The organism is Salinimicrobium sediminis, from assembly GCF_900215295.1.
Taxonomy (GTDB): domain Bacteria; phylum Bacteroidota; class Bacteroidia; order Flavobacteriales; family Flavobacteriaceae; genus Salinimicrobium; species Salinimicrobium sediminis.
Window position 1 is genome coordinate 1 of the sequence record NZ_OCMF01000004.1, and the last position, 57,671, is coordinate 57,671.

General features: G+C 42.1%; 47 protein-coding genes and 1 riboswitch (1 of these 48 running past the window's edge). Of the genes, 25 read left to right on the forward strand and 22 right to left on the reverse strand.

The features are described 5' to 3' along the window. Positions 1-575 precede the first annotated feature (575 nt). Positions 576-1,673 (forward strand): leishmanolysin-related zinc metalloendopeptidase, encoded by a 1,098-nt coding sequence (locus tag CRO16_RS12960; protein ID WP_097056823.1) that lies wholly within the window; start codon positions 576-578, stop codon positions 1,671-1,673. Between the two features lie 274 nt (positions 1,674-1,947). Here CRO16_RS12960 and CRO16_RS12965 read toward each other — a convergent pair whose 3' ends face one another. The 3 genes from CRO16_RS12965 to ggt all read right to left on the reverse strand — a co-directional run bounded on the left by CRO16_RS12965 (position 1,948) and on the right by ggt (position 4,433). Further along, on the reverse strand, positions 1,948-2,145 hold the full coding sequence (locus CRO16_RS12965) for a helix-turn-helix transcriptional regulator (protein WP_097056824.1): 198 nt from the start codon (positions 2,143-2,145) through the stop codon (positions 1,948-1,950). Then, positions 2,142-2,534: a hypothetical protein gene (locus CRO16_RS12970; RefSeq protein ID WP_097056825.1), complete on the reverse strand. Its 393-nt coding sequence runs from the start codon at positions 2,532-2,534 to the stop codon at positions 2,142-2,144. The genes CRO16_RS12965 and CRO16_RS12970 overlap by 4 nt, the downstream gene beginning before the upstream one ends. A gap of 192 nt (positions 2,535-2,726) precedes the next feature. Next, positions 2,727-4,433 (reverse strand): gamma-glutamyltransferase, encoded by a 1,707-nt coding sequence (gene ggt, locus CRO16_RS12975; RefSeq protein ID WP_097056826.1) that lies wholly within the window; start codon positions 4,431-4,433, stop codon positions 2,727-2,729. A 155-nt stretch (positions 4,434-4,588) separates the two neighbouring features. Here ggt and CRO16_RS12980 point away from each other — a divergent pair, with 155 nt between their 5' ends. Continuing rightward, positions 4,589-5,239: a hypothetical protein gene (locus CRO16_RS12980; RefSeq protein WP_097056827.1), complete on the forward strand. Its 651-nt coding sequence runs from the start codon at positions 4,589-4,591 to the stop codon at positions 5,237-5,239. Between the two features lie 121 nt (positions 5,240-5,360). On the opposite strand, the gene CRO16_RS12985 is transcribed toward CRO16_RS12980, so the two are convergent. From CRO16_RS12985 to CRO16_RS13000, 4 genes are all read right to left on the reverse strand, one after another. Then, positions 5,361-5,894, reverse strand: coding sequence for a DUF4494 domain-containing protein (locus tag CRO16_RS12985; protein ID WP_097056828.1), 534 nt, complete (start codon positions 5,892-5,894; stop codon positions 5,361-5,363). A gap of 346 nt (positions 5,895-6,240) precedes the next feature. Further along, positions 6,241-6,684 carry an SRPBCC family protein gene (locus CRO16_RS12990; RefSeq protein ID WP_097056829.1) on the reverse strand — a complete coding sequence of 148 codons (444 nt, stop codon included), beginning with the start codon at positions 6,682-6,684 and terminating at the stop codon, positions 6,241-6,243. A gap of 33 nt (positions 6,685-6,717) precedes the next feature. After that, positions 6,718-7,638: a VOC family protein gene (locus CRO16_RS12995; protein ID WP_097056830.1), complete on the reverse strand. Its 921-nt coding sequence runs from the start codon at positions 7,636-7,638 to the stop codon at positions 6,718-6,720. Continuing rightward, positions 7,635-8,015, reverse strand: a complete 381-nt coding sequence (locus tag CRO16_RS13000) for a nuclear transport factor 2 family protein (RefSeq protein WP_097056831.1) — start codon at positions 8,013-8,015, stop codon at positions 7,635-7,637. Before CRO16_RS13000 ends, CRO16_RS12995 begins: the two co-directional genes overlap by 4 nt. Before the next feature lie 160 nt (positions 8,016-8,175). Here CRO16_RS13000 and CRO16_RS13005 point away from each other — a divergent pair, with 160 nt between their 5' ends. Then, a complete protein-coding gene (locus tag CRO16_RS13005) occupies positions 8,176-9,162 on the forward strand; it encodes a GlxA family transcriptional regulator (RefSeq protein WP_218839739.1) in 987 nt (328 codons plus the stop codon). A gap of 162 nt (positions 9,163-9,324) precedes the next feature. Then, positions 9,325-10,509 (forward strand): ScyD/ScyE family protein, encoded by a 1,185-nt coding sequence (locus CRO16_RS13010; RefSeq protein ID WP_097056832.1) that lies wholly within the window; start codon positions 9,325-9,327, stop codon positions 10,507-10,509. A gap of 315 nt (positions 10,510-10,824) precedes the next feature. Here CRO16_RS13010 and CRO16_RS13015 read toward each other — a convergent pair whose 3' ends face one another. The 4 genes from CRO16_RS13015 to CRO16_RS13030 all read right to left on the reverse strand — a co-directional run bounded on the left by CRO16_RS13015 (position 10,825) and on the right by CRO16_RS13030 (position 16,247). Next, positions 10,825-12,300 (reverse strand): exonuclease domain-containing protein, encoded by a 1,476-nt coding sequence (locus CRO16_RS13015; RefSeq protein ID WP_097056833.1) that lies wholly within the window; start codon positions 12,298-12,300, stop codon positions 10,825-10,827. 172 nt (positions 12,301-12,472) lie between these two features. Then, complete coding sequence (locus CRO16_RS13020) at positions 12,473-13,216, reverse strand: energy transducer TonB (RefSeq protein WP_097056834.1); 744 nt, start codon at positions 13,214-13,216, stop codon at positions 12,473-12,475. A gap of 263 nt (positions 13,217-13,479) precedes the next feature. Beyond that, on the reverse strand, positions 13,480-14,868 hold the full coding sequence (locus CRO16_RS13025) for a M16 family metallopeptidase (RefSeq protein WP_097056835.1): 1,389 nt from the start codon (positions 14,866-14,868) through the stop codon (positions 13,480-13,482). Then, the gene (locus CRO16_RS13030) at positions 14,868-16,247 is read right to left on the reverse strand and encodes a M16 family metallopeptidase (RefSeq protein WP_097056836.1); all 1,380 of its coding nucleotides are present in this window, start codon (positions 16,245-16,247) and stop codon (positions 14,868-14,870) included. The genes CRO16_RS13025 and CRO16_RS13030 overlap by 1 nt, the downstream gene beginning before the upstream one ends. Positions 16,248-16,662: 415 nt before the next feature. On the opposite strand from CRO16_RS13030, the gene CRO16_RS13035 reads away from it, so the two are divergent. Beyond that, positions 16,663-21,885 (forward strand): PAS domain S-box protein, encoded by a 5,223-nt coding sequence (locus CRO16_RS13035; RefSeq protein ID WP_097056837.1) that lies wholly within the window; start codon positions 16,663-16,665, stop codon positions 21,883-21,885. A gap of 148 nt (positions 21,886-22,033) precedes the next feature. On the opposite strand, the gene CRO16_RS13040 is transcribed toward CRO16_RS13035, so the two are convergent. After that, positions 22,034-22,729: a LytR/AlgR family response regulator transcription factor gene (locus tag CRO16_RS13040; protein WP_097056838.1), complete on the reverse strand. Its 696-nt coding sequence runs from the start codon at positions 22,727-22,729 to the stop codon at positions 22,034-22,036. A gap of 250 nt (positions 22,730-22,979) precedes the next feature. Between CRO16_RS13040 and CRO16_RS13045 the strand changes: the two genes are divergently transcribed. Continuing rightward, a complete protein-coding gene (locus CRO16_RS13045; RefSeq protein WP_097056839.1) occupies positions 22,980-23,831 on the forward strand; it encodes a hypothetical protein in 852 nt (283 codons plus the stop codon). Between the two features lie 44 nt (positions 23,832-23,875). On the opposite strand, the gene CRO16_RS13050 is transcribed toward CRO16_RS13045, so the two are convergent. Further along, the gene (locus CRO16_RS13050) at positions 23,876-24,097 is read right to left on the reverse strand and encodes a CDGSH iron-sulfur domain-containing protein (RefSeq protein ID WP_097056840.1); all 222 of its coding nucleotides are present in this window, start codon (positions 24,095-24,097) and stop codon (positions 23,876-23,878) included. Between the two features lie 200 nt (positions 24,098-24,297). Between CRO16_RS13050 and CRO16_RS13055 the strand changes: the two genes are divergently transcribed. From CRO16_RS13055 to CRO16_RS13115, 14 genes are all read left to right on the forward strand, one after another. Continuing rightward, complete coding sequence (locus CRO16_RS13055; protein WP_097056841.1) at positions 24,298-25,749, forward strand: hypothetical protein; 1,452 nt, start codon at positions 24,298-24,300, stop codon at positions 25,747-25,749. 146 nt (positions 25,750-25,895) lie between these two features. Continuing rightward, the gene (locus CRO16_RS13060) at positions 25,896-27,092 is read left to right on the forward strand and encodes a DUF4126 domain-containing protein (protein WP_143544542.1); all 1,197 of its coding nucleotides are present in this window, start codon (positions 25,896-25,898) and stop codon (positions 27,090-27,092) included. Between the two features lie 76 nt (positions 27,093-27,168). Further along, complete coding sequence (locus CRO16_RS13065) at positions 27,169-27,768, forward strand: SatD family protein (protein WP_097056843.1); 600 nt, start codon at positions 27,169-27,171, stop codon at positions 27,766-27,768. After that, the gene (locus CRO16_RS13070) at positions 27,765-28,481 is read left to right on the forward strand and encodes a DUF3307 domain-containing protein (protein WP_097056844.1); all 717 of its coding nucleotides are present in this window, start codon (positions 27,765-27,767) and stop codon (positions 28,479-28,481) included. Before CRO16_RS13065 ends, CRO16_RS13070 begins: the two co-directional genes overlap by 4 nt. 463 nt (positions 28,482-28,944) lie before the next feature. After that, positions 28,945-30,432, forward strand: coding sequence for a S41 family peptidase (locus CRO16_RS13075; RefSeq protein ID WP_097056845.1), 1,488 nt, complete (start codon positions 28,945-28,947; stop codon positions 30,430-30,432). 177 nt (positions 30,433-30,609) lie between these two features. Beyond that, positions 30,610-30,705: riboswitch (SAM-I-IV-variant riboswitch) on the forward strand. A 48-nt stretch (positions 30,706-30,753) separates the two neighbouring features. Further along, the gene (locus tag CRO16_RS13085) at positions 30,754-32,094 is read left to right on the forward strand and encodes a Na+/H+ antiporter NhaC family protein (protein ID WP_097056847.1); all 1,341 of its coding nucleotides are present in this window, start codon (positions 30,754-30,756) and stop codon (positions 32,092-32,094) included. Positions 32,095-32,411: 317 nt separating this feature from the next. After that, complete coding sequence (locus CRO16_RS16210) at positions 32,412-32,564, forward strand: hypothetical protein (RefSeq protein ID WP_179670541.1); 153 nt, start codon at positions 32,412-32,414, stop codon at positions 32,562-32,564. A gap of 157 nt (positions 32,565-32,721) precedes the next feature. Beyond that, positions 32,722-32,874, forward strand: a complete 153-nt coding sequence (locus CRO16_RS16215) for a hypothetical protein (protein WP_179670542.1) — start codon at positions 32,722-32,724, stop codon at positions 32,872-32,874. A gap of 227 nt (positions 32,875-33,101) precedes the next feature. Continuing rightward, positions 33,102-35,090 carry a S9 family peptidase gene (locus tag CRO16_RS13090; RefSeq protein ID WP_097056848.1) on the forward strand — a complete coding sequence of 663 codons (1,989 nt, stop codon included), beginning with the start codon at positions 33,102-33,104 and terminating at the stop codon, positions 35,088-35,090. A gap of 171 nt (positions 35,091-35,261) precedes the next feature. After that, positions 35,262-37,421 carry a TonB-dependent receptor gene (locus CRO16_RS13095; protein ID WP_097056849.1) on the forward strand — a complete coding sequence of 720 codons (2,160 nt, stop codon included), beginning with the start codon at positions 35,262-35,264 and terminating at the stop codon, positions 37,419-37,421. Between the two features lie 110 nt (positions 37,422-37,531). Further along, positions 37,532-38,167: a hypothetical protein gene (locus CRO16_RS13100; RefSeq protein WP_143544544.1), complete on the forward strand. Its 636-nt coding sequence runs from the start codon at positions 37,532-37,534 to the stop codon at positions 38,165-38,167. Between the two features lie 68 nt (positions 38,168-38,235). Beyond that, positions 38,236-39,561, forward strand: a complete 1,326-nt coding sequence (locus tag CRO16_RS13105) for a 2TM domain-containing protein (protein WP_097056851.1) — start codon at positions 38,236-38,238, stop codon at positions 39,559-39,561. Further along, a complete protein-coding gene (locus CRO16_RS13110) occupies positions 39,552-39,875 on the forward strand; it encodes a 2TM domain-containing protein (protein WP_097056852.1) in 324 nt (107 codons plus the stop codon). The genes CRO16_RS13105 and CRO16_RS13110 overlap by 10 nt, the downstream gene beginning before the upstream one ends. A gap of 32 nt (positions 39,876-39,907) precedes the next feature. Beyond that, entirely contained in the window at positions 39,908-40,654 is a 747-nt protein-coding gene (locus CRO16_RS13115) for a LytR/AlgR family response regulator transcription factor (RefSeq protein WP_097057141.1), read from the forward strand. Positions 40,655-40,883: 229 nt separating this feature from the next. Here CRO16_RS13115 and CRO16_RS13120 read toward each other — a convergent pair whose 3' ends face one another. Then, positions 40,884-42,308: an MATE family efflux transporter gene (locus tag CRO16_RS13120; protein ID WP_097056853.1), complete on the reverse strand. Its 1,425-nt coding sequence runs from the start codon at positions 42,306-42,308 to the stop codon at positions 40,884-40,886. Positions 42,309-42,626: 318 nt separating this feature from the next. Here CRO16_RS13120 and CRO16_RS13125 point away from each other — a divergent pair, with 318 nt between their 5' ends. Beyond that, on the forward strand, positions 42,627-44,027 hold the full coding sequence (locus CRO16_RS13125) for an APC family permease (protein WP_097056854.1): 1,401 nt from the start codon (positions 42,627-42,629) through the stop codon (positions 44,025-44,027). A 15-nt stretch (positions 44,028-44,042) separates the two neighbouring features. Continuing rightward, positions 44,043-44,558: an SAM-dependent methyltransferase gene (locus tag CRO16_RS13130; protein WP_097056855.1), complete on the forward strand. Its 516-nt coding sequence runs from the start codon at positions 44,043-44,045 to the stop codon at positions 44,556-44,558. Between the two features lie 72 nt (positions 44,559-44,630). On the opposite strand, the gene CRO16_RS13135 is transcribed toward CRO16_RS13130, so the two are convergent. From CRO16_RS13135 to CRO16_RS13145, 3 genes are read right to left on the reverse strand one after another with little or no spacing between them, the layout of a single operon-like run. Continuing rightward, positions 44,631-45,938 (reverse strand): TolC family protein, encoded by a 1,308-nt coding sequence (locus CRO16_RS13135; protein WP_097056856.1) that lies wholly within the window; start codon positions 45,936-45,938, stop codon positions 44,631-44,633. Further along, the gene (locus tag CRO16_RS13140; protein WP_097056857.1) at positions 45,931-49,056 is read right to left on the reverse strand and encodes an efflux RND transporter permease subunit; all 3,126 of its coding nucleotides are present in this window, start codon (positions 49,054-49,056) and stop codon (positions 45,931-45,933) included. Before CRO16_RS13140 ends, CRO16_RS13135 begins: the two co-directional genes overlap by 8 nt. Next, entirely contained in the window at positions 49,053-50,132 is a 1,080-nt protein-coding gene (locus tag CRO16_RS13145; RefSeq protein ID WP_097056858.1) for an efflux RND transporter periplasmic adaptor subunit, read from the reverse strand. Before CRO16_RS13145 ends, CRO16_RS13140 begins: the two co-directional genes overlap by 4 nt. Before the next feature lie 314 nt (positions 50,133-50,446). On the opposite strand from CRO16_RS13145, the gene CRO16_RS13150 reads away from it, so the two are divergent. Continuing rightward, complete coding sequence (locus tag CRO16_RS13150; protein ID WP_097056859.1) at positions 50,447-51,073, forward strand: fasciclin domain-containing protein; 627 nt, start codon at positions 50,447-50,449, stop codon at positions 51,071-51,073. Positions 51,074-51,199: 126 nt separating this feature from the next. Here CRO16_RS13150 and CRO16_RS13155 read toward each other — a convergent pair whose 3' ends face one another. Both CRO16_RS13155 and CRO16_RS13160 read right to left on the reverse strand, forming a co-directional pair. Next, positions 51,200-51,628, reverse strand: coding sequence for a VOC family protein (locus CRO16_RS13155; RefSeq protein WP_097057142.1), 429 nt, complete (start codon positions 51,626-51,628; stop codon positions 51,200-51,202). A 16-nt stretch (positions 51,629-51,644) separates the two neighbouring features. Next, positions 51,645-52,064 (reverse strand): SRPBCC family protein, encoded by a 420-nt coding sequence (locus CRO16_RS13160; protein ID WP_097056860.1) that lies wholly within the window; start codon positions 52,062-52,064, stop codon positions 51,645-51,647. Positions 52,065-52,333: 269 nt separating this feature from the next. Here CRO16_RS13160 and CRO16_RS13165 point away from each other — a divergent pair, with 269 nt between their 5' ends. Continuing rightward, on the forward strand, positions 52,334-54,580 hold the full coding sequence (locus tag CRO16_RS13165) for an ATP-binding protein (protein WP_097056861.1): 2,247 nt from the start codon (positions 52,334-52,336) through the stop codon (positions 54,578-54,580). Positions 54,581-54,597: 17 nt separating this feature from the next. Here CRO16_RS13165 and CRO16_RS13170 read toward each other — a convergent pair whose 3' ends face one another. Next, complete coding sequence (locus tag CRO16_RS13170; protein ID WP_097056862.1) at positions 54,598-55,506, reverse strand: LysR substrate-binding domain-containing protein; 909 nt, start codon at positions 55,504-55,506, stop codon at positions 54,598-54,600. A gap of 90 nt (positions 55,507-55,596) precedes the next feature. Between CRO16_RS13170 and CRO16_RS13175 the strand changes: the two genes are divergently transcribed. Then, positions 55,597-55,974: a hypothetical protein gene (locus CRO16_RS13175; protein ID WP_097056863.1), complete on the forward strand. Its 378-nt coding sequence runs from the start codon at positions 55,597-55,599 to the stop codon at positions 55,972-55,974. Between the two features lie 20 nt (positions 55,975-55,994). Here the strand turns inward: CRO16_RS13175 and CRO16_RS13180 are convergent, their stop codons facing one another. After that, positions 55,995-57,089, reverse strand: coding sequence for a sensor histidine kinase (locus CRO16_RS13180; protein WP_097056864.1), 1,095 nt, complete (start codon positions 57,087-57,089; stop codon positions 55,995-55,997). Between the two features lie 2 nt (positions 57,090-57,091). Further along, positions 57,092-57,671 carry the 3' portion of a LytR/AlgR family response regulator transcription factor gene (locus CRO16_RS13185; protein WP_097056865.1) on the reverse strand. Its footprint extends 185 nt past the window's final position, so the window shows 580 of its 765 coding nt (coding positions 186-765); its start codon lies beyond the right edge, outside the window — the gene reads right to left on this strand; the stop codon is at positions 57,092-57,094.

Sequence of the window (57,671 nt, forward strand, 5' to 3'; positions counted from 1 at the left end):
GTAAGAAACAAATTAATCCACATCGCTATGGCCCTGATCAAGAACAAAACATATTACCAAAATCGTTTGGTTTTGTCATAGAAATCGAACTGACGGGGAAACGAACCTGCTGTCAGTTCGAATGGTTTTTTCTCGAACGATAGTGAGAGAGAAAATTTCATCGAGAACAGAGGCAGGAATCTATTCCGTCGTTCTCGATACAAATTTGTTCCTGCCATCGCGGGTCTAAATTCACTCAAATTGACGGGAATGAATCTGCCGTCACTTCGAGTGTTTTCTACTGCGCAAAAGCGCAGGAGAAAATGTTTCGAGTAGCGGCAGGATGAAATTACCTCCAACTGACGGGGAAACGAACCTGCCGTCAGATCACAAGTCTTTTGCGTGACGCCCCTCTTTATGATTCTTAGTCTATTTCAACCTGTTTTTAATGTTATTCGCACAATGAGGATATTTAACACTAAACCTCAAAAATAAAGCTTGCACGAAACTATTATTCATCTATTTTAGCAGCCTCTTTAAAATGAGACTGTTAGGTGGCCGCAACAGCTTTTGACTAATTAAATAAAAAACTTAAAATGAAGAAAAATTTAAATTCTTCGGGAGACACTTTTTCTCCTGATGCAGCCCCAACTATGTCATTTTTTTCGGGAAGAAATTCTCTTACAAAACTTTTCACCCTGGGAGGTGTAATTGGCTCCCTGCTTCTTTCGTCCTGTTCAGACAATACTGAACTTACAGACCTCGAAGCAGACACCGCACTTGAACAAACTGGACTTTTTACTCTGGTTCCGGCACAGGAGAACTTAATTGAAATCCCCGGATCGCTAACCGCTGATCAAAAAAACTTCAATAAAACTACCGAGGCACCGGGGGTTGATGATGGAAGGTTTAACATCACGATTAAATATGTTGTAGATGTTACAGACAGACAAAAAGAAGTTTTTGCCGCTGCCGCAGCAAGATGGGAAAGAATAATTATTAAAGATGTTCCCTCTATAACCGCTACTATTCCTTCAGCATTCGCAGGGTTTCCCCCTGTAGTTAGTGGTACTGTGGACGATATTATTATTGAAGTAGTTATAGCGCCTATTGATGGACCCGGGAAAATTCTTGGTCAGGCAGGACCTCGTTACCTTAGAACCTATGACCGTTTGCCGTTATCAGGTGTAATGTACTTTGATGTAGATGATCTTGAATTTCTCGATGAAAGAGATCTTTTTGAAAATGTAATTGTCCACGAAATGGGCCATGTATTAGGCATAGGTACTTTATGGAACTATTACAGACAATTAAAACAAGGGCCTGCAAGTGATCCTTACTTCAGCGGTAAAATGGCAAATAACTTCTGGAAAGCTGAAGGAGGAACTAATTTCCTTCCAATAGAGAATAAAGGAGGCCCGGGTACTGCCGGTGGTCACTGGAGAGAATCCCTGCTCAGGAACGAGTTGATGACCGGATATATCAATTATGGAGTAAATCCCCTTAGCCGTATAACAGCAGGCTCTCTTGCAGACATGGGTTATGGTACAGCTATAGTTGGAGAGGCGTATGAACTACAACGCGGAACTCCCGGAGTAAGCATAGATGAACTTGCTAAAAGTGGAGATCACGGCCTTTACATTGCAGAGAGAGAAACTATTCTTGAGCCGATTGGAATTATTGTAACTGAATAAAGAACCGGCTTCTTCCAAAAAGGTATAAGCAAAAAATTAAGCCTGATCTCTCTTTTAAAGAAGATCGGGCTTTATTTTGATCTACTGTCATTTCGAATCGCTCCTTTCACTTATGCTGTCGGTTAAAATGGTTTTTATTCCGGAAGATGTGTTTTTCGCTGGGTTAAAGCGCAGCAGAAAAAAATATCGGAAGACAGATTTAAAAAAGCCGTAAACAGAGAAGATTTCCAGCCGAATAAACCTAATTGGTTCAAGGATCTTAACCCGGCAAAATTTAATTCTCTTCAAATTGAAATATATCTTCAATTGACAATTTAAAAAGCTTCGAGATCCGGAATGCCGTAGGTAAACTGGGATCAAATTTTCCCTTTTCAATGGCATTGATGGTTTGTCGCGAAACCCCGATATATTCTGCCAGATCTTCCTGAGTATAGTTGTTCTCAGCCCGCAGGACTTTCAGCCTATTTTTCATGAATATCTCCGGGTATTTACGGTGAGAATAATACCATAGGCCAGGCCGATAAACATCACCAGATTACTTATTTCAGCATCAAAAGTGATAAGATCAGTGACGTCAAGCAGGGAGTAGGTAAGCCCAACAACAACCGCTAATCCAAGGGTAAGCGCCAGAGATTCCAGATGAATCTTCCGTTCCAGTTCATCCAGGTTATTAAAAAATTTCCTATTGGCTATGATCATCAAAATTCCGTTGGTGAAATTTACCGTAACGGCCAGAACCGTAAGGAGAATATGATCATCCCAGATGAATTTGGGTCCAAACGTGGCAATTGCCAGGGTAGCAACCCAACTCCAGGTCCATGCGGCTAATTGAGTGAGATTTTTTCTGCGCTCTTTTTTCATCTTTAAGTAATTAAGGTTTGATATAATGTAATGTTTACTTTACAAATGTAAAACAAAAATAAATGTAAAGTGTTATTTACTTTTTATTTTTTTTTATTATTCCGGAATTATCTCCGGGACCTCATTATTTAAAAAGAAAAAATGCCCTGTGTTTACTGACAGAGCATGCATTCAATTGTGAAAAAAGACCTTCTAGTAACCTACCGCTGCATCATCTCCCCTCCTGTCGGCACCGCCTTCCAGGCTACCGTCTGGCAGGACAAGAATAGCATCCACTTTTCCAAGGATACGGGATTCCCCTTCGTTGATGTTATATCCTTTTAATTTTAGCTTTTTAAGCAGGTTTTCATCAAAAGAATCGGGTTCAAACAGCACCTCGTCCGGAAGCCATTGATGATGAAATCTGGGAGCATTCACCGCTTCCTGCATACTCATATTATATTCGACAACATTTAAGATGGTTTGCATCACCGAAGTAATGATTGTTGAACCTCCGGGAGAACCTAACACCATATAAAGCTCTCCTTCCTTTTCAACTATGGTAGGCGTCATGGAGCTCAGCATTCTTTTTTCCGGCTCAATGGCATTTGCTTCAGCACCTACAAGGCCAAACATATTTGGTACTCCGGGCTTCGCGCTAAAGTCATCCATCTCGTTATTCAGAAAGAAACCCAGCTCCCCAATGTAAAGTTTAGAACCGTATGCCCCATTGAGTGTAGTGGTAACAGAAACGGCATTTCCTACTGCATCCACAATGGAATAATGAGTGGTCTCATCGCTTTCGTATCCGGCTACGCTGCCATGCTCAAGCGCCGAAGAAGGCGTAGCACGCCCAAAGCTAAAGCTATCCATCCTGTCCTCCAGGTATTCCCGGCTTAAAAGGGTATTTTGAGGCACCTCTACAAAGTCGGGATCCCCCAGGTAATATCCGCGATCGGCATAAGCTCTTCTTTCAGCTTCGGTAATTACCTGAATTGCTTTTTCAGAATTATGTCCGTATTCATGAAGCGGAAAAGGTTCGATCATTTTCATGATCTGTCCCATCACAATACCGCCGCTGGAGGGTGGTGACATAGAGATCACTCTTAGATCGTCATAGGTAAAACTTACCGGTTCTCTCCAGACTGCCTCATAAGCAGCAAGATCCTGCATGGAAATCAGCCCCCCTTTTTCCTGAAGAAAAGCAACTATCTTTTCAGCTATTTTACCCCTGTAAAACTCATCCTTTCCTTTCTGCACCAAAGCTTCTAAAGTGGCAGCCAGGGCAGCATTTTTTAAAGTATCCCCTGCCTTATACTTTTGTGCAAAGAGTATCGTATCTCCATTGGCTTCGAGAAATTGATCCCGATAATATTCCAGGGAATTCTGCTGATTTTTAGTTATCACAATACCTTTTTTGGCGAGGTCGATCACCGGCTGTAACAGCCTTTCCATAGGTAGGGAACCAAATTTTTCATGTACAGCAAAAATTCCGGCAACAGTTCCCGGTACTCCTACCGCCAGACCTCCATAACGGCTTTTTTCGGGGTCTACATTTCCGAGGCTATCCTGATACATGGTTCGGGTGGCCAGCAGCGGCGCCTTTTCACGGTAATCCAATGCTCCTGTTGTTCCATCACTAAGACGATAGACCATGAAACCGCCACCCCCAAGATTTCCGGCAAAGGGAAAGGCTACGGCCAGGGCCATTTCTGTAGCAACCATTGCATCAAAGGCATTGCCTCCCTCGCGTATGATCTCGAGGCCTATTTTTGAAGCCTCTTCCCGTGCCGAAACCACCATGGCATTTGAAACCACCAGTCCTCTTTCCGAAGAAGGGGAAGGGCTTATTAAAGGCTGCTTTTCGGTTTTACAGGAGAAGCAGGAAACGAGGATGAACAGCAGGAAAACTTTTCTCATAGATATATTAATAGAATTAATAAAGCTGAAACCAAAGCGGTTGCTGAGGCCGGCTCCTAAATTAGAAAAAACTATTAAAAAAATCCTGCATCGCTTTCACTCTATTTCCTGATTATAAAGCTATTTTAGTAGTAAACAGCTGCTACAGACGAAGCATGAAAGATAATCTCCCCAGAAATATTCTGTTACCATTTATTATTGGGATCGGCTTTTGCCTGTTTATCATGCTGGGAATTAATTCAGATTTCATTTCAGGCTATTCTTACATAAATATTTTTGCAATCATCCTGGGGGCATTTGTATTGTATGCAGGGATTTTTGGGATTATAAATAATTCAACTAACCTGCTGCTTGGAATAGGCGGATTTCAATTCGGAAGAGTATTCCTCAGTATGTTGTTTCTTTTGGCTGCATTTTTATTCGAAAGATTCATCTGGCCAGATGAGCCGGAATATAAAAGTCTGCTGGAGAAAGAAAATTTTGTTCTAAAGCCTGACTTTAAAAAGTGCCACAAAGTTAAATATGGAAAATTTATTGCAGGGGGAGATACCATCCTAAGATTCATTAAGGATAAAAAGGATTATGAAACAAGATACGCTATAGACGGTGTGGCCACCTACAGAATTAATTGGTTGGACAGTTGTTCCTATTACCGGGTGGTGGAGAGAAGCGGTTCGGTAAAAGAGGTGATAAAACTTGGAAATTTTAATGGTCCATTCCACGATATGTATATAAGGCCTGCAGCTTTGCATTATATTAATGAGGAGAAGATCATCCGGGTATTCCTGCCCGGGGAAATTCATTAAAATCTGCATTACGGTAAAAGGGCCTCATAGCCATCATTACGATCTGCCCCTTAAAACAAAAAAACCTCCCGAATGGATCGGGAGGTGATGCTTTAATGTTTATAAAAAATAATCAAAAAGCCTAAACTTCTTCCGGAGCTTTAACTTGTTCTTCCTCTACTTCGGATACTTCGGAAGGTTCAGAATTTTCCACTACCCCATATTTCTCCAACTGCTCCTCTTCTCCTGTGAAATAAGGGAAAACGTCAAGAATTGGAGACTCGGTGATCATAGGGATCGTATAATCTCCCATCGTATCTGCCATGGCCTTTGTGGTGTTTTCAAAAGCTTCTTTAATATCGTTCGCCTGCACCAGGAGATACATGTTGGTCTTTCTTTCTTTGCCGCTTTCTTCATCAAGGGCTATCAGAGATACCTTGGATTTAAACCAGCGATCGGAATTTTCAAAAGGATGGACTTCAGAATAATTGGCCACCTTAATGTTTGTGATCCTGAATTCTTCATTAGTGTAAGCAGCCATTTCTTCAGTAATTCTTGACTCTGCTTCCGTATAGGACACTGCATCCAGCAAATAAGTATCTGTAGTCACTTTCTGCTCTCCCGTTTCGTGTGTTTTTCTGTATTTCACCTTACATTCATACCAGGTTACGCTCATAGTTAAGATTTTTTAGGGTGCCAAAAATATCATTTTAAGCAGGCGAAACTTAGTTAAAGTGTAAAGAGATATTCACATTCGGGAAATGGGATAATGTGAATTGGTGAATTGGTGAATTGGTGAATTGGTGAATTGGTGAATTGGTGAATTGGTGAATTGGTGAATTGGTTAATTAGTTAATTGGTGAATTTGTGAATTGGTTAGTTAGTTAGTTGGTGAAAAGAAACCAGGGGTAAGGAATTGGGAATCGCGGTACTTCCCTGTTTTTACTTGGCTTTGTGTAAACTCCATGTCCATTTTTCACATAAAGGATACGAAGATTAAAATAAGCTCACAAAGAATTCCTTCAGGACTTTTCTGCGAGCTTTTTCAACTTTTCAAAGGCTTTTGGCCAGGCTTCGTCGAAATAGTTCTCGTATCCTTCATCAAGGTCCATTTCCACAATGAGGTTAGTTTTCTGTCCGTCGGCTTTCAGGATATAGATCTCCTCTGCCCCACTCCAGGCTTTGACTTTTTCGCTGTCGTAATCTTCATTTCCTTCTTTGTCCACCATACCAAGGTGTTTAAAGACCATTTTTTCGGGTGCTTTCTTTTCCTGGATCCGGGCCACCATGCCTTCGTTTTCGGCATTTACAAACAGAACTTTTCCGCCTTCTTCCCAATCGGTTTTAACTGTGGAACCTTCAGAAAAAGCTGAAGTCCATTCTTCATAGGAACCTTTCCCCCAAAGAGCTTCCCATACCTGCTCCCTTGGAGCATTGACTGTGATTTCATACTGTTTGCGTTTCATCTTTGTAATTTTAAATTATTTACTGATTATTGATCATTGATTAATTGTTAATTGATCAAGCTCGATCTTTTTCATTTTCATCATTGCATCCATTGCCCGGTTTGCTTTTTCCCTGTCGGGTTGATTGAAGATTTCCTCCATCCCTACTGGCGCCACCTGCCAGGAAACCCCGAATTTATCTTTTAACCATCCGCATTGTTGCGCCTGCGGATCTCCACCTTCGGTCAATAACTGCCAGTATTTATCGATTTCTGCCTGATCTTTACAATTCACCATAAAGGATACGGCTTCATTAAAAGGAAAATCGTTCTCCATCCCGCTGTCCATGGCCATAAAAGTTTCTCCCTGCAGCAGGAACTGTGCATGTTTTACTTTTCCGAGAGCATATTCATTATGGTCATTTTTTTCATATTTCTGAATACCCTCCACTTTAGACTTTTCAAAGACAGAAGTATAGAATTCTATAGCCGCCTCTGCCTTTCCGTGCCGGGCACCGGTAAAAAAGATAAGAGGACAAATTCGCTGCTCCGGATGATATTCGCTATCATCGATCATGAGCTGCCAGTTAAGGCCGTAACGATCCTGTAACCACCCATACCGCGGGCTCCAGTCATAGCTGTCCAGTGGCATCATCTCATTTCCTCCTGCCAATAGTCCCTGCCACAAATTATTTATTTCCTCTTCATTCCGACACATTACGAACAGGGAAACAGAGGGATTGAATTTGAAATGCGGACCTCCGTTAAGTGCAAGCAGGTGGTATCCTTCCAGTTCAAATTCTACGGTCATGATTGATCCGGCCTCTTTTTGATGTATCTCCTGTCCCGCTTCGGGATACCGGGTTCTGGAATTGATCTTCGAATTGGAAAAAACGGAGGTATAAAAGTCCGCGGCTTCCTCTGCCTCTGTATCAAACCATAAACAGGGCACTATTTTTTGATGAATTTCTTTCATAGGTTTTCTTTTTTTTCTTCCTTCAAGCCCACCACATAGGAGGTCATTTTTTTCACTTTAGGGGTTTTAAGGCCGCTAAAGACATAAAAGTCGGCAAAGCCAAAACTTTTGATTTCTCCTGAGGCTTCCCTTATTTTCATTCGGCCGTTTGCAGCTGCAGTTCGTCCATGGGTAATGATCTGCTCCAGTTCGAGTTCCAGGGTCTCCACCTTCTCCATAGGTTTCATAAATTCCTTTACCGCCTCTTTTCCTTCTACTTTCCTTTCCCCAATGAAATCCCAGATGATATCTTCGGTCATGTTGTTAAGGATAAAATCCTGGTCATTTTTAGAAAATGCTTCATTAAAATCTCTTATGAATTCTTCCTTTTCTCTCATAGCTTCGGAATTATTTTGTTCAAAGTAAAGCTAGCTTAAAATGTCTTTTTTGGGAAGGGGGCATTCCGACAACTTGAAGGGGTGTTTGCGACATTCGGGATAGTAATGAAATATTCACTCATTTTAAGTACATTTATAATCCACTTATTTCCTGAAGCTTATGCTGAAGCACGTCTCTATTTTAATACCGAAGGGTCACACCAGTCTCGTGAATATTGTAGGAACTCACCAAATCCTCAACCAGGTAAATTCTTTCCTGCAGGAAGAGGGAAAACCTCCCGTCTTTAAGGTAGAACTTATTGGAATCTCAAATCCTACAGATCAAAGCAACGGCCTCTTTAGCGTTCACCCTGAAAAATTTATCTCCGACATTTCACAAACCGATCTTGTTGTTATTCCTGCCATCCATGATGATCCTGAAATTGCTCTTACCCGGAACAGGGAATTCATTCCCTGGCTACAACAGCAGTACACTAACGGCGCTGAAATTGCCAGTTTTTGCGTCGCTGCTTTTTTTCTTGCAGCTACAGGACTGCTTGATGGAAAACAATGCTCTACCCATTGGATACATGCCGATGGGTTTAGAAAAATGTTTCCAAAGGTGCAGCTGGTAGATGACAGGATCATGACCGAAGACGGGGGCATCTATACCAGCGGGGGAGCCTATTCCTATCTTAACCTACTCCTGTACCTGGTCGAGAAGTTTGCCGGCAGAGACATTGCCTTGCTTACCGCAAAAACCTTTATGATCGATATAGACAAAGCCAGCCAATCCCCCTTTATCATGTTTAGGGGGCAAAAAGCACATGAGGATGAGGTAGTACAGAGAGCACAGGAATATATCGAACATAATTTTAATGAAAAGATCCAGGTAGAGGAGCTGGCAGAAAAACTGGCTTTAAGCCGTAGAAGCCTGGAACGCCGCTTCAAAAAAGCAACGCATAATACCATCACCACTTATATTCAGCGGGTGAAAGTTGAAGCGGCAAAACGAAGTCTGGAAGTTTCCCGGGAAAACGTCAACGAGGTCATGTACGGGATTGGCTATTCCGACGAGAAATCTTTCCGCAATACATTTAAGAAGATCACGGGCATCTCTCCGGTGCAGTACCGCAATAAATTCAGGATAGGACGTCAGGGTATTTGAACTAATCTTACCTGCGCATTAGTTTCTATAATTGGCTGATTTATCATTAGTTAGCATAAAATTAACTTAAGGGCTCCTAAAAAATTGTAATTTTAATTTCCCTCCTCCTCTTCTTTCCCCTAATTAGTTTGTAATCGATTTATTAACCAATAAATATTTATTATGAAAACTGTAGGGAAAAACTTTACCAATCTCAAATGGAGGAACCTTTTGTTCCTGAACGCGCTTGTTTTTTTAATTATTTCGTGCGAAAAGGAATCTACTGAAGGCTTTGAAGAAGCCGGTCTTAATGCTAAAGCAGAGGTAATGGCGGAGCCATTTGAATTTTCGGCACCTGTTTATGATATTGCTACTACCCCGGACGGAGCTGTCCTGGTGGGGTTGAATTCCGGAGATATGAAGGAAATCCAGATCATTAGGAATGGGAAAATCTCCACCATGTCAAAATTTGAAGCAGATAACAACATCCAGGGAATTGCGACTATAGGTGCAGGAAATGCTTTTGTGACCACAGCCGGTAGTGACCTGGCTCAAACCGGGGCATTATACCGGGTCTCCCAGGGCAATGCACGGATGGTTGCCGACCTGGGAGCATTTGAAAGAGAAAATGATCCCGATGCCTACGAAGGATTAATGTGGAAAAATCAGCTGTGTGAAGCTACAGATGGGTTTAGTGCGGGACCACAAAATAATCCATTTAAGGTAGCTGCGCTCTCAGGTAACACAGCTTTAGTGGCCGATGCCGCAGGAAATACGCTGCTTTCGGCAACAACAACCGGGGAGGTCGACTGGAAAGCGGTCTTTACCCCACCTACAGATGATGAAGGGAACTACCTCGTACGCTGGTTTGCCGGGGATGATGCAGACATTCCCTGTTATGTACAACCTGTTCCCACCTCTGTTGCGGTAGGACCTGATGGTTATGTTTATGTAGGAGAACTTACGGGAGCCGTGTCTGAAGAAGCGGGCTTACCTATTGGTCTTTCAAGGGTTTGGAAGATTCCTGCAGATGCAACCCATGTTGTGTGTTCTGAAGATTCCGGGCCATGTGAGGTAATCGTTGACGGACTTACTTCCGTTATAGACATCGCCATAGGTCCTGATGGCCGACTTTACGTAGTGGAATTTGATGAAATGAGTTGGATCGCTTCTTTTGTTGAGGGCCTTGCCGCCGGGGGAACTATCACTTCCTATGACCTGGATGGAAGTAATGAAGAGGTTGTTGCAACAGGGCTTTCCTTCCCCAGTGCTATCAGCTTTGATAAAAAGGGCAATCTCTGGCTCCTGGAAAATAATAGTATAGGTCTTCCGGGATATCCGCCTACTGTTAGGATGCTGGAATACTAGCGGAATTAAATTACAAACAACAATTCAGGGTCGGCATTTTGTCGGCCTTGTTTCATTTAATACCTCATCCGGGAACTGCGAATCAGGTTTTTTTATTTAAATCATTAACAGAAGATGATTTTCTTTGATTAAAATTTCACCTCTATTAACCGGAATTTTGTGCTTCATCTAACGAATCGCTTCATGTGCTTCCCTGAGCTTACTTCGCTTTGTGTAAAACTTAACTTCCTGTTTTCACACAAAGACCTCTAAGTAAAAAATAAGCTCACAAAGAATTGTTCCCAAACTTCGTACTTCGTCCTGCGTAAATCTCCCTTATTGAAAAAGAGACAATGTCCCATGGGAGGCTAGGAGTGCCGCATTTTTATGCGCACGGGCAGTAGCGATGTCTATGGAAGCTTCGGATACCCTCTCGAAAAAGGTGATTTTTGGAGCCCCCTGTTTTCGCATATAGTTGCTCAGGATCTTATGGGTATGGTATGTTGCCGGCTGCCGCTTTAAAAAAGGTTCAAAGTCCTGCAATGCGCTTACCTGTTCATGCTGGTCGATATAACCGAAGCCCTGGTACTTTCCGTCCTTTACCAGCACAAAGGATTCTTCCTCAAAATGCCTGCCTTTACCCCTGATCACATAAGTGGAAGATTCTTCGGTTAAAGATGCAATAGCTGCAGTCACCTTCTCATTGTAAACTGCAACTTCCTCCTTTCCGGAACAGATGCCCTCACAGCTTATAATCTCATAATGGGAACATTCTTCAACGTTAGCCTGTAAACTGCAGTATTTTGGGCACAACTTGAATTCTCTACATAAATATTCCAGCTTCTCCTGCGCCAGGGGCCGACTGTAAAAAGTTCCTATTGATTCCCTTCTTTTAGGAGTTCTTTCCAGAGCGAGCTGTAAAACACCTCTTTGGTTAAAATAACTTACGATCTGATATACGGGACCCGGGCGTTTCTGAGCTCTGTTATACTTAGGATAATACTTCCTGATGCACTCGGCTTCCAATAGCAGGGCTATAAGTTCATTCCCTGTTGTTTCATAATCAATGTGAAAGGTTTCCTGGCCCAGCTGATATTCCTTACTCATGCGGTCGTAAAAATGTGAAACTACGCGCTTCTTGATATCTATGGCTTTGCCAGCATAGATCACCTTATGTTGCCGGTCCTTGAAAAGATAGATCCCGGGACTTTCAGGCAAGCTATGGATCTGTTCAGCCTCAATATGCGGGGGTAAGGTAGCCTGCCTTGAGCGGGCATGTAAAAAGGAATTGATCACCTTAAAATCCTCATCCAGAGAGAGTAATCGCTGAAAAAGAATTACTGTAGCATCGGTATCCCCTTCTGCCCTGTGGCGGTTGGAAATAGGAATACTAATAGAATCGCATAACCTGCCAAGGCTATAGGAAAACAATCCCGGAATGAGCTTTCGGGAAAGACGAACGGTACAAAGCTTACGACGGGAATAATCGAATCCCAGATCTGAAAACTCATTCCGCAGCACATTATAATCAAAATTCACGTTGTGAGCCACGAAGATGGCATCACGGGTGATCTCTTCGATCTTTTTAGCGACCTCATGAAACTTCGGTGCATCTGCCAGCATTTCATTGTCAATTCCGGTTAATCCCGTGATGTGTCGCGGAATTTCTTTTTCAGGGTTGATAAGGCTGGTAAATTTATCTATGATCTTACTGCCGCGCAGTAAAACCACACAGATCTCTGTAAGACGATTTCCATTTATTCCCCCTCCAGTAGTTTCAACATCAATAACTGCAAATAACTGATCTTTCATGAAGCTTTAAAAAGGTAAAAATAGAAAAGAATTTTCAAAAATGTAGGAAAAAATCCATACGAATGGAGAAAATCCAATTTTTTCAGCTTCAGAAGTATCTTTTGTTCCTACCAGGAACCTCTCAATTGAATTATATCAATTGCTACCTGATAAATGAATAAGGATCACTGATCTAAATACTTTCCCGGATCTCGAACATAATAGGGAGTGAATATTCTACTGCAACAGGTTTATCTCTTTGTCTTCCGGGTTTCATTTGTGGGAGCAGCTTCACCACTCTAATGGCTTCTTCTTCCAATTGCTTATTTGGTCCCCGGGCCCTGATATCTGCCACGTAGCCCTTTGCATCTATCTTGAAGATCACATAGATCCTGTTGAATCCGGTGAGACCCAGCTGTTCGCTGATATAAGTCCTGAATTCCTGCTGCACGTGAGCATCAATTTTTTCGGACATACATTTTTTCTGGGCATCTTTTCCTTTTACGTTTTCACATCCGGGGTAAATCGGAATGTTTTCTACTAACATAAACGGGATCTTTTCTATCTCTTCCTCTTCCTCTTCAAAAGCAATGTCCTCCACTTCCGCAATAGGTTCTATGGCTTCATTCTGATTTGTTTCGGTAGATTCAATCTTTGTTTCCTCTATATCCAACTTATCCTCGATGACCTCAATGATCTCGGGCATGGCAGGTGGTGGCGGAGGTGGCGGAGGCGGGGGAGTATTTACCTGGGTGATGGGAACATCCTCCTGCTCAAAGCTGTTGATCTGCACCCGCTGTTTGTCCAGATCATCGCCCTGATAGGATTTCCATTCCAATCCAAAATAGGTAAGGCTAAGCATCACTATCAATCCTATCTGGAAAAAAATGAAACTATACTTGCCGGGATCTGCATTGGGGTTCTTTTTGACCTGCATAATGGAACGTTTAGATTGAAAAGTATTTTCGTGGAGGAATGGCCTCCATAATTTCCATTTTGACTTTCCTCATCTAATCCCGGGTCCCATCTCCCCTCACTACCATAAGAGAGGTAAAGCTATTGAATCTCAAAAGCATTTTTAAAATCCATTTTAAAGGTAAGAACCCTGCTCCTCTTAAAGCATGACATTTATCATTCTGGCACCAAAACAGGGCATAAAAAAACCCGGTTTTCACCGGGTTCTGATTTTAATTTTTTCAATTATTTCTTTATTTCCGCAGGAGTTTTCATGGTTTCATTTACCTGATCCTTGATCTTTTCCTTATCCCCCACTACAATTAGGGTCATTTTCTCCGGCTGAATATACTTCTTTGCCATTTGCTGAATTTCCTGCGGAGTGACAGCATTGATGTTCTTCACCTGATCTACGAGAAACGACTCCGGCAGGTTATGGACATCCAGGAAGTTGAGTTGTCCTATGATACCTCCGGGAGTGGAATTCTGAAGCACATATATACCCGATTCATAATTCTTGATCCCCTGCAGCTCTTCCTGTGAAGGCGCTTCGTTTTGCAGGCGGTTGATCTCTTTATTAATCTCTGCAATTGAAGCTCCCGTAAACTCTGTGGTCACATCGGCATTTTCATACCAAATCCCGGTCTTGTAATTGGAAACCAGGGCACTGCCCGGAGAATAGGTATATCCCTTATCTTCCCTGATATTGCTCGTAATTCGGGATCCAAAAGAACCTCCTAAAAGGGAATTCATCACATCCAGTGCGATATAATCTTCATGAGCCGGATCTATTACCGGTAAACCATAAAGAATAGTTGATTGTGGGGCACCCGGCCTGTCGATGATCTTCACTGTTGCATTGGTCACCGGTTCGGCCACGGGATATTCTGCCTTTTGGCCTTTACGCCAGCTGCTCAATTTCTGCTCCACTGCAGATTTAACTTCTTCGGCATTGAATTTCCCCACCACATATACTGTGGTGCGCGCGGCACCAAAGTTTTTATCGTAAAAACTCTTTACATCCTGCAGGTCATAGGAATTTACCTGCTCTGTGGTAGGATATTGTCTTCCATAGGCATGGTTGGGATAGAGTTCAGCAAAAAATTCCTTCCTGGCCTGGGTTCCGGGCCTTGATAGCGAAACAGTGAGATTCCGGTTCATATCCTTCTTGAGGCGGTCCAGTTCACTGGCGGGTAGTTTTGGATCCACCAGCACATCGGCCAGAATCTTAACAGCTTCGGGAGCAAATTCGGCGAGGACACTCGTAGATAAGGAAGTGGTGTGGGCTCCTACTCCAATATTTAAGTTTCCTCCCATGCCTGAAAGGCTGTCTTTAACCGAATAATTGGCATTGGTACCTTCCTCCATAAGATCGGTCAGCAGATCTGCCAGCCACACCTCCTCGGGGCCTTCATTGATATTTCCCGTTTTTAGAGTAATATTAATTGTGGCCTTAGGAATACTGCCGTAGGGCACAAGTACCAGTTTAAGGCCGTTATCAAAATTGACCACTTCCTTTTCGGGTAGTGTAAAATCCTTGGGTTCTCCTCCTTTGGGCGGAGTTTGTTTATCCTGTGCCTCCACCTGAAGGGCAACAAGCATAAAAATTAATAGCGTATATATTCTGGTCTTCATCACTTCGATTTTTCGTTATTGGCTAATAGCGGATTCACAACTAAAATGGTTCGGTTAGTCTTCCGTAGATATTCCTCAACAGTTTGATTCATAAGCTGTGGCGTCACCTTCTTAAATTCCTCCTCCAGCTCATTGATCCTTGCAGGATTGTCGTCAAAAAGGGCAAAAGTGGCCAGTAAATCTGCCCTACCTAATCCAAAGGTGCCTCCCAGTTCATCGTAAAGCTGGGAGCGCATTTTCACCAGGGCATTTTCCAGCATATCGGGAGTAACTTCAAGATTGTTGATCACCTCATCCACGGCTGTCACCACCTGCTCTTTAGAGGTCTCACTATCATAAGTAAAATTAAACATTAACTGCATGGGACCATTGTAATTGAACATGTTGCCCAGGTAGTTGATCCCGCCGGTAACATTTGAAGTATAGCCCAACTCATCCACCAGCTTTTTTTGAAGCAGGGCATTATCTCCTTGTATTAAGATTTGATTTAACAAGCCCATAGCATAATACTCGGGAGTATTTCTTTCCGGCATATGGTAAGCAATGGCAATAGCAGGTTTATTGGCCAGAGAATCATTTTTTACAAATTCCTTTTCTTTCTCCTGGCGGGGCTCAGAAATATCTGGTTTGGCCGGAAGATCGGCTGCCGGTATATTTCCGAAGTATTCCTGGATCCATTTCTTGGTTTGCGCCATATCAAAATCTCCCACCACTGCTAAAGCAGCATTATTTGGTGCATAGTAAGTATTGAAAAAGCTCTCCACATCTTCCAGGGTGGCAGCGTCGAGATCTTCCAGGTCCCCATAGAAATTATGTGCATTATACCAGTTGGTGTTGGCATACTGAGGCATATCCAACCATGGGAATCCACCGTAAGGCTGATTCAATACATTTACCTTTACCTCATTTTTCACCACCCCCTGTTGGTTGGTAAGATTTTCCTGGGTAATATCCAGCCCCCTCATTCTGTCTGCCTCTGCCCATAACATGGTCTCCAGTTTGTTAGCAGGAACGATTTCAAAATAATTGGTAAAATCGAACCGGGTAGACCCGTTGAGGACTCCGCCGTTTTCCTGAACCAGTTTAATGAATTCCATCTTTCCCAAATTTTGGGATCCCTGGAACATCATGTGTTCAAAAAGATGGGCAAATCCCGTACGATCCTTAGGCTCGATCCTGAACCCGATGTTGTAGTAAACCGCCACGATAGCCGTAGGTGACGTTTGATCTGGAGAGAGGATCACTTTAAGGCCGTTGTCAAGTTGATAATACTCAACAGGAACCTCAAATTTGCTCACCTCCCGGGTTTGTTGTTCCTCCTGTGCAAAACCTCCGAGAGGAATGAAAAGGAACAATAGCATTTTAAATAAGTTTCTCATAAGCTAACTGTATTTTAATTATAAATCATAAATATTTAGGTATAAGACTTTTAAAATATAAAAAAGTTACAAACTCTTCAGTGTGCGGAGGAGGAAAATTTAATAAAGGACACTTCATCGGGAGACGCTGAATTAAATAGTTTTGTTTCCGTTTAATTTTAAAATTTGGGCTCTTTTCCAGAACAAAACCATAAATCTTCCATAAATTATTTAGGGCCCTACCTCCCACTGCTTTATTAAATTCTTTTTTACTTATATTTCAAAACAAAAGTCTATTGTGCGTTCTTCAATTGCTTGAGAGAATTATTATCGACAGAAAAGTGGCGCAGAATTTGTTTTTCCGGACGCCTGTATCTCAGTTACATAAACACTTTTACAGGGACAAGAACCAATATATATTTATAGTTAATTTTTAATGGCAGAAGCGGATAAATCCGGTGAGGATTTCAGAGAAAAGGATTTAAAAGAAAGGTTCGACTTTATTCAAAAAGTGGCCGACCTGAGTCCCAATATTTTATTTGTAATTGACCTTCGTGAAGAACGAATCACATTTATAAGCAAAAAGGTACAAGAATTACTCGGCTATGAGGTCTCGTACATTCTTGATCAAAACTCGGACATCTTCAGGATGCTCATTCATCCTGAAGATTACGAAGAACGCATGGCAAGTCTTGACAACTGCAGATCGCTCACAGGAGAAGAAGAATGTGAAGTTGAAGTGAGATTCCGTGCACCGCAATCCCAATGGGAATGGTACAGAATTAGGGAGAAGATCTTTCAGCAGGACGGGGAAGGAAATATTACTCACGTTCTCGGTATCGCACAAAACATTCATGAACAGAAATTGGCCGAAGAAAAGCTTCGGGAAGAGCACAGGCGGCTTGAACATGCTCAACAAATAGGTCATATAGGTAGCTTTGAAAGAAAGCTGCCGGGAGACACGATGCATTGCTCTCTTGAATTCTACAATATTTTTGGGATCGAACCCCGCAAAGAAGGACTTACTATTCAGGAATTTTACTCCTTTGTGCATCCAGATGATATTGAGAATCTTGACAAGGCAATAAACAAAACTCATGCTACGGGCAAACCCCATGATACCATAACCAGGATCATTCGTCCTGATGGTTCACTTCGACATATTCACAGGAGAGCAGGGATAAATAAGGATGAGGAGGGAATCCCTATTAGTGTTTACGGAACTGTTCAGGATATCACCGAAAGGGTCAAAGCAGAAAAAGAAAGAATACGAACCGAACAGCTCATGCGTTCCACAGAGATTTTAGCGGGAATGGGTAGCTATGAAGTTCTGTTAGATACTCAGACTGTTTATTTTTCTGACGGACTGTACCGGATCTTTGGAGAAGAACCGGGTTCTTTTGCCCCTACCCTTGAATGGATCGATCAACATTCTCATCCCGATGATGTGCCCGCGGTACAGGAAGTGATAGACCGCGCTATTGCCGGGAAAACAGCATATACCTATACCCGCAGGATCTATCGTAAAGACGGTAGTCTAAGGATCATGGAAGCCCATGGGAGGTTAATTACCAATAAACAGGGGAATATCAGCAAGATTATAGGGCTTGTCCAGGATATTACCGAAAGAAAGAGAGCAGAACAGGAACTCCGAAGAAGCGAAAACCGTAGCCGTAAATTACTCGAAGTACTTCAAAATGCACCTGACGCTTACCTGGTATTAACGCCCGATTTTCATATCGAAATGGCCAGTGATGCCTATTTACGGGCAACAGAAACCACCCGGGAGGAGATCATCGGGAAGTATTTATTTTTTGTGTTTCCCGATAATCCCAGTTCACCTGAAGCAAGCGGTGTTGAAAATTTACGCACTTCATTGAAGGAGGTTCTTACCACAAAAAAAGCCCACCGCATGCCCATACAGAATTATTACGTACCGGGTCCCAATGGCAATTTTATTCAAAAATACTGGAGTCCTACCAATTCCCCGGTTTTAAATTCTGAAGGTGAAGTTGAGTACATTATCCATAGAGTGTTTGATGTAACAGAAGTACTTAAGGAAAAAGCTACTATTGAAGGTCTGGCTTCAGAAACGGAAATGCTAAAAACTTCTTTAGAAGAAATCAAGATCCAGGCTTCTCAGATAAGAGAAAGCCGTTCCCTGTTACAATCGGTTTTTGACGCTTCTCCCAACTCGATCATCCTTTATAAGACTGTTAATGATCCAACCGGGAAACCTGAAGATTTTGAGTTCTTCATGGTCAACGAATTCAATTATAATGTGCTGGGGCTACCCCGGAATCTCAAAGGCAAAAAGTTCTCTGAGGTTTTTCCAAATGTGCACCGCACCGGGGTGCTGGCTCAGTATAGAAATACGGCAGAGACAGGAGAACCTGCAGATTTTGAAGTTTTTTATGACGGGGAAGGCTTTCAAAATTGGTTTCATTTCAGGGTGATCAAACTCAATCATCTTTTGCTGGCCACTGCCGAAGACATTACCGAACGCAAAAAAGGAGAACAGGAGCTCATCCAGCTTAAGGAAGAACTGGCGCAACATGCTACCGATAAATACAAAAAGATCATCAATTCCATGGATGAAGGTTTCTGTCTCATTGAGATCATTCGGGATCCTTCCGGAGCTTGTACAGATTACAGGTATGTCGAAACCAATCCTGTTTTTGAATTTCAAACAGGTTTAAAAGATGTTATTGGAAAAACAGTGAATGAAACGGTGCCGGACCTGGAGCCTTTTTGGAAAGAAACCTACGGGAATGTGGCCTCCACAGGAGAATCTATACATTTTGAAGATTATGCCGAGCCAATGGGCAGGTGGTTTGATGTGAACGCCTTTAGAATCGATGCACCCGATGAGCAGCACGTAGCAATAATTTTTAAGGATATCACAGACCGAAAGGAAGCAGAAGAAAGAACATCTTTCCTACTGGAACTTAATGATGCCATACGTCCTCTTGAGGACGCTGCAAAGATCCAGGAGACAGCCATGCAAATTCTGGGTACTCATCTGGAGGTCAACCGGGCATATTTTTCTAAAGTCCTTGAAGATGAAGATACTTTGGCGGGCAGGAAGGGATATTACAAAAACATTGAGCCTATCACTTCTGAAGTAAAAATCTCTGATTTTAGTAAGGAACTGCAAAAACAACTTTGCGAAGGTAAAGAGATGGTGGTACAGGATTTAATGAAAGCCTATGAAAAGGATGAAAAAGCGACCCACCAGATAAACAATTACATGGTACGGGCAATTATTGCTGTACCCTTGCTTAAAAATAAAAAATTAGCAGCCATTGTGACCATTCAGCAAAAGAATCCGCGGCTATGGACAGATCAGGAAGTGGCTCTGGTAAAAGAGGTTGCCGATCATACCTGGGCTGCAATGGAAAGAGCTGAGGCAGAAAGAGCTATGAGGGAAAGCGAACAACGTTTCCGAAATCTGGTCGAAGCATCTGCCCTTGCAGTATGGGAAACAGAACCGGACGGCATGGTGTTAAATGAAAGCATGTCCTGGAGAAATTTTACCGGTCAAAGCAATAAAGAAACCCTTGGAGAAGGTTGGTTAAATGCCATACACCCCGAAGACCGAACAAGGGTTAAAAAACAATGGAAACAAGCCGTTGCAGACCTGAAAAATTTCGATTCCGAATTCAGGCTCCTGAGTGCCTCGGGTAAAGCCATATGGACCAATGTAAAAGCCATTCCTATTCTTGATACTGAAGGTAAGGTCTATAAATGGTCTGGAATGAACCTTGATATCCATGACCGGAAGCAGGCCGAGGAAGCTTTAATACAGGCAATAGAAGAGGTGGAAGCCGCTTCAAGAGCGAAGGAAGATTTTCTCTCTACCATGAGCCATGAAATCAGAACTCCTCTAAATGCTGTGATTGGATTAACTAATTTGTTGCTGGACAGGAACCCGCGGGAAGATCAAAAAGAAAACCTTAATTCTCTCAGCTTTTCGGCTAAAAACCTGCTGGCACTCATTAACAATATCCTGGACTTTAGCAAACTGGAAGCAGGAAAAGCCACACACCATATTACAGATTTTGATCTTCCCTTGCTATTAATCAATCTCAAGCAGGCTCATCATCCAATGGCCATAGATAAGCAAACAAAGCTGGACCTTCATATAGATGATAAAATTCCTGCCAGGATTGCCACAGACCAGCTAAAACTTTCCCAGGTACTGCATAATCTGGTAAGTAACGCGGTGAAGTTTACCGAATCGGGAAAAGTAAATATCTCAGTAGAGCTACAAAAACAGGAAAATGAGACTTTATGGCTTAAGTTTGATATTGAAGATACAGGCATCGGTATCTCTGAAGATAAAATAGAACACATTTTTGAGAAATTTACCCAGGCAGAAAGTTCAACAGTACGCCAGTATGGGGGAACAGGATTAGGTCTTAGTATCACACGGCTTCTTTTAGAATTAATGGGTAGTGAAATAAAGTTGGAAAGTACCCCGGGTAAGGGATCCCGATTTTATTTTAGTCTGCCGGTAAAAAAAGCTAAAAATGAAGTTTTTCCGGTTAGCCTGGAAACCAAAACAGGTAATCCTGAAAACCTTCAAAATCTTAAGATATTGCTGGTAGAAGATGTGGAAATAAATCGCCGGATCATCCTCCAGTTCCTTCAAAACTGGTGGCAGATTAAACCCGATGAAGCCAAAAATGGAAAAGAAGCAGTAGAACTGGCAATGGCCAACCAATATGATCTCATCTTAATGGACATAAGGATGCCGGTCATGGACGGTTATGAGGCCACCTACAGGATAAGTAAACTTCCCGGTTATCAAAACATTCCCGTTTTGGCCCTTACTGCCGACAAAAATCAGGAAGTGCAACAGGCAGATCACGAAACCCGGTTTAGCGGACTTTTAACCAAGCCTTTTGAACCTTTGGATCTTAAAAAGAAGATTCTGCTGCATCTCCCTTTTTCTTTCCAGAATTCGAACGGCAAAAGTTCTAATGGAGAATTTTCAACTTCAGAAACAACTTCTAATCAAGAAGTCCATGTGGAGGATGAATTGTTGCCACTCGTTTTATCTCAATTAAAAGAATATAAAAATGCCTTTTCAAAAGGTGTTTTGGAGGCTGACCTTCAACAATTAAAGGATCTTCGGCATAAATCCATAGTTCTTCTCGAAATGTTTCATTTTAAAGAACTTTCAGAAAAGCTGAAAAAAGCCGTGGAGAGTTTTACTGAAGGAGCAGATAAAGAGAATCCTGAATTAATAATCCTTGATGTAAATGTGGTTTTTGACAGAGCTATAAAAAGGATTGCAGATGAGATCCGGGAGCCTTCCTTAGACATTACCAGGTACACCACTATTGCCGGTAAAAATATTGAGGTCCTTCAAAAGCTCATCAGCAATTCTGTGCGTACCCTGGAGATCTATAAGGAGGAGTTCATTGCAGCTGCCGGTGACCAGGACGCCGACGAGCTATCTAATCTCGTTCATAAGAATACCACTTCCCTGCATTACTTACAGGCTAACCGACTCAAAAGAGAAATTGAGGAATTTCGTGGACTTTTGAAAATTGAACCTATTCCTGAACAAGACCTGCAGGCAAAGCAAAAGGAAATTCAGACGGAATTTGAATTCGTTACAGCCCGTTTAAAGGCCCTTGAATACAGTTAAAAACGTGCTGCAACCTGGATTTAGTTGCTGCTCTTTTTTATTAAGGATTTGGAGGTAAGGCAAAAGCATCGGCTTTCTGTTCAAAAACTGAGAATTGTACCTCCTGAAGATCCAGTTCCTCTCTTTATAGTATTTCCACTCCAAACCACTAATCCTCTTCGAGTGCCGCAGTCACTTCTTTATATTTCCTGCCAATAGGGATTTCAAGGGAACCAATTTCTACGAAATCTCTTGAAAATGCAGTTATTTTTGGTTTGGAAACTATGAAGGAGCGGTGGATCCTAAGGAAAAGGTGCCGGGGTAAAATAGCTTCTAAAGTATTAAAGGCTTGCTTGACCCTCACTTCAGGTGCATTATTCCTGTGAATGATTATATAGTCTTTGAGGCATTCGATATATAAAATATTATCAAACAGGACCTTTACCATTTTTCTTCCAGATCGGAAATAGAGATAGTTTGACATGAGACCTACAATCTCATTTCCTTCTGAAAAATTCCGCGGCAATTTATTTATAGCCTTTAAAAAGCGTTCAAAAGAAACTGGTTTTATCAAATAATCCAGGGCATCGAGATCAAATGCTTCGGCAGCAAAGTGATTATGTGCAGTAGTGAAGATTACAGCAGGAGGATTTTGGAGTGACTTTACAAGCATAGTTCCCTGTAAGCCCGGCATTTCAATATCCAGGAAGATAAGGTCTATCTTTTTACCAAAAAGCACGTCCAACGCCTGCAGCCCGTTTGTGCAGGTACCGCATAGTTCCAGGATGGGAACGGCCGCAACATACTTCGACAATATATTTATCGCATTGGGTTCATCATCAACTATTATACACCTGTAACGCATAGTATCTTTAAAATTAACCTTTACTCTTTGGCCAAAACTTTCTACTTAAACAGGGGGAAAAAATGAAACTTTTTGAAGGGGAGATACGAAGTACATCTTTTAGGAGACTAAATACAATGATCACGTTAAAAAGCCGTCCGACCATTCAAAATCAACCTTTGATCTACGCGCAGTAACCTTTTGTATGTCAATTAAATATAATGCATTAATCTGAATTAAATTTAAGCTGATAACCTAAAAATTTTTGATTATGAAAAAGCTAATATTACACTTCTGCGCACTAGGAATTTTGGCGGCTTTCACCTCCTGTTCGGTAGAAAAAAATGACCCTGTAAATGAAGATCTTAACCTTAAAGCTTCTGAAGGTAGTTCTGTACTTGCTTCCGAAAGATTAAACGCTGAAAAGCTTCATGTATTTAAAGGTCCTCAGGTACAATATGGCGAAGGAAAAATTCGCTCCTTCATAAGCCTTGACGACGATGATTTTCCTGTGGAAATTGGATTTATAATGACTAAGGAAGTCTTTGATAATGTGGAGATCTTACCGGAATTTGATATTGCCACAGTTTTTCCGCTGCATCAAAAAGCTAAGGAAGTCACTCCCTTCGAACATTTAGCTTTAAAATGGTCTGAGGGTCATCCGCCGGCATTTTTTGATCCACATTTCGATTTTTATTTCTACATGATTTCCAATGAAGAGCGGCTCTCCATTCCTGAATATACTCCGGAAACGGAAGACCTTTTCACCCTTTATCCGCCTGAAGGTTATATGCCTGAAGATTACGGAACTCCGCCCGGGCAGGGAGGTGTTTATCCCTATATTGGAAAACACTGGCTACCCCTCAACTTACCTGCTTATCTTCCATTTACAAGCATCATGGTGCTGGGTACATTTAATGGTGAATATATTTTTACAGAACCTATGGCCACTCTGGATGTCTTGATTTCCGATCCCGATATAAGTGCTGAATTCTCCCAACCGGAATTCTTCCATGAATCAAATAACTATCCCACCCGGTACAATATTTATGAAGATCCTAAAACCGGGGATGTCTATGTTACATTAAGCGATTTTGTAGCCAGATTAAAAAGTTTCAGGTAAAATTAAAGGGCAGCAACTAATTATGGTTGCTGCCCTTTAATTTTTTAGGGTTTAGGAGGTAAGGCAAATGCTTCAGCCTCATGTTCAAAATGTCCGCGGTGAGAGCCGTCACAAAAAGGTTTATTAGAAGATTTTCCGCAGCGGCAAAGGCTTACCTGCTCCCTTCCTCCCAGGTCATATGCATTTCCATGCTTATCCACTATCTCAAAATCTCCCTTGATCAGGAGAGAACCGTTGTTGTTAACTGTGATTTTTGTTGCCATCATTTCTGGTTTAGGTTGCTAATATAAAATTTGTTTTAAGTCCTGGTCTTCCCATAAGGTCCCAAAAATCATAAATTTTTCTATTCTCTCCCCGGGTTCAAAAATATCCTGTAACATTTTCAAAATTCAGAAGTCTATGTAGATATCCTTTTTTCGATGAGAAAGAAGAATTTCATCAATCAATCAATTAATCAATTTTATTCATGAAAACAACCAAATTTTTCTACCTCTCCCTATTCCTGGTGTTCAGCCTTGCCTGTTCCAGTGATGAGGAGCCACTGGCACCTATTCCGCTTCCTGTTACTATGGAATTCCCGGCAGATCTTCATATAATGGAAGAAGCTGCAGATCATGAGATCTTTATCAATTTTAACCGGCCTGCAACCACCAGCGGTTCCATCTTTGTCAAGCTAAAAACCGGGCATGACATTCCTTTTCAAACTACTCCGCCCCTTATAGGGCAGGAAATGGAAATAGATGTTCGGAAAGGAGACACCCGCGCATCATTTTTTCTTAAGCCTGAAGAGAATGGCCTAATGGAAGGAAATAAGGATCTGGTTTTTGAATTAATTGAAGGCACACAGGGTTTTCTCTTAGGAAATAAAAAGTTGCTAAATATCACCATTATTGACGATGAGCAGGCGGCAAAAGCCGATTTTAGCACAATAATCTTAATGTCTATTGAAGATAATCCCGATGCAACCTATGCCGAAATTGATATTTTAGGAGAAGCTCCCGGAGAAGGAACGCTGGAAATTAAAGTAGAAGGGGAAGCTGTTTCGGAATTTTTAACCACAGTCCCTCCTTTAGATGAGAACAATGTGCTAGAATTACCTGTTTCGGCAGGAGCTTCAAGAGTGCAATTTGAGATTGTGCTAAAGAATGATCAAATTCTTAAAGCTCATCAAAATTTCACTTTTAAGATGGTCAGGGCCACGGGAGCTGTGGTAGTGGGAGATCTTAACAGCATGAGCTTTACCTTGCTGGATGATGAACTCTACGGAAGGGCCAAATCCTTAGAAACAGTTACTTCAGCAGGCAAGACCATTAAAACAATCACCTACGACGCCTCCGGAAGAATAAGTACCGTGAAAATTGAATCCTATACACCTGATTATTATGGAAAGGTGGATACCTATAGCTATAACGGGCAGGGGCAATTGGAATTTATCTCCTCTTTCCCGGGAGATGTCATCCTCTTCCATTATGAAAACGGTAAAGTGGTAAAAACCGAAGAGCTACAGGGATTTTTTGTCACAGGGTATAGTCTGCTCGAATACAATGCTTCGGGTAAGATCTCAAAAAAGACAAATTTTGAGAAGAAGCCCGGGGGAGAGGATATTCCTAAAACCATGCAGGTCTATACCTATCATTCCGATGGAAACCTAAAGACTGAAGTCTCCTATATTCCTTCAGGAAACAACAGCTGGAAACAGGAAACTTCCCATACCTATAGCAACTATGACTCGAAATTTAATCCCTTCCCACTGGAAATCATCCCTGGACACCCTGTACAGCATAATTTTCCGGGAGCTGTAGAAGTGGAGAATTCTGGCAGTAGTACCAGTTACAGTTTTGCTAATGAATATAATTTTGACGGATTTATTATTACACGTGAATCGCCTTTTGAATCTTACAGCTTTTCTTATTACTAATCATTGAAAATCACCTAAGCCCGGATCATTCCGGGCTTTTTTTTATTCCGATTCCAGCGGATTTATCCAATTCAAGCCGTAAATATTCCGGGGATCTTTGCTTCTGTTGCAGGAAGTATCTATCTTAACCTGCCTAAACAGGTAAAATGTCTGTAGCCCAAATTGTGACCATCCTCGGGTCTATCCCCCTGTTCTCGATGAGAACCTTCCTTCCGGCTTTTTTAGCGGCAATATTTCTCACCTATCCCGAATATTTTCCCGGCATGGGAGATATCGCTCCGCCTTCAGAAGGAACATTTATTACCCGCAACTGGGTTTTGGTCGTTCTGGGAATCCTTAGTATCCTTGAGATCATTGGAGACAAAAGCGCCGATATCAGGAATCTGGTCAAAAATGCCGAAACTTATCTTAAACCCCTCATCTTCCTGGTGATCAACCTAAACCTTTTGGACGAGGCTTCTGTAGAAGTTTTGGAGGAGATGCAGTGGGCAGCCTTTGACCTTAAATGGGTCCTGCTTGGCTTCGGAATGCTAATGGTGCATTGGCTGGCCTCTCTTCGCCGGGATTTCATCAGCTTTCTGGAGGATATTGATGAAGATGACAATTTCTATATGGGCCGCATAGGCAGCTGGATGGAAGACAGCCTGGTAATCTTTGGTTTTTTCCTTCTCGTTTGGGCCGGAATTGTCATGGTTACTGTGTATGGTTTGGCAATCGCAATTTTTGTCGTGTTGCAAAAACGATATGTCCGCAAACTTGAAAAGCAAAAAACACCCTGTCCTTCCTGCGGAAATTTAAACCTGCCATTTGCCGTCAATTGCTACCACTGTAAAGCCCTTCAACCTAATATCCATAAAATTGGGATTTTTGGGCAGCGTAAATCAGCATTGGTTGAAGATGTGCGGCAACACCAACTGAAGCTTCTGTCTCATCGCAAATGCCCTTCCTGCGGAAGCAAACTGGAAAGCCCGGCCATCCATCAAAAATGCAACTCCTGTGGAAACCTAATCTTTCAGGATCCGGGAGTGAATGATTACCTTAAATATCAGGACAGGAAATTCTACAAGATCAGCGGACTCTCCTTTATTCTGGGCTTTATTCCGGTTGTGGGTTTTGTAATTAGTGCAGTGATGGCAAATGTCTATCTTTTTTCGCCTTACCGGCGGTACCTTCCAAAAGGAACATCTTTCTTCACCAAACTCTGGATAAAATTCTTCACTTTCATGTTTTTTCTGTTGGGAGTTGCTCTGGGTTTTATTGCTGCCCCAATCTATATTATTCTGCGATATTTTGTGTGGAAAAAAAAGTTCACTGCCAGGGCAGAAAGAGGATCAGCTATTTAAAAGTTTTTGAATTTCGTACTTATCGTAAAATAACCCGATATTTGCATATATCGTTTCTAAAACCGATATTGGTTCCATGTTAGCAGTAATTACAGGTGATATAATTAATTCCAGGCAGGAGCCCGCGGAGCAATGGCTGGCCTTATTAAAAGAGGTTTTAACCCAATATGGAAAAACACCTCAACAATGGGAGATCTTTAGAGGGGATAGCTTTCAACTGGCTCTGGAGCCGGAAAAAGCTCTTTTTGCTGCTCTTCATATAAAATCGGGCTTAAAACAGTTCCGGAACCTGGATGTGAGAATGGCTATAGGCATTGGCGATCAAAACCACAAAGCCAAAAATATCAGTGAGTCTAACGGCACTGCTTTCATAAGATCGGGAGAAGGATTTGAAGTTTTGAAAAAACAAAATCTTGGCATCTTTAGCGGCAATACTGATTTTGATGAGATGCTAAACCTTATGATGAGCCTGGCTCTCCTAACCATAGATAACTGGAGTCCCACGGTAGCCACAATTATACAGGCTTCCCTTGAACATCCTGAAAACAGCCAGACCGAACTTGCCGCACTTTTAAACCGCTCCCAAAGCAGCATAAGTGAAGGCTTGAAAAGGGGTGGCTACGATGAGGTGCTGCGCCTTGAAGAATTTTACCGCCAACAAATCCATCGCTTATGATCTCCTTCGCACTGGCCTTACTCCTCGCGCATATCATAGGAGATTTTGTTTTACAGCCCGATCATTGGGTCGCAAAGAAAAGAAAGCATAAACACCTGTCTCCAATTCTGTATATCCACATTGTTGTACATGCCGTAGCGATGCTCATCCTCCTGCAGTTTCAATTAAAATACTGGTTGGGTTTGATAATTATCCTCTTCAGCCATTTTTTAATCGATCTGCTAAAACTGTACCTTGAAGACCGCTACCACCGCGGCTGGCTTTTTACCCTTGACCAGGTGGCACATTTATTAGTGATCCTGGGAATAGTATATGCTTATCATCCTTTTTATATTCGTTATGACAGCCTTCTGGGGCCGAAAGGACTACTTTTCCTTTTTTCAATTTTTAGCGTCACCTCTGTTTCGGCGATCCTAATGAGATTGCTCATGAGCCGGTGGCCACTACCCGAGGACAGCGCCCAGGATTCACTGCCGCAGGCAGGAAAATACATTGGAATGCTGGAGCGGCTGCTTGTTTTTGGCTTTATCGTACTGCAACAATGGTCTGCAATAGGATGGTTGATTGCCGCAAAATCCATATTGCGTTTTAGTGACCTATCCCGTGCAAAAGATCGGAAGCTAACAGAATATGTACTTATAGGTACCCTCCTAAGCTTTTCCCTTTCCATTTTAACCGGACTTTTTTATCTGTATCTTTCCTCAAAGATCTGATCAAATTTTCCTATTTTAGAAAGAATGGAAGACCTGGTTTCCAATACCGCCTTAGGTTACGGCATAGTCGTAAGTATAGTGCTCCTTGCTGTGATCATATACACGGTTATTAAACTGAAGAAACAGGTCAAGGAGGCAGAGAGGAAGAAAAAAGATCAGTGAGCAATTAGCAATTAGCAATTAGCAATTAGCAATTAGCAATTAGCAATTAGCAATTAGCAATTAGCAATTAGCAATTAGCAATTAGCAATTAGCAATTAGCAATTAGCAATTAGCAATTAGCAAAATTAAATTTTCTACAATAAAGGGCTATCCCAAAAAATTACTTTTCCTTTTAAACACAGCAGTTTTTTTCTGAACCCTGATTACTGATCACTTACGTATAACTCACTCTGGCACAGTTCCTGCAAGTAGAGAGAGGAAGAAGTTTTTCTTCTTAACCTGAACCTAAAAAAACCTGCGTATGAAGATGAAGAATGTCCCCCTGCTCCTAATATTATCAGCTTTTATATTCACCTCCTGTTCCAAAGATGAGATCGTAACAGAACAGAATCTAACTTCCACCGAAACCGGGGAAGAAACAGCTGTTGCCGAAGACCTTGAGGTCGAGGAGTTCATTTATGACGGACTCAACGAAATCTATTTATATAAGGCCGATGTCCCCGTACTTGCCGATGACTATTTCAAAAATACCGGTGAAAAAAGTGATTTTTTAGCCGGCTACAGTTCTCCCGAAGATCTTTTCGACGACCTGATCTCCTCTCAAGACAGGTTTAGTTTTATTTCAGATAATTATAAAGAACTTGAAGATAGTTTTGACGGTATAAGCAGCAGTACTGCAGGAATGAAATTTGGACTGGGAAAAATAAGTGGCACCAATAATATTTTTGCCTTTCTTCAATATATCATTCCGGGAACCTCTGCAGAGGAAGCAGGTTTGACCCGGGGAACAGTTTTTACTGAAGTTAATGGTCAAAAACTAACCTTAAATAATTTCTCTTCCCTGCTTGATGCTGATACTTTTACAATTAATATTGGATATGTAGAGGATGGAACCCTTGTGCTGACAGATAAAACAGCAACGCTTACTCATTCAAGATATACTGCCAATCCCGTTCACCTGGTAAAGACTATTGAGATGGAAGGCAGGAAAATAGGCTACCTAATGTATAACAGTTTTGTAGCCGATTTTGACGATGAACTTAACTCAGCTTTTGCACAATTAAAGAGCGAAGGAGTAACAGAACTGATTCTGGATCTCCGCTACAACGGGGGAGGTTCTGTAGAATCTGCCGTAGATCTGGCAAGTATGATCACCGGGCAATTTGAGGGACAGATCTTTATGAAAGAACAATGGAATGAAAAATATCAGACCTACTATGAACAAAATGATCCTGAAAGTTTGATCAATCGTTTTAATAAAACCATTAGAACCGGGGAAAACATTAACAGCCTGAACCTTTCCAAAGTTTACGTCCTTACTACAAATGCTTCTGCTTCGGCAAGTGAATTAGTGATCAACGGTCTTGAACCTTATATAAATGTGGTGCAGGTTGGAGAAACAACAACCGGGAAATTTCAGGCTTCAGTAACATTATACGATAGTGATGACTTTGGTAGAGACGGCGCAAATAAGAACCACACTTATGCCATCCAACCTCTGGTCCTAAAATCGGCTAACGCGCAGGGAAAATCAGATTATGTGGACGGCCTGGCACCGGATGTTAGTAAAAGAGAAGATATCTCCAATCTGGGAATTTTAGGAGATCCTACTGAACCCTTTTTAGAGGCCGCGCTAAATCATATTTTTGGAAGGATTCAACAAGCTCCTACTGCCCAGCAGAAGAGAGCCGAAGATAATTTCAAACGAATAGGAGAAAGTGGAATGTATGAACCTGGTTACCAAAAGATGTATTTGGATAAACTGCCTCCCATTCTTAAAAGGGATTAAGACCAACATCGGCTAAAAACATATATCCTTCCGGAAAATCCCCGGAAGGATTTTTTTTATTCTGAAAATTCCCGCCAGGCTTCCAAAACAGAAATATGGAAATCGGGGTTTAATTTTGCGACCTTGCTTTTTTTCAGAAATTATCTTTGTCGCCATTAAATTGCTCTTTACATTTGCAGTCGTTATCAAGAATCTCAAAAAGGGAGATAGCAACCTGCATAACGAGCAAGGTGCTAAAATGATAAGCCAGTCTTTGGAAAAAACGTTGATCCTCCTCTGTATTGCCTTTACCCTTTCCTGAGTTTCCTTTAAACTCAAACCATGAAAACTATTGCCCCTCAAAAAGGAAAAATTATTGCACTGTTACCCCTGCTCCTATTTGTTTTTACCTTCCTGGGAGCCGGTATTTACCTCAACGATTTTTATGCCCTCCCTTCACCCATTGCTGTAGTGATGGGAATCGCCCTTGCTTTTGTCCTTTTCAGGGAATCCATGGATTCCAAAGTTTCGACTTTTTTAAGAGGCTGTGGGGATGATAAAATTATGACCATGTGCGTCATCTATTTACTGGCGGGAGCCTTTGCGGTGGTAACAGAAGCTACTGGCAGTGTAGCAGCGGTGGTAGAATTGGGAATGCAGGTAATTTCTATAGAATTCCTCTACGCGGGAATTTTTATACTTGCCGCTTTTCTTTCTTTTTCTTCCGGAACATCTGTAGGGGCGATCGTTGCCCTGGCAGCTATAGTCGTGGGTTTTTCTGAAAAAACAGGAGCATCTCTGGCCATCTTATCTGCTTCCCTGCTGGGAGGAGCTATGTTTGGAGATAACCTTTCCTTTATTTCCGATACTACCATTGCAGCAACCCAGTCCCTGGAATGTGAAATGAAAGATAAATTCCGCCAGAATTTCAGGATTGCCCTGCCTGCAGCTATTCTAACTATATTGATCCTCATTTTCCAGGGCAGCTCCTTATCCCAGGCAGCTATTCTTCCGGCAGGAGAAATTGATCTTATTAAGATCCTGCCGTACCTGTTAGTAATTTCGCTGGCTATAGCAGGTATAAATGTTTTCGTCGTGCTTTTCACCGGAATCCTCGCCGCGGGAGCATTGGGATTATATTTCTCTGATTTCGGAATGCTGGAATTTGCTAAACTCAGCTATGAAGGTTTCACCGGAATGACTGAGATCTTTCTGCTCTCCATGCTTACCGGCGGACTTGCAGCCATGGTGACCCGGGCGGGCGGCCTGGATTATATTTCAAATCTTTTTACCGGAAAATTGACTAAAAAAACTGGCTACTTCGGAATTGGAGGTCTTGTAGCGCTTACCAATTTTGCAGTAGCCAATAACACCGTTTCTATTATTGTAACCGGAAGTATCGTGAAAGAAGTTAAGGATCGCCTGAAGCTTGAAAAAGAGAAAGCAGCTTCTGTACTGGATATTTTCGCCTGTATTATTCAGGGGATCCTGCCTTACGGTGCCCAGGTTCTGCTGCTTCTAAGCTATGCTGAAGGCAGAATGGGATACTTTGAGCTGGTGTTAAATGCGTGGTATCTTTGGTTACTTATGGGCAGCACGATCATTTTCTTTAGCTTTAAAATGAGACCGCCTAAAGCGGGAAGAATTGCGCCACTGCTTGCTGAAGTAAAAAAGGCCGGATAAATTAATTAGAATTTCGGTGTGCCATAAAGACTTTTCCACAAATGTTGGGGAAATTTGGAGCACCTTTTCCACAACTTTTTTCGAGGCCACTATTAAACTGGAATAAAATTGAAGGCTCTTGTAAGAATTGTTCTGATGCTTCCCACCCCGCACGAAATTCCCTACAACCCCCTAAAGATGTAAGAAACAAGTCTAAAAGAGAATTTTCAATTATCAATTTCCTGAGTAGTTATCTGCTTTTCTGAGAAGTTCTTCAGGATAATTCAAAATTTTGGAATTGATCTTGTCTTATAACTATAAACTTAAATTTAAAAGTCATGGTTGTAAGACAAAAAAAATTCGGAAGAAAAGAATTATATGAAGCTTACATATCACAGATCAACTGGGACTGGCTATTCCTGAAAGGCCTGCTTATCTTTGGCGGTATCCTTTTCATTGGAGTCCTGGCTTTCCTCTACTGGTTTTTATAAACGACCAGAATGTGGAGCTGCATTCCGGGGTTATAACGGAAATCCCGGATTCATAAAATGCAGTTAATATTTCAGTTTGCAATGAAACAATTACAAACGTCTTTCGTCCTAATAATAGGAATCCGTTAATGAAGTAGGATATTTTAAATGACAGATCATGAAGGCAACAAATCACATGTGGGAGGAAAAGGAGGATCTTAAAAATTATCTGACTCAGATCAATTGGGATGCTTTTTTCTTAAAGGCTCAACTGATTATGAGTGGAATATTTGTTGTCGCTTTTATGGTATATATTGTTTGGGTGGGATAATTTTTAGCCCTCCACCGCATTAAAAGATTATTTGCTCAAATTTCTATTCTAAAAATTCCTTATCGGTTTCATTGCCGATATTTTGAATTATCGGCTCTGAACCCAAAATTTGGAAGTAAATTAAGATTTCTGCTACCCACCCGCTCCCTGAAAATAGAAAGAATTCTTCTTGGGAAAAATTCCATTATCCGTTATCTTGAGGGACATAAATTTAAATCTTACATCCTATGAAGAGATCAATATCAATCCTCATATTCTTTATTGCTCACAGTATCCTGGCACAACAAAATTTACTTACTCCAGAGGATGTGGCGAGCCTGGAATATGTACAGGATGCAGTAATTTCTGAAGACGGAAATCGAATTGCCTATCAGCTTCTGGTTCCAAAAGATCCGGTTAAAGAAAATGCGCCGGCCGCTTCTCACCTTTATGTTTATGACAGGAGCTCTAAAAGCACGTCTCCCTATGTGACCGACTACAGTACGGGTAATGTGAAATTCCGGCCGGGCCGAAACACTATCACCTTTACCGCAAAGCCCGAAGGGAGTGAACTTACCTCTCTTTATGAGATTCCGGCAGGAGGTGGTGAACCTCAGAAGATCTTCGGGTTTGAAAGCTCCATATCCTCCTATGACTGGAATTCCGATGGAAATATAATAGCATTTGTTTCTCACATAGAGGAAGATAAAAAATCTGAACTCCCTTACAGTCCGGAGGTTTACGAGACAGATATTGCGAATTCCTCTGCATTCATTGCCGATATCAGTAATCCAACACCTAAAAAAGTCGGGGTGGAAGGTCATGTTGTGGGAGTCCAGTGGAGTCCCAACGGGAACAAATTGGCCATTAATGCAGCTCCTTCTTCTCTGGTAGATGATTTTTATACCAGCCAGAGAATTTATGTGGTTGATGCGAATACCTTAAAAGTAACTGCGGAAATCGATCACAAAGCAAAACTGGGATCTATACAATGGAGCCCTGACGGAGAGAGAATAGCTTTTATTGCCGGAGAAGATCAACATGATCCTATTGACGGAAGTATATTCATAGCTGAAGCTACGGGAGGGAAACCACAGATCCTGCAGCGCGATTTCCAGGGGCAATTCCATGGTATCTCCTGGAAAAACGATAAGACCATCACCTTTTTGGCAAGTGAAGGAGTAAGCAGCAGCATTGGAACCTTGGACATCAATGGCAAGCTTAAGAAGAACTATGAGAATAAGGATCTCAATATTTCCGGTTTTTCTATGGCCAAAGATGGTCGCATGGCCCTGGTGGCAAATTCGGCACAACATCCCGGCGAGCTCTTTATGCTCAATGCCAAAGCTTCGGAAGTGGAACGTTTAACCACTTCGAATCCCTGGCTACAGAATGAACTATTCGGAAAACAGGAAGTGATCTCTTATAAAGCTTCAGACGGTATGGAGATCCAGGGAATTCTTATCCATCCTGTCAACAAACCTTCAGGAAGAATTCCATTGATCACCGTAGTACACGGTGGTCCCGAAGCCCATTATGACAATGGCTGGTTAACTGCATATAACCTACCCGGGCAGGTTGGTGCAGGACTGGGATACGCTGTTTTTTACCCCAATTACAGGGGAAGCACCGGCCGCGGAGTTGAATTCTCCAAATCCAGCCAGGGAGATCCGGCCGGAAAAGAATTTGATGACATTTTCGATGGTGTAGATTACCTTGTAGAGAACTATAATGTTGACCGCGACAAGGTAGGAGTAACCGGAGGTTCCTATGGTGGATATGCGACTGCGTGGATGTCTACAAGACATTCAGACCGTTTTGCAGCGGGAGTAATGTCGGTAGGAATCAGCAACAATATTTCTAAATGGGGAACAAGTGATATACCTGAAGAAATGTTCCTGGTACACAGCCGTAAAAGGATCTGGGATGATTACCAGTTCTACCTGGAGCGCAGTCCGATCTTTTATGCAGATCAGGCGAAGACTCCGCTGTTGATCCTTCATGGAAAGGAAGACACCAGAGTAGATCCGGGACAGTCATTCGAGTTGTACCGACACATTAAAACCAGAACAGATACCCCGGTGAGACTGGTGCTTTATCCCGGGGAAGGTCACGGGAACAGAAAATCAACAGCCCGCTATGATTATAACCTGCGTATGATGCGATGGTTCAACACATACCTTCAAGATGGCGGAAAGGAAATTCCCGAAGTTATCTTAGAGCTGCAGATGAATTAGAAAATGTATGGTTAAAAAAAATAACCCATGGCTTAATCCGGTCATGGGTTTTTTATTACCATGAATTAGGAAGCCGGTAAGATAAAAACAGCTCATCCTGAGAAAATAACAGGCCGGTACAATAAAATTTCATTTCGCTGCACGCGTCTTCATCTTTATCAAAAATTAAAGATGAGACCCTTACTAATTTTATTCCTGGTCCTTTGTTCCTCAATTTTACAGGCACAGCAGGAGATCTCGGGCCGGGTGACCGACAAAAGCAATAATCCCATTGCAGGAGCTAATGTATACCTGCAGGGGACCTATGACGGAGCTACCACAGACCAACAGGGAAATTTTTTCTTTACCACCTTGGCAGGCAAAAAACAGACTCTGGTGGTGTCCTTCCTTTCTTTTGAAACTATCCATAAGCAAATGGATGTTAGCCTCATGAAAAATATCCAGGTAAGCCTGCGGGAAGACGTTACGGGCCTTGATGCTGTCATCGTTAGCGCAGGTACTTTTTCGGCTGGAGATAATTCCCGGGTCACTGTACTTAATCCTCTGGATGTAGTTACCACAGCCGGAGTGGCAGGAGATTTTATTGCTGCTTTACAGACCCTCCCCGGTACTTCCCCGGTGGGGGAAGATGGCCGGCTTTTTGTTCGGGGCGGTACTGCAGGAGAAACAAAAGTTTTCATTGATGGCCTGCAGGTATTTCAGCCTTACTCAGCTTCTGCCAATAATTTGCCGTCTCGTGGCCGCTTCTCCCCTTTCCTTTTTGACGGCATTACCTTTTCCTCGGGAGGATATTCCGCAGAATACGGGCAAGCGCTTTCCGCAGTACTGCTACTCAATACTATAGATGAACCTCAGCAAACGGAAACAAATATATCCCTCATGAGCGTTGGCGGTGGCATTGGTCATACCCAAAAATGGAACAAAGCCTCCCTCTCTCTTAGCAGCAGTTATACTAATCTTGCTCCCTACCAGGAATTGGTGCCGAATAAAGAACAGGCAAATTTTCCAAAGCCGTATGAAAATCTTGGGGGAGAAGCAGTTTTTAGAAGGCATTCCAAGAATGGCATTTTTAAATGGTATGCTGCCTATGATCATACAAACCTGGAGGTGCTACAACTCAATTTGGACAGTCCCGATCTTCTTGAGGTTGGGCTTAACAACCGCAATTTCTATTCTAATATTTCCTATCAGGGTGTACTTGGAAACAGCTGGAGCGTTTATCCCGGTCTGAGTGCGGCCTTTAGCAATAACCATCTTCAAATTAACAATCTCCACGTTAACACCCGGGAAGTGGCCGCAAATCTTAAGCTGAAACTCACTAAACGATTTCACAACCGGTTTAAAGTACATATAGGATCTGAATATGTGTTTCGCAATTTTTCTGAAGAAGTTTTAACTCCTGAAAATCCAGCCCATACCTATGAAGTACAACCCGATAACTTTGCCGCCTTTACGGAAGCCGATCTTAACCTCAGTAAAAACTTTGCTTTTAAGGGAGGTGTGAGAGGAGATTATATGCTCCTGCAGGAAAAAGTAATGTTTTCTCCCAGAATTTCAATGGCATTAAAATCGGGAAAGGATGGGCAAATTTCCCTGGCATACGGAGAATTCCTGCAGCAGGCAGAGATAGAACAACTTAAATTTGACAAGTCTTTACAACCTGAGAAAGCTACTCATTACATCCTGAATTATCAGTTGACCCGGCCCGGCTCTGTTTTTCGGGCGGAAGCATTCCATAAGGAATACGGGGATCTTGTAAAATATGATACCCCACAGCCCGGGTTTGACAGTTCCTATGATAATTTGGGGGAAGGCTACGCAAGAGGGTTGGATCTCTTCTATCGGGATGATGAAAGCATCAGCAATTTGCAATACTGGATCTCTTACAGTTTTATTGACTCTAAAAGGGAATATATGAATTACCCCGAAGAGGTGACGCCACAGTTTATTGCAGATCATTCTGCCAGTCTGGTAACCAAATACTGGGTAAGCACTTTAAGAAGCCAATTAGGATTTACCTACAATTTTGCTTCCGGAAGGCCTTTTGAAGATCCTAATAAATCCGGTTTTATGAATGGCAAAACCAGGAATTACAACAGCCTCAGCTTTAACTGGGCTTTCCTGCTGAGCCCCCAGAAGATCCTCTACTTTTCTGCCTCCAACATCCTGGGGTACAAAAATGTTTTTAATTATGAATACGCTTCAACGCTGAACGCCACAGGTCAATACGATCGCAAAGCCATCACCCCTGCCGCTGACAGATTTTTCTTTATCGGATTCTTTTGGACCATTAGCAAAGACAAGGCTAAAAATCAACTGGATTCATTATAGTCTTACGATTCATCCTCCAATATCAACAGTTGAGTCAATAAAAATTTTCTACGGGCATGGAAAGTTTCAAATTTGGTCAAAGAAATCAACAATCTCAAAAAATTAAAATTATGAAAGCTATTATTGTTTACATCCTGCTAGGACTTATTTCGGCTATGAGCACTCATGCACAATCTCCATATGACGCCGGTATGACAGAGGCATTTGAACTCTGGAGAAATGAAAAACCAACAGAAGCCGCCAATTTATTTGAACGTATTGCAAAAGCTGAAAATGACAATTGGTTGCCCTTTTATTATGCTTCCCAGGTGAAGATCGTACAAAGTTTTCCTATGACTCAACCGGCAATGAAAGAACAATTGCTAAACGAGGCACAGGAGTTACTCGATGAAGCAAAAGGACAGGGAGGTGATGAAGTGGAGCTGCTGGTACTTCAGGCCATGCTTCACACTGCCCGACTTACGGTTGATCCTGCAGTTTATGCAATGAAGCTTTCTCCTGTCATTACTGATCTTTACACAAAGGCTTCTAAATTAGCGCCCGAAAATCCACGTCTTGCCTTATCCAGGACCGAGTGGAATATGGGATCTGCAAGGTATTTTGGAGAGGATCCTAAAGTTTACTGTCCCGATCTTAAGGACGGATTGAAGTTGTTCGAAAAAGAAGAACGTTCCCCTATGATAGCTCCTGCCTGGGGAAAAGAAAGACTGCAAATGCTCATTGCACAAACCTGTGAAGAAAAGTAGTTAAAAATCTGCTTTTTTAAACCGGAAAAGAAACAGAAATTAGCTAAACTTAAAGAAGTTAAGAAATAATGAAAGCCCTTATCAAAATTTTTAGGATCTCTTTAATCATCTGTGTAATTATAGTACTTATAAACAGCCTTTTTGGAGCACATGGATGGGTGAAGTTGCTTGATATTGGATTATGGGGCACCTATTTCTTTTACTCTTTTGTACTCACCGCAATAAATGCTACCTATTTTGATTTTTACGAAAAGAAGATAGGCTGGGAAGGGGCCGACTTTAAAAAGGTGCTGGTTGCCGCGGGGGGTGCAATCATCCTCACTATGGTAGGATATTTTTTATGCAGATTGGTAGATCAAACCATTTTCCAGGGATTCAGTATTGCTCATTTCCTCTCCAAAGAAAAATTGAGCTATTATCTTTTTCCCCTGTTGTTTACAGCAGTAGTATCCCTCATTTTCCACCTTATTTATTTCTACAAGGCCCTGCAGGAAAAAAGGGTTACCGAACAAAAGATCATCGCCGGGAATGCCTCTGCAAGATTTGAAAGCTTGAAGAATCAGTTAGATCCACATTTCCTGTTCAACAGCCTTAACGTGTTGAGTAGCCTTATCGAAGAAAATACAGAAATGGCGCAGAAGTTCACCACTTCCCTTTCCAAAGTCTACCGGTATGTACTGGAACAAAAAGATAAGGAATTGGTAAGCCTTGAAGAGGAATTAGCATTTGCAGTGACGTATATGAACCTCTTGAAAATGAGGTTTGAGAACAGTATTTTTTACGAGGTCCCAAAGCAGCTGTCTTCGCCCGAAGCCCGGGTTGTACCGCTTTCCCTTCAGCTGTTACTGGAAAATACCATTAAACACAACGTAGTGAGCGAATCCCGGCCCCTTCACATAAAGATCTATGAAGAAGATGGATACCTGATCCTGGAAAACAATCTGCAAAAGAAGGAAGTATTTCAAAATAGGAATGGCGTAGGACTGCAGAATATTATTAACCGATATGCACTGGTGACTCAGCGGAAAGTTCAGTTGGAAAAAGACACTGAGAAATTCGCGGTGAAAATTCCGGTGCTTACCAAGCAAATTACAATTATGAAAACTGAACAGATAAGAGAAGACAATGCTTACTTAAGAGCAAAAAACAGGGTAAAGGAATTAAAGGAATTTTACGGTAATCTTATCTCCTACTGTGTGATCATTCCGCTCCTTATATTAATTAACTACCGTACTTATTGGGAATTCAAGTGGTTTTGGTTCCCTATGCTGGGCTGGGGTCTGGGCCTTACTCTACATGCTTTTTCAGTATTTGGATATGGAGCCCGCTGGGAGGAGAAAAAAATTAGAGAGTATATGGAAAAGGAACGACAAAAAACAAAATCATGGAACTAAATACACCTTTATACAAAGAAGACCCGGAATATCGGCGGGCCGTGAAAAGAGTAAAAGCCCTGAAAGGATTTTACGGGCATCTTGCAGGTTACCTGATCGTAAATTTGGTCATCCTTATTGTTTCCACCCGGGAGGAAGGGTTATTGGAAGGGCTGCAGGATCTCTCTAACTATTTTACAGCCTTCTTCTGGGGAATAGGCCTGCTTGCCCATGCTGCAGCTGTTTTTATGCCAAATATTCTGTTTGGAAGGGAATGGGAGGAGCGAAAAATCAAAGAGTTCATGGAAAAAGAAAAACAAAATAGCTGGGAATGAAATACCTTAGGGTAATCTACTTTTAGAATATGATACAATCGGTCATTATAGAAGACGAAAAACCTGCCGCCCGGCGATTACAGCGCATGCTGGAAAATCTGGATGTGCAGGTGCTTACCGTACTGCACACGGTAGAGGAAGCTATAACCTGGTTTTCCACCAATCCTTCTCCCGAACTTATTTTCCTGGACATACAGTTGAGTGACGGACTTTCCTTCGGGATCTTTGAAGCAGTGGAGATAAGCAGCCCCATTATTTTCACCACGGCCTATGATGAATATGCGCTGCAGGCCTTTAAGCTGAATAGTGTAGATTACCTGCTCAAGCCTATTGATGATGAGGAGCTGGAGGCGGCAGTAACTAAATTCCGGAACAGGATGCCTTCAGAAAGCAAGCTGCCTAACCTACAGGTCCTTAAATCCCTTCTTAATTTGCCAAAAGAATACAGGAAGCGCTTTACAATACCTGTGGGTCAACACCTGAAGCTCATACATGTCGGGGACGTGTGTTGCTTCTATTCAGAGAATAAGGGAACTTATATATACACCTGCGAAGGCAGGAGCTATTTGCTGGAGGGCAGCCTGGATAAACTTGAACCTGAACTCGATCCTGCCTTGTTCTTTAGGGTGAACCGAAAATTTATCATTCAAATGAAAAGCCTTAAGGACATCATTACCTATTCAAATCACAGACTAGAGGTGAAACTTGAAAATTTCCAGGGAGAGCAGATCATTGTAAGCCGCGAAAGAGTGAAAGACTTTAAAGAGTGGCTTTCGTAAAAGTTTCGTGTTGCCGGTTGCGGGTTGCGGGTTGCGGGTACCATTTTAAGCTTTTATACATAATCCTTAATCACTAGTTCTTGAAAATCTTTGTCACAAGTCGCTGGTTGGGTTAGCTGTATCCATCTTATCTTATACATTACCCTCTAGTCAATAGACCTTCGGGATTAATAAAGAATATAATTGCCTTTTATTTAAATATAAGACCTTGAACCTTAAACATTGAACCTCAAACTTTAAAGGTCTTCCATTTCCCCCTCGTGAAGAGCCACAGGGTGAATAGTCCCGCAGCAGTCTCCGAGAAGAATACTGCCCAAAAAACACCTGACTGCTCCCAATTCTGCTCAATGGCTAAATAGTAGGCGAGCGGGATCTGTAAGAGCCAGAAAAACACCAGGTTGATCTTTGTGGGAGTTTTAGTGTCTCCTGCACCATTGAAGGCCTGCGTAGTCACCATCCACCATCCGTAGACAAAATAGGAATAGGAAAGGATCTTCAACCATTCCCCTCCAATTTCAATAACTCTGGCATCATCTGTAAAGATGATCATGAGCTTCTCATTATAGAAAAAATATACAAAGGATACTCCTACCAGGAAGATCATTGTATATATTCCTATTTTCCAGATAGCCTCTTCTGCACGTTTGGGATCCTTGGCTCCAAGATTTTGGCCTACAAGAGTAGCTGCTGCGTTAGACAAGCCAAAAGCCGGCATCATGGTAAACATCATGATCCGCAAAGCAATAGTTGCTCCAGCTACTGCCTCACTGCCCACTCCGGCAAGAATACGCATTAGAAAGATCCAGGAGGTCATGGCAATGATCATTTGGCCCACGCCTCCAAGCGAAGTCTTGAATATAATTGCCATGTCCTTTACATGCCATTTTATCTGAGAAAGCAAAACTTTTATATGTTTCCCTCCTCTGAACAATATCCAGAGCTGAAACAGAACTCCTACTCCCCTCCCAATGTTAGTGGCTATAGCTGCCCCTTCTATTCCCAGGGCAGGAACCGGCCCCCAGCCAAAGATCAGGAGAGGATCCAGGATAATATTTATTCCGTTGGATATTAGTAGCACCCACATAGCTATTGAAGCATCGCCGGCGCCCCTGAAAATAGCATTAATCACGAACAGCAGCATAATCACCGCATTTCCTCCAAGCATCCATTGGGTGTAGACATAACCTGTGGTGATTGACCATTGATCTGCCCCCATTATTACTAGCAGTTCCCGGGAAAAAAATAGACCTCCAATTGCAAAAGGAGCTGCAGCCAGGAGCGCGAGAAAAATAGATTGCACGGCAGAACTGCCGGCATCACCTAATTTCTTTTCACCTATGCGACGGGCAACGATGGCCGTTACCGCCATGGATAATCCCATTCCTATCGCGTAAAGCAGGAATAAATAGGTTTCAGTAAGACCAACTGTTGCAACGGCAGAAGCGCCCAGTTTACCTACAAAGTAGATATCTACTACGGCGAAGGTAGATTCCATAACCAGCTCCAGGATCATAGGCACTCCAAGCAAAAAAATAGCCCGGCGAAGATCTATTTTTGTATAGTCCGCCTCTGTGCCTCGAATGGCATTCTTTAATTCCTGCCACAGCGAATTTGAAGGAACCGCAGGCTCCTCTGGTGCTGCAATAAAGTTCATATTTGAATTTTACCCTTCTTGAAAATTAAGCAAAAAATGGTTGCTCCAAATCAGATCTTTAGTGCGAAAATTCTTCCTCCTGCTACTTTAACAGGCCGTGAAGAATTTTACATTCTCCGGTTTACTAAACAGGAAAAGTATAAAGCTCTTTCATCTTCAGAAAACAGCCCCCAATATTCCTTTAGCATTAATCACTGCCCCGTGTAGGAAGGGATGTCAAAGTTTTCCTAATCCATACTCAATCAATAGTTAATTTCCTTAGCTTCAATGGTTTCGAATTTATTGAAGAGTATTAGGGAACGGCTGAATGTAAATTCTATGTCTATAGTAAGAGAAGAAACCGAGACTACTCAAAAAGGGCAAGAGCAGGAAACTGTTGTAGCTCCCGGTCCTGTTTTAAATGTGGTTGATGCAGTTGCCCTCATAGTAGGCATTGTAATTGGGGCAGGTATCTTTCGCACTCCTTCTCTGGTAGCCGGAAACGTGGAATCTGGCGGAATGATGCTTATAGTATGGCTCCTGGGAGGAGCGGTTTCTTTAATTGGAGCTTTATGTTATGCCGAACTCACCACTACCTTTCCCAATACGGGTGGAGACTATCACTTTCTCATGCGTGCCTTTGGAAAACGCACTGCTTTTCTGTTTGCCTGGGCGAGGATGAGTGTTATACAAACAGGGTCGGTAGCCTTACTGGCCTTCATCTTCGGCGATTATGCCATGCAGATCTATGACATTGGAGTACATTCCGCAGTGATCTATGCTGCCCTTCTTGTGATTGCACTTACAGCCATTAATATAGTAGGAATAAAGATGGGAGCAGGAGCACAAAAATTCTTTACCGCAGTTGAAGTGCTGGGAATCCTACTGATCATAGGAGTCGGTTTTTTCATAATTCCCGAAGCTCCTGAGACTTCCTATACTTTCAATCCGGTAAATACCGGCGGAAATTCTCTCGGACTGGCATTGGTGTTTGTACTGCTCACCTTCGGAGGATGGAATGAAGCTGCCTACATTTCCGCCGAGATAGGGAAAGGAAAAAAGAAGATGGCAGTGGCTCTCATAGCAAGTATTTTGTTGATCACATTGGTATATTTTCTTGTAAATCTTGCATTTTTGAGAGGTCTGGGGCTTGAAGGTATGGCGGCATCCAACGCTGTTGCCGGAGATCTTTTGGGAGTTGCTTTTGGACAGACAGGAATAGTTGTAATGTCTCTTCTTGTAGCTATTGCTGCAATGACTTCTGCAAATGCCACTATTTTTACGGGTGCGCGTTCTAATTACGCTCTCGGGAGAGATTTTCCCTCCTTTTCCTTGATGGGAAAATGGAAAAGCCGCGTGGAAGGTCCGGTTAATGCTTTCCTGGTTCAGGGAGCAATTGCTTTGGTTCTGGTAAGTTTCGGATTTTTCTCCCGAAGCGGCTTTGAAACAATGATAGATTACACAGCTCCTGTCTTCTGGTTCTTCCTACTCCTCATTGGCATCTCTCTCTTTGTACTGCGTAAAAAAGAACCGCTCAAAAAACGTCCTTTTAAAGTACCCTTGTATCCTGTGCTTCCCCTAATATTTTGCGTAAGCAGCGCTTATCTCCTCTACTCCAGCATCGCCTATACAGGTTGGGGTGCATTGGCAGGCATAGCTGTCCTGGGAGTAGGCACGTTCATCATGTTCCTCAACCCATCAATTGCTGAAAAAACTAATCCAAATAAGAAGCAAGTGTAATTAAAAACTCATATTATGAAAAAACAGATAATAATATTCGCCTTCCTATTTCTTCCTATCCTGTCGCATGCCCAGGACGTGATTTATGTACCTACCAGTGATACTGTTGTTGATGCTATGCTCAAGCTGGCAAAAGTAAGCTCCAGTGATGTGGTATACGATCTCGGAAGCGGTGATGGCCGCATTGTCATTGCAGCCGCAAAGAAATATGGCGCCCGCGGAGTCGGAATTGATATCGATCCTGAAAGGATTTCTGAATCAAATGAAAATGCCACCGAAGCCGGAGTTACCGATAAAGTTGAATTCATTGAAGCTGATCTTTTTGAATCTGATTTTAGTGAAGCCACTGTGGTGACCCTGTACCTGCTAAGCCGGCTGAACGAGAGGTTAAAACCCATCCTTATGGAACAACTCGAGCCGGGAACCCGGGTTGTTTCTCATGCTTTCGATATGGGAGACTGGGAGCCTGAGGAGACCCAAACCGTGGACGGTACAACTATTTATCTATGGACAATTCCTGAAAAGGAATAAGGTTTATGGTCTAAATTTAACCGGCTTTTGATAAATGATAATTGTTAATTGATCATTGCTAATTGATCATTGCTAATTGTCAATAACAAGCTGGCCGGCAAATTCTTTCAGGGTTATTTCTGAAAGCTTAGCCTGAAATTTTGCATTACTGTGCCTTACTATTGCATTGATGTAATTAAGTTGAGCTGTCCTGAATTCAATGGTAGGAATTGTTCCAATCCTGAACTTCTCCATCGTAATATCCAGGTTCTGCCGTGCAATGGCTTCATTTTCTCTCTCCAGCTCCATTAGGCTAAGGTTGGTGAGATAGGTTTGATAGGCAGTATGAAGTCGTGACTGTAGGGAAAGGGACTGTTCTTCTATTGCAATCTCGCTGTTTTCCAGCTGAAGCCGGGCCACCTGTTCACTTCTGTTTTGATTAAAGCCATCGAATATGTTCATTCTGGCAGTAAAACCGTAATTAAATCCTTCTGTTCTTCCAAATGTTGTAAACCCCACGGGCGACTCATTTTGAGAAAAAATGTAGCCGGTATTCGCGGCTATAGTAGGATACCTGCCGGCTTTCACTTGCTTTAACTGCAGTTGGTTGATGTTCCTGTTGATGATCTGGGCCTGCAGGGAAGGATTCTGCTCCATCGCAAGCTGCTCCAGGTTTTGCAGCAACAATTGATCATCGACAGTGATCTCTTCCTGAACCGTGAAATCTGTTTCGGGATCTCTGGCTAACAGTTCATTTAGTTGAATTTTTGTATTTCTGAATAATTCCTGTTGGCGTAAAATCGTAGTTCGATCGGTATTCAGGTCCACCTGCGCATTAAGAACCTCGAGCTTGGAGGACCTCCCAATCGTGAATCTGTTTTGTGCCAGCTCCACCCTTTGTTCAGAAATTACCATAGTACTGTCCAGAGCTGAAAGCTGCTGCCGTTGTTGCACCAGGTCGTAATAGGTGATCAAAACATCACTCACCCGGGAAATTATAGTTTGCTGTAGTTCTGCCTCTCCTAATTTCTCCAATTCCCTGAGTTGATCATACCGAGCAAACATTCCAAAACCATCAAACAAGGTCCAGTCTGCTACAACTCCGTAGCTAAGATTATTATTCCGGGCATTATCGACTTCTATGACATCCCCCGAGGCCCTGGTTTGCCGGGTGGATTGAATGCTGTTATTGCTGTTGGCAGTAAGACCTACAGCAGGCAAGATTCCTGCATTTCCCCAGCTCACTCCTTCGCGATCTACTTCCAGTTCATTCCGGGCGATCCGGATAGAATAATTATTCTCCAGGGCTATACGAATGGCTTCTCCGGGTGTCAATACTTCCTGGGCAGAAAGAGGTATACTTATAAAAAATATAATGAGGATCTTAACTATCTTATTCATGTAAAAGGGCTTCCGGTTTAGGGCGGGTTTCAGATTTTTCAATTTGCTCGATTTCATCAAACTCGGGACGATGTTTTCTTTCCTTTGACCACATATAATACACAGCCGGAATAATGAAAAGGGTAAGGATAAGAGAGAACATGGTTCCTCCTATAATCACTACTCCCATTCCAATCCTGCTGGTTGACGCTGCACCAAAAGCTACCGCAATAGGCAATGCCCCTAAAGCAATGGTCAAACTGGTCATAAGGATAGGACGTAAACGTGATTCTGAAGCTCGTAAAATTGCTTCCAGCTTAGGCACCCCCTGCTCCCGCAATTGATTGGCAAATTCCACTATTAAAATTCCATTTTTGGTCACCAGGCCAATCAGCATCACCGTTCCTATCTGGCTAAAGATATTCCAGGTCTGCCCGAAAAGCCATAAACTAAACAAAGCTCCGGCCACTGCCATGGGTACAGTTAGAATGATGATCAAAGGATCGATAAAGCTTTCGAACTGTGCCGCCAGTAACAGGAAGATAAGCAATAAGGCAAGTAAAAAGGCGAACATGGTGTTGGAGCTACTCTCGACAAAATCCCGGGATTCTCCCCCAAGATCTGTAGTAAAGGTCTCATCAAGTACTTTTTCTCTTATGCGTTCCATGGCATCGATCCCATCACCCATACTCATTCCGGGCGCCAGACTCGCAGAAACAGTGGCACTCATATAACGATTGTTGTGATATAATGCTGGCGGACTACTTTGCTCCTCGGTCGTCACTAAATTGTCCAGTTGGATAAGCTGTCCGTCCCGGTTTCTCACGAACATGGAGGTAAGATCCATAGGGGCATCACGATCCTTCTCATCAAACTGTCCAAGCACCTGGTACTGTTTTCCATTCATCATGAAATATCCAAACCGCTGACCACTCAGGGCCAGTTGCAGTGTCTGCGCCACATCCAGTACAGAGACTCCAAGAGTCTGGGCCTTTTCCCGGTCGATGGTGACATAAATTTCAGGTTTGTTGAACTTCAGGTTAAGATCTGAATTCGAGAATGTGGGATCGTTCTCCACTTCTTCCATAAACTGTGGGATCTTGGCCTCCAGCTGCTCAAAATTCTGCGCCTGAATAATGTATTGTATTGGCATTCCACCCCTGCGGTTTACAGCAATGGTAGGACTCTGGCTTACATTAGTACGTGCTCCGGGAAATTGTTTGGTCCAACTGGTAAGATCGGCAGCGATCTCATCCTGCGAACGTTCCCTTTCTGAAGGGTCTACCAGGGCAACTCTACCAAACCCACTGTTTACAGAACCCGAGCCCCAGCCCGGTGAGGTTACAATAAGACTTACCTTTTTCTCGGGAATGGAATCATTGATAAGCTGCGTGAGCTCATTCATAAAACGGTCCATGTACTCATAGGAAGCCCCTTCGGGCGCGGATGCACTAATACTAATAAAACTACGATCCTCATAAGGTGCTGTTTCCTTCTGAAGCAGGCTGTAAAAAACAACCGAAGCAATTAAACATACCCCCAGAATTGGAAAGCTCAACCATTTTTTATTCATGAATTCCCTAAGCGATTCGGAATAGCTGCGGTTCATTTTTACAAAATACTTCTCTGTAAAATTGTAAAACTTCGAATTGTTCTGCTTCCCCGGTTTCATGAGGTAGGCGTTCAACATTGGCGTGAGCGTTAAAGCCACAAAAGCAGAGATCAATACTGCCGCTGCAAGTACAACACCAAATTCCCTGAACAATCTTCCCACAAATCCTTCAAGGAAGATCACCGGAAGGAAAACTGCTGCCAGCGTGACCGAGATAGAGATGACTGCAAAGAAGATCTCATTGGAACCTTTTATAGCTGCCTGGATAGGGCTCATCCCCTCCTCTACTTTCTTATAGATATTTTCGGTGACCACAATTCCGTCATCCACCACGAGTCCCGTAGCCAGCACTATGGCAAGCAAGGTCAACACATTAATAGAATACCCAAACATCCACATGATAAAGAAGGTGGCAATAAGGGAAACCGGAATATCAATTAGAGGTCGCAGCGCAATAGACCAGTTCCTGAAGAACAGGTAGATCACCAGGATAACGAGGATAATAGCAATAGCAAGGGTTTCCACCACCTCGGTCACAGATTTTTTTACAAAAGTCGTATTATCAAAGGCGATATTCAGATTGAAATCCTGTGGAAGGTCTTTCTGAAGCATTTCATACTGCTCATAAAAGGAATCAGCAATGTCAAGATAATTGGTTCCCGGCTGCGGAATGATTACCATGGAAACCATTTCCTGCCCGGAATCGCTGAGCTTCGTTTCAAGATTTTCAGCTTCCAGGGCAGCAGAACCAACATCCTTGAATCTTATAAGATTATCACCATCGGCCCGAATGATGATGTTATTGAATTCCTCTTCAGTAGAAAGATTTCCAAGCGTCTTAACGGCCAGTTCTGTATTGGAACCGGTAAGCTTTCCGGTTGGCAACTCCACATTTTGAGCGCTTAAAGCCGCACGAACATCGGCTACTGTTGCTCCGTAGGAGGCGAGTTTAACCGGATCGATCCAGAGCCTCATCGCATACCGACGTTGCCCCCAGATCTGCACACTACTCACTCCCGGTATGGTTTGCAGTCGTGGTGCTATTACATTTTCGGCATAGTCACTTAGTTCCAGCACGTTCTTTTCCTTACTTTGAACGGTCATGGCAATAATGGGCTGGGAATCTGCATCGGCTTTAGAAACCACAGGGGGAGCATCGATATCCTGCGGCAGCCTTCGCACCGCCCGGGAAACTTTATCCCGCACGTCATTGGCAGCTGCCTCCAGATCCTTGTCCAGATTAAATTCGATGTTAATATTACTTGAACCCTGGCTGCTGGTGGAACTGATATTTCTAATACCGTCTATGGAGTTGATCTCCTTCTCCAGGGGTTCTGTTATCTGACTTTCAATAATATCGGGATTCGCACCTGTATAATTGGTACGTACAGAAATTATTGCGGGATCAATAGAGGGAAATTCCCGTACTCCGAGGTAGGTAAAACCAATGATCCCAAAAAGTACGATCGCAATGTTCATTACGATCGTGAGCACAGGCCGTTTTATACTTAAAGAGGAAAGACTCATCGGGAAGCAGTATTAGCAACAGGTTGACTAAGTTTGACATTTACGGGAGCTCCGTCTTTAAGGATCATTACTCCGGAAGTTAAAATTGTATCACCGGGCTTAAGGCCTGAAGTCACTCTTACCGAATTTGCAGTACGGGCACCGGTTTGCACCTCTACTTCTTTAGCTACACCGTTGCGTTTAACAAAGATCTTTTTCCCATTCTGGATGGGGATCAAAGCTTCGGTGGGCACCATGATCGCATCATTGACCGCTGCCAGTGGCAGGCTCACATTTGCAAAGGTGCCGGGAATTAATTTTTCCTCCTCATTTTTTGTCATTGCCCGCATCTTCAGGGTACGGGTTGCCACGTCAACACCCGGTTCAATCGCATAGACTGTCGCACTATATTTTTCTGAAGAACCCGATGTGGTAAAAGTCAATTCTGTACCCATTCCTACTTGCGAGGAATATTTTTCGGGAATGGAAAAGGTGAGTTTCAATTCATCTAGATTGACCAACTTTGCGACTGAAGTTGACGGAGTAACATAAGTTCCTTCTGATATATAACGTAAACCGATAGTGCCCGAAAAAGGAGCTCTCACTGTGGCTTTTGCGAGCTGGGCTTCGATCAACCGGGATTCAGCTTTAGCCGATTGCAGAGCGGCCTTCGACATATCATATTCCTCCTGACTTATCGCCTCTTTCTCCAGCAGGAGCTGAGCTCTACGCTCATTTTCCGCAGCCAGTTTTTCGGCTGTTTTAACTTTTGCCAGCTGTGCCTTAAGTTCCAGATCATTTACTCTAAAAAGCACCTGTCCTCTGGAAACTTTGCTGCCTTCCTTAAAATTGATCTGTTCCACCACGCCTGAAATTTCGCTGCGGAGCTCCACCTGTTCATTGGCTTCCAGAGATCCCGAAAGTGACAAATTCTCAGCAAATTTTTGAGGCTCCAGTACCATTCCTGTTACAGTGGCACCACCCTGGGCTTTCGGGCCATTAGCAATTTTGAATTCGTTATTGGCGTTGATCCTATAAACTATCAGGGCGCCAAGTCCAAGGAGTAAAAGAAGGTAAAAAATGTGTTTGGTCTTCATTAATCAAGAAGTAAAGTGATGACTTGCTGCGGGTTGAATATAAATTATTCAAATGTAACTCTTATAAGACTTCAATTACCTCCGGAAGTTTAATACTACAGAAGGATATTTTTAATACTGCTCAAAAATTGAATTTTAAAAGGTGCCATCATGTTCAATCGAGGCACTTGATCAAATATTATAAGTTATAACTGCACAAATTTATATCAAAGAAAGAATAATTAAATAATTTGTTTAAATAAAAAGTTAATTATTTAAACAATTAAATATAAGTTGTTTACTTTTAAACCATTATAAACTTAATTCTTGTTCTTATGAAAACAACAAAATTATTTTCTCTACCCGGGTTGTCGCTTCGTTTACTTGTTCTGGCAGCTTTTTCATTACTCATTTCTTCCTGTTCCGGAGAAGATTTGAATATCCCGGCAGAATCTACTGTCGCTAATCTGGAATCTTCTGCTGTAGCAGCTGCTAAAAAAGGTGCTCCTGCACCCGGGGAGAAATCTATTGCCACAATTGCCGGGGAGAGCGGGTTTAATGAATTGCTTAAAGCCCTCACCTATGTGGATGATGAATTACAGACCCAACTGGTTGCCCTGTTTAGCACCGGAACAGATCAGTACACCGTGTTTGCTCCTACCGATGCCGCATTTGCTGCTCTGTATGATGCCACAGGGGTTGGTGGAATAGATGGTTTACCTGCGGAATTAGTTCGTGATGTGCTGCTCTACCACGTAGTCGAAGGACGTCGCGCAGCCAACAGTGTTGTACCTCCCATGAAAGAAAGAAATATCGAAACCCTTTTAGGAGTAAATTTTACGGTTGATCCTGAAGCCACTATTCATGCAGTGGGAAACACAGCTTCAATAGAAACTGCTAACATTTCTGCTTCAAACGGGATCATACATATTATCGATGCAGTGCTTTTACCTATTGAATAAGCCACTTTAGGTCTCTTTGTTTTCAAGCCATCCATTTTAGGATGGCTTTTTTCGTACTCGCTTTTACCAGACCACACTTAGAAAGCCTTTCAAAAAGGCTAAATAACTGTTTCTCTTCAGGATAACTTATGATTCCTTCGGTTTTTCATAGTTCACCATCCAGTTTACTCCGTATTTATCGCTAAGGCTTCCATACAGTGCTCCCCAAAAAGTATCCTGTAATTCCATTTCCACTTTCCCGCCCTTAGAGAGTCCTTCAAATATTTTTCTGGCTTCGGCTTCAGAATCGGGATGGACAGAGATATAGATATTGCTTCCCGGTTCAACTTTTTGACCAAAAGACTTCAGGGCATCTGTAGCCATTAAAGTATTTTCACCTATGGGCAATGAGACATGCATGATCTTTTCACCATCTTCTGCCGAAATTTTCCCTGCTTCAGGAGTATCTTTAAACCGTTGCAAAAATGAGAATTCCCCACCAAATACAGATCTGTAAAAATTGAAGGCTTCTTCAGTCTTTCCGTTGAAGTTAAGATATGGATTAAGTTTAGCCATTTTAAAGGGTTTTAGCTTAAATATTTCTTTCGGCATAATTTCTGAAATTCTCAAGGATCGCCTGCCATCCATCCCTTTGCATTTCTATTGAGTTTTCTACTTCGGGATCAAAAGTCTCTTCAATATAGGTTGCATTATCAATAGGTTTAAATACAACTTCTGCAACCCGGCCATCGGCCAGTTTATATTTGATGTATTTATTAGGCGTCACCTCTTCATATCTGCCTTCAAAATCAAATCCGGCACTCCCGTCTTTTGCTTCCATCCGATAATTAAACTTTCCACCGGCATGCAGTTCATTTTCAGCTTTTGGCGAATGCCATTCAGGGGAAGCAAAATTCCATTTGGTGATATGTTCCGGAGTGGTCCAGAGGGTCCACACTTTTTCTACAGGTAGTGGCACCAGGGTTTCTACTGTGATTTTTTTCGTTTTCATGAGCTTCAGCAATTGGTTCCTAACCTGAACAATTCCAAAGACTTTTGCAGCACCTCCCGAAAAGTCAGGTTATTAAAATTACGAATTAATTAGATCTTAAACAGCAAATTAGAACCGGATTTCCCACTTAAAACGGAATAAAATGTTCCCTTTTATACTAAGCATTTTTTTCACAGAATTTTATACCTTCACCCGGGATCTTGTGGTGATCGTTTTTTCAACGGGCTTCCCCATGCTCTTTAAAAACAAGTCTTTAAAAAGAAGCCTTTATGCCGCCTGAATCTTCTACACTAACCTACGATTTCCTCAATGATCAACAACTATTATTGCTGATCGATTTCCGGGATCACTCCATACATTATATGAGCCATTCGGTACAGCAGTACAGTGAAGGTGTTCCGCAAAAAAGGTTCTTTAAAGACCTGGTGCATCCTGAGGACTGGGGAACCTGCCTGTCCTGCTTTAGTTCCCTAACCAATGAATTTTCTACAGGAATCCCGATACGTTTCCGTGGAAAAGATGGAATCTGGATTACTTACATTTTCTGTAGCCGACATTATAAGGAGGGGAAAGAGAATTTGATGTTGAGCCTGGCCGTGACAGCTTCTCCATCAGATTATTTTGAGGAAGAACCTGTGGCAGAGAATTTTTGGAAAAATGAGTATGAACACCTGCTCGAATCTTTAGATGAGGCATTTGTCGTGGTTGAAGTAATCTTTTCACCGGATCATAATCCTGTGGATTATTTTTTTCTTAAGGTGAATCCATCCTTTGAGCTGCAGGCCAACTTAAAAGATGTAGTAGGAAAAACCGTAGAAGAAGTTTTACCGGGATATACCAAAAATGTTTTGCAAAAATTAGGCGAGGTTGCCAAAACAGGGAGGTCAATCCGGATCGAAGAAAGATCCGGTACTCTGCAAAGGTGGTTCGATCTCTATTTATTCAAGGTTGGAAAGGCCGGGGGTAACAGGGTGGCTCTGTTATTTAGAAATATTACAGAGGGCAAAACAGCTGAAGAGAAATTGCAGGAGAAACTGTTGAACAATCAGCACAATTTGCGCCAGTCTAAAGAATTACTACAGACGGTTTTTGACACTACTAACCTTGGAATTGCGGTGCTAAAGACATTATATGACCGGGATGGATCAATTAAGGATTTTGAATTCGCAAGGGTCAATAGGGTTGTGCGGGAAATGTACCTGCAAGATGATGTTATAGGAAAATCCTATCTCGAGACTTCAAAATATGGAGTGGAAATGGGCATTTTCGATGCCTATCTAAAAGTTATGATAACGGGTGAACCTTTTGACGAAGAGTATTTTTTTTCAAAAGATGGATACAATAACTGGTTTAGAGTTACTGCCCGAAAAAATCAGGACTTGCTTATCACAACCATTGAAGATATAACAAAAGCCAAGACTGAAGCTGAGGCCTTAAAAGAGTCCTTACGTTTTAAGAAGGAACTGGTAGAGACCACACCGGAGGTTATTATGATCATCAATCTTAATACTTTTAGTGTAAAATATATCAATAAAGACCTTTTACCCGAAGCTGGAATCACCAAAGAGAAAGTACAAAGTTTAGGACTTGCCGAAGTATTACCTTTCATCCATCCACGTGACCGGGAAAAGATCCTGGACCTGCATAAAAAACTACTTAAATCCTCGAGTGACCAAATATATGATATTGAGGTGCGCCTAAAATTGAATGGAGTTACCTGGAAATGGTTTAATGTAAGAGGTAAGATATTTCTGAGAAGGGATGAAAACTGGGTGGATGAGTATGTGCTGTTGGTAAGAAATATCTCCGATCAAAAACACACGCAAAAGGCCCTTTTAAAGGCCGAAAAATTATCCATCCAGGGAGAGCTTGCCCGCACCTTCGCCCATGAACTGCGAAATCCTTTAGCCAGTATAAGAATGGTGGGAGAGGTAATGAATCAAAAGATCCCCGAGACACAAAAGGAGGAGCTAAATCCATATTTCGAGATCCTGAAACGAAGTACCACGACCCTGAATAATTTGGTAAGTAACCTTCTGAATGCTTCCCATTATGTGCCGGCAGTTCTTGAGAAAGAGGATTTGGCTGAAATCCTGGACCAGACTATCATTAGTGCTTCAGACAGAATTTACCTGGCGGGAATAAAGGTTGTGAAGAATTATTCAGGATCATTCAGCATCATGGCCGATAAGGAAAAACTGCAAATCGCTTTGCTTAACATTATTGTTAATGCCAGCGAAGCCACCACGCCGGGGGAAGGAGTTATTGAGCTCTCTGTGGAACCCAGGGAAAATGAATATGTTCTTAGAATAAAGGATAACGGCCATGGAATGAATGAAAATGAGATCGAACATCTTTTTGAGGCCTTTTACTCCAAAAAAGAAAACGGGATGGGAGTGGGATTAAGCTCTGTAAAAAACATTCTTGAAGAGCACGATGCGCAGATAAAGGTGGAAAGTGAACCTGAGAAAGGCACCAGCTTTGAATTATTCTTCCATAATGCCGATCAACTCTAAGGACTAAACATTTTAAATTATTCCGAAAAGTACCTGAGGATAATTTTCTCTTTGTGTTTCCGGATATAATCCAGATAAGCGGCGGCGGCAGGAGAAAGTCTTTTTTCTTTTAACCAGATAAGTTTCCAGGTAGATTTTATTGGAAAACCTTCTACGGGAATAATTTTTAATTCTCCCCTGTTGAGTTCATTTCGCATCCCAATAAGTGGCATAATGGAGTACCCTAAACCGGCAATCACAGCTTGTTTTACAGCTTCATTGGAAGTGAGCTCCAGCCGGCTGCTAACGTTGTAATTGTGTTGTGTTAGGTATCGTTCCATCACCTTGCGGGTACCGGATCCACTTTCTCTAAAAATAAGTGGCACCCTCGAAAGAATATCCGGAGGTTGTTTTTTTGAGGTAAATTCTTCGTTGTTGCCCACCAGAAATAATCTGTTATCCATTAGATCTACCTGTTCCACCTGCATATGACCTGGCAGGAGGGAAACCAGGGCGAAATCAACCTCATTTTTCTCAAGGCTCTCAATTACCCTGGCTCTGTTGGTTACATCCAGAACGAGATCCAGGCCCGGATGAGCTTTTAAAAAATCTGATAGAAAATAAGGCATCACGTATTTACCTGTTGAAACAGCAGTAAAACTTAAATTTCCTATCAATTCTACTTTAAAGGCAGCTGCTTTGTTGTTGATCGCTTCCACTTCTTCCAATATTCTTGCTGCAGCTCCTGCAATCTCTTTCCCAAATTCCGTAATGTATACTTTGCGCCCTATGATCTCCATTATAGGTACATTAAACTGCTCCTGTAAATTCCTCATCTGAATAGAAACTGCCGGTTGGGAAAGATGAAGATCTTCCGCAGCTTTGGTAATGCTCAAGGTTTGGCTAACGCGTAAGAATACCTTTAACTGGTGTAAAGTATAATTCATTTATATTTTTTATGCAAAAGATTAAATATATAAATAAAAACTAATACTGCCTTAACCGTATCTTTGTCAAGGTATTTAAGCCCCAACATATTGAGAACACCTTCATTAGAAACGCTTGAAGAAAGCGAACCTGATATAAAAGATAAACTACTGCAGCTCATTGAAGATGGAGATGCCACAGTTATCTTATCTTCAGAATATACTCAAAGCCTCAACGATCTAATAAAATCAGAATTCATTTCCATTGAAAATGACAGACTACAGCTTACTGAAAAAGGACAAAGGGCAAAAATATTGGGAATAAAAAAGGTTTCTGAACAAAATCCTCCCGCACCTGAAACTATGGTTCTAAACGATTTTACACCTTTACAAGCATCCAAAGGGGTCTCAAACCGGTCATTCCTAATTCTCCTTTTCTTCTTTCTCATTTCCCTTATGGCCATAGCAGCCATGGTTATCACGAAATAATACGGGGGTGGGAACTTCTGTTATCTAAGCGGAATCCTTACTACTGTTTCAACACCGGCTTCCTGCCCCTTATTTCGTATTATAAAACTACAGTCATTCCCGTATAGGTTATGCAGCCTTGCAATGATATTAGAAAGTCCCATTCCTTTTTCCATAATTTCTTCCTGTGGTGCAGTAAGGTCTTTCCCATTGTTCTCTACTTTTAACACCATATATTTTCCTTCGGCAAAAACAGAGATCACCACAACAAGATCGGTATGATCATAAGAATATCCGTGTTTTATTGAATTTTCAAGAAGCGGCTGAAGAATTAGTGCGGGAACCTTCCTGGAAAGCAAACCTTCATCTATTTCTTTCCGGATGATCAAATGATCAGAAAAACGAACATTTAAAATATTGAGATAATATTCAAGGGTTCTGAGTTCCTTTTCAAGCGGGATTTCATTTTCTTCCCCACTGTAGAGGATCTCTCTTAGAAAATCGCTTAGATCTGCAATAGTATCTTTAGCCAATTCTTTATCAATATCTGCCAGCACCGCAATACTATTGAGGGTATTGAATAAAAAATGAGGTTGCAACTGTGAGGAAAGCATTTTCATTTTTGTATTTACAAGCTGGGTCTCAAGTTGTGCCCTATGGTGTTCTGCCTCTTTAACCTGCCTTACATAATAATAGGTGTAAATAATAAAAGTCATGGCAAAGTAGATGAGAAAATTAAGATCTACTACTGCAACAAAACGGTTAAAACTTTCCTCAAGTTGGTAATCCTGCAAGGAGAATTGCCCGCTAAGGATCCCAAACAGGTCAAAAAACAACCTGATTATGAACCCAATAAGAATCGAAAAAACCACATGAATTGAAATGATCTTTACCCACGAATAATTTTTATTTAAAAAGCGTTTTGTGCTTATTGCAATAATGGTCATGTAAAAAACCACCACCAACCAGTCTATGAAGATGTTAAACACCAAAAAATCGTACCACGACATCATCTTCATTTGTGGAAAATGCCGGAGCATATAAAATGTTTTCAGGATATATACCAGATTGAATAGGCCGTAAAATCCGGCTAGTAACAACACCAGTTTAAAATCGATAAATCTTTTGATTTTCATTGCTATATTCCGAGTTTTTCTAAGAACTCTTTCTTGTTTGATTTGCTTATGTGCAGCAATTTATCATCGTTCATACGCGCGTCCACTTCAGAATAATCTGAATGCACAATCTCCTTCACCTGGTGCAGATTTACTATGGTTGACCTGTGAATTCTGAAAAAAGTGTTTTCTGAAAGCTGCTCTTCCAGGTTTGTTAGTGACTCCCGCAGCACGTACTTTCCTGAAGTTGTATAAATTTCGGCATAATAGCCCGAAGCTATGATGTAGTAGATATTCGCAGGATCGATAAGCAAAGTTTTATTACCCTGTTTAACCGGAATTTTAGTTACCATCTTCCTATTATCAACTGCGCCCGAATAAATGGCAAATAGCTCCCCAAACCTTTTTTCAAACAGGAAATCTGCTTCATTTCTGGATGTTTTAAGGACACGGTCAATGGTCTTAAAGAATCGCTGATCTTTAAATGGCTTGAGAAGAAAATCAAAAGCTTCTACATCAAAGGCCCGGGTAGCATAACTGTCATAGGCTGTCACAAAGATCACCACTGGTTTAGGATCAATTTCTACTTTTTGCAGTACCTCA

Excerpts from the sequence above, each read along its gene's own strand:
- CRO16_RS13130 (WP_097056855.1), top strand. The coding sequence starts at position 44,043 with ATGAAAAAACAGATAATAATATTCGCCTTCCTATTTCTTCCTATCCTG.
- CRO16_RS13155 (WP_097057142.1), bottom strand. The coding sequence starts at position 51,628 with ATGGCTAAACTTAATCCATATCTTAACTTCAACGGAAAGACTGAAGAA.
- CRO16_RS16210 (WP_179670541.1), top strand. The coding sequence starts at position 32,412 with ATGGTTGTAAGACAAAAAAAATTCGGAAGAAAAGAATTATATGAAGCT.
- CRO16_RS13165 (WP_097056861.1), top strand. The coding sequence starts at position 52,334 with ATGCCGCCTGAATCTTCTACACTAACCTACGATTTCCTCAATGATCAA.
- CRO16_RS13070 (WP_097056844.1), top strand. The coding sequence starts at position 27,765 with ATGATCTCCTTCGCACTGGCCTTACTCCTCGCGCATATCATAGGAGAT.
- CRO16_RS13010 (WP_097056832.1), top strand. The coding sequence starts at position 9,325 with ATGAAAACTGTAGGGAAAAACTTTACCAATCTCAAATGGAGGAACCTT.
- CRO16_RS13025 (WP_097056835.1), bottom strand. The coding sequence starts at position 14,868 with ATGAAGACCAGAATATATACGCTATTAATTTTTATGCTTGTTGCCCTT.
- CRO16_RS12985 (WP_097056828.1), bottom strand. The coding sequence starts at position 5,894 with ATGAGCGTAACCTGGTATGAATGTAAGGTGAAATACAGAAAAACACAC.
- CRO16_RS16215 (WP_179670542.1), top strand. The coding sequence starts at position 32,722 with ATGAAGGCAACAAATCACATGTGGGAGGAAAAGGAGGATCTTAAAAAT.
- CRO16_RS13135 (WP_097056856.1), bottom strand. The coding sequence starts at position 45,938 with ATGAATAAGATAGTTAAGATCCTCATTATATTTTTTATAAGTATACCT.
- CRO16_RS13105 (WP_097056851.1), top strand. The coding sequence starts at position 38,236 with ATGAAAGCCCTTATCAAAATTTTTAGGATCTCTTTAATCATCTGTGTA.
- CRO16_RS12995 (WP_097056830.1), bottom strand. The coding sequence starts at position 7,638 with ATGAAAGAAATTCATCAAAAAATAGTGCCCTGTTTATGGTTTGATACA.
- CRO16_RS13045 (WP_097056839.1), top strand. The coding sequence starts at position 22,980 with ATGAAAAAGCTAATATTACACTTCTGCGCACTAGGAATTTTGGCGGCT.
- CRO16_RS13110 (WP_097056852.1), top strand. The coding sequence starts at position 39,552 with ATGGAACTAAATACACCTTTATACAAAGAAGACCCGGAATATCGGCGG.
- CRO16_RS13055 (WP_097056841.1), top strand. The coding sequence starts at position 24,298 with ATGAAAACAACCAAATTTTTCTACCTCTCCCTATTCCTGGTGTTCAGC.
- CRO16_RS13020 (WP_097056834.1), bottom strand. The coding sequence starts at position 13,216 with ATGCAGGTCAAAAAGAACCCCAATGCAGATCCCGGCAAGTATAGTTTC.
- CRO16_RS13040 (WP_097056838.1), bottom strand. The coding sequence starts at position 22,729 with ATGCGTTACAGGTGTATAATAGTTGATGATGAACCCAATGCGATAAAT.
- CRO16_RS12960 (WP_097056823.1), top strand. The coding sequence starts at position 576 with ATGAAGAAAAATTTAAATTCTTCGGGAGACACTTTTTCTCCTGATGCA.
- CRO16_RS13075 (WP_097056845.1), top strand. The coding sequence starts at position 28,945 with ATGAAGATGAAGAATGTCCCCCTGCTCCTAATATTATCAGCTTTTATA.
- ggt (WP_097056826.1), bottom strand. The coding sequence starts at position 4,433 with ATGAGAAAAGTTTTCCTGCTGTTCATCCTCGTTTCCTGCTTCTCCTGT.
- CRO16_RS13160 (WP_097056860.1), bottom strand. The coding sequence starts at position 52,064 with ATGAAAACGAAAAAAATCACAGTAGAAACCCTGGTGCCACTACCTGTA.
- CRO16_RS12990 (WP_097056829.1), bottom strand. The coding sequence starts at position 6,684 with ATGAAACGCAAACAGTATGAAATCACAGTCAATGCTCCAAGGGAGCAG.
- CRO16_RS13065 (WP_097056843.1), top strand. The coding sequence starts at position 27,169 with ATGTTAGCAGTAATTACAGGTGATATAATTAATTCCAGGCAGGAGCCC.
- CRO16_RS13035 (WP_097056837.1), top strand. The coding sequence starts at position 16,663 with ATGGCAGAAGCGGATAAATCCGGTGAGGATTTCAGAGAAAAGGATTTA.
- CRO16_RS13125 (WP_097056854.1), top strand. The coding sequence starts at position 42,627 with ATGTCTATAGTAAGAGAAGAAACCGAGACTACTCAAAAAGGGCAAGAG.
- CRO16_RS13060 (WP_143544542.1), top strand. The coding sequence starts at position 25,896 with ATGTCTGTAGCCCAAATTGTGACCATCCTCGGGTCTATCCCCCTGTTC.
- CRO16_RS13180 (WP_097056864.1), bottom strand. The coding sequence starts at position 57,089 with ATGAAAATCAAAAGATTTATCGATTTTAAACTGGTGTTGTTACTAGCC.
- CRO16_RS13085 (WP_097056847.1), top strand. The coding sequence starts at position 30,754 with ATGAAAACTATTGCCCCTCAAAAAGGAAAAATTATTGCACTGTTACCC.
- CRO16_RS13005 (WP_218839739.1), top strand. The coding sequence starts at position 8,176 with ATGCTGAAGCACGTCTCTATTTTAATACCGAAGGGTCACACCAGTCTC.
- CRO16_RS13015 (WP_097056833.1), bottom strand. The coding sequence starts at position 12,300 with ATGAAAGATCAGTTATTTGCAGTTATTGATGTTGAAACTACTGGAGGG.
- CRO16_RS13170 (WP_097056862.1), bottom strand. The coding sequence starts at position 55,506 with ATGAATTATACTTTACACCAGTTAAAGGTATTCTTACGCGTTAGCCAA.
- CRO16_RS13030 (WP_097056836.1), bottom strand. The coding sequence starts at position 16,247 with ATGAGAAACTTATTTAAAATGCTATTGTTCCTTTTCATTCCTCTCGGA.
- CRO16_RS13095 (WP_097056849.1), top strand. The coding sequence starts at position 35,262 with ATGAGACCCTTACTAATTTTATTCCTGGTCCTTTGTTCCTCAATTTTA.
- CRO16_RS13100 (WP_143544544.1), top strand. The coding sequence starts at position 37,532 with ATGAAAGCTATTATTGTTTACATCCTGCTAGGACTTATTTCGGCTATG.
- CRO16_RS12965 (WP_097056824.1), bottom strand. The coding sequence starts at position 2,145 with ATGAAAAATAGGCTGAAAGTCCTGCGGGCTGAGAACAACTATACTCAG.
- CRO16_RS13000 (WP_097056831.1), bottom strand. The coding sequence starts at position 8,015 with ATGAGAGAAAAGGAAGAATTCATAAGAGATTTTAATGAAGCATTTTCT.
- CRO16_RS13140 (WP_097056857.1), bottom strand. The coding sequence starts at position 49,056 with ATGAGTCTTTCCTCTTTAAGTATAAAACGGCCTGTGCTCACGATCGTA.
- CRO16_RS13050 (WP_097056840.1), bottom strand. The coding sequence starts at position 24,097 with ATGATGGCAACAAAAATCACAGTTAACAACAACGGTTCTCTCCTGATC.
- CRO16_RS13090 (WP_097056848.1), top strand. The coding sequence starts at position 33,102 with ATGAAGAGATCAATATCAATCCTCATATTCTTTATTGCTCACAGTATC.
- CRO16_RS12970 (WP_097056825.1), bottom strand. The coding sequence starts at position 2,534 with ATGAAAAAAGAGCGCAGAAAAAATCTCACTCAATTAGCCGCATGGACC.
- CRO16_RS13120 (WP_097056853.1), bottom strand. The coding sequence starts at position 42,308 with ATGAACTTTATTGCAGCACCAGAGGAGCCTGCGGTTCCTTCAAATTCG.
- CRO16_RS13145 (WP_097056858.1), bottom strand. The coding sequence starts at position 50,132 with ATGAAGACCAAACACATTTTTTACCTTCTTTTACTCCTTGGACTTGGC.
- CRO16_RS12980 (WP_097056827.1), top strand. The coding sequence starts at position 4,589 with ATGAAAGATAATCTCCCCAGAAATATTCTGTTACCATTTATTATTGGG.
- CRO16_RS13150 (WP_097056859.1), top strand. The coding sequence starts at position 50,447 with ATGAAAACAACAAAATTATTTTCTCTACCCGGGTTGTCGCTTCGTTTA.